At 37.5% G+C, this 57671-nt stretch carries 48 protein-coding genes and 1 rRNA gene (2 of these 49 cut by a window edge); 20 read left to right on the forward strand and 29 right to left on the reverse strand.

Translation table 11 applies throughout. The features are described from left to right. From BEN71_RS11825 to BEN71_RS11845, 5 genes are all read right to left on the reverse strand, one after another. Window positions 1–1053: ribosomal RNA gene (locus BEN71_RS11825) — 16S ribosomal RNA — on the reverse strand (it extends 486 nt beyond the left edge of the window). A gap of 414 nt (window positions 1054–1467) precedes the next feature. Beyond that, window positions 1468–2499 (reverse strand): alpha/beta hydrolase, encoded by a 1032-nt coding sequence (locus BEN71_RS11830; RefSeq protein ID WP_068976130.1) that lies wholly within the window; start codon window positions 2497–2499, stop codon window positions 1468–1470. Then, window positions 2499–3683, reverse strand: a complete 1185-nt coding sequence (locus BEN71_RS11835) for a YdcF family protein (RefSeq protein ID WP_068976131.1) — start codon at window positions 3681–3683, stop codon at window positions 2499–2501. Before BEN71_RS11835 ends, BEN71_RS11830 begins: the two co-directional genes overlap by 1 nt. 12 nt (window positions 3684–3695) lie before the next feature. Continuing rightward, window positions 3696–4724 (reverse strand): UDP-N-acetylmuramate dehydrogenase, encoded by a 1029-nt coding sequence (gene murB / locus BEN71_RS11840; protein WP_068976132.1) that lies wholly within the window; start codon window positions 4722–4724, stop codon window positions 3696–3698. 79 nt (window positions 4725–4803) lie between these two features. Continuing rightward, window positions 4804–5316, reverse strand: coding sequence for a low molecular weight protein-tyrosine-phosphatase (locus BEN71_RS11845; protein ID WP_068976133.1), 513 nt, complete (start codon window positions 5314–5316; stop codon window positions 4804–4806). Window positions 5317–5436: 120 nt separating this feature from the next. Here BEN71_RS11845 and BEN71_RS11850 point away from each other — a divergent pair, with 120 nt between their 5' ends. The 3 genes from BEN71_RS11850 (at window position 5437) to BEN71_RS11860 (ending at window position 8375) form a co-directional block, all read left to right on the forward strand. After that, window positions 5437–6591 (forward strand): iron-containing alcohol dehydrogenase, encoded by a 1155-nt coding sequence (locus tag BEN71_RS11850; protein WP_068976134.1) that lies wholly within the window; start codon window positions 5437–5439, stop codon window positions 6589–6591. Between the two features lie 401 nt (window positions 6592–6992). Beyond that, the gene (locus BEN71_RS11855) at window positions 6993–7802 is read left to right on the forward strand and encodes an OmpW/AlkL family protein (RefSeq protein ID WP_068976135.1); all 810 of its coding nucleotides are present in this window, start codon (window positions 6993–6995) and stop codon (window positions 7800–7802) included. 138 nt (window positions 7803–7940) lie between these two features. Further along, window positions 7941–8375, forward strand: a complete 435-nt coding sequence (locus BEN71_RS11860) for an acyl-CoA thioesterase (RefSeq protein WP_068976136.1) — start codon at window positions 7941–7943, stop codon at window positions 8373–8375. 74 nt (window positions 8376–8449) lie between these two features. Here the strand turns inward: BEN71_RS11860 and dnaX are convergent, their stop codons facing one another. From dnaX to BEN71_RS11880, 4 genes are all read right to left on the reverse strand, one after another. Continuing rightward, complete coding sequence (gene dnaX / locus BEN71_RS11865) at window positions 8450–10609, reverse strand: DNA polymerase III subunit gamma/tau (protein ID WP_068976137.1); 2160 nt, start codon at window positions 10607–10609, stop codon at window positions 8450–8452. A 135-nt stretch (window positions 10610–10744) separates the two neighbouring features. Then, window positions 10745–12007, reverse strand: a complete 1263-nt coding sequence (locus BEN71_RS11870) for a serine hydrolase domain-containing protein (RefSeq protein WP_068976138.1) — start codon at window positions 12005–12007, stop codon at window positions 10745–10747. Between the two features lie 92 nt (window positions 12008–12099). Beyond that, the gene (locus BEN71_RS11875) at window positions 12100–12954 is read right to left on the reverse strand and encodes a MaoC family dehydratase (RefSeq protein WP_068976139.1); all 855 of its coding nucleotides are present in this window, start codon (window positions 12952–12954) and stop codon (window positions 12100–12102) included. Between the two features lie 148 nt (window positions 12955–13102). Continuing rightward, the gene (locus BEN71_RS11880) at window positions 13103–14494 is read right to left on the reverse strand and encodes a 3-oxoacyl-ACP reductase (protein WP_068976140.1); all 1392 of its coding nucleotides are present in this window, start codon (window positions 14492–14494) and stop codon (window positions 13103–13105) included. Window positions 14495–14733: 239 nt separating this feature from the next. On the opposite strand from BEN71_RS11880, the gene BEN71_RS11885 reads away from it, so the two are divergent. From BEN71_RS11885 to BEN71_RS11900, 4 genes are all read left to right on the forward strand, one after another. Continuing rightward, window positions 14734–16269, forward strand: coding sequence for an acetyl-CoA C-acetyltransferase (locus tag BEN71_RS11885; protein ID WP_068976141.1), 1536 nt, complete (start codon window positions 14734–14736; stop codon window positions 16267–16269). Window positions 16270–16538: 269 nt separating this feature from the next. Further along, window positions 16539–17711 carry an iron-dependent methanol dehydrogenase gene (gene mdh, locus BEN71_RS11890; protein WP_068976142.1) on the forward strand — a complete coding sequence of 391 codons (1173 nt, stop codon included), beginning with the start codon at window positions 16539–16541 and terminating at the stop codon, window positions 17709–17711. A 185-nt stretch (window positions 17712–17896) separates the two neighbouring features. Beyond that, a complete protein-coding gene (locus BEN71_RS11895) occupies window positions 17897–18736 on the forward strand; it encodes an SDR family oxidoreductase (RefSeq protein ID WP_068976143.1) in 840 nt (279 codons plus the stop codon). A gap of 38 nt (window positions 18737–18774) precedes the next feature. Further along, window positions 18775–19737, forward strand: coding sequence for an alpha/beta hydrolase (locus tag BEN71_RS11900; protein WP_068976144.1), 963 nt, complete (start codon window positions 18775–18777; stop codon window positions 19735–19737). A gap of 36 nt (window positions 19738–19773) precedes the next feature. Here BEN71_RS11900 and BEN71_RS11905 read toward each other — a convergent pair whose 3' ends face one another. Next, on the reverse strand, window positions 19774–20955 hold the full coding sequence (locus tag BEN71_RS11905) for a sigma-54-dependent transcriptional regulator family protein (RefSeq protein ID WP_068976145.1): 1182 nt from the start codon (window positions 20953–20955) through the stop codon (window positions 19774–19776). A 372-nt stretch (window positions 20956–21327) separates the two neighbouring features. Here BEN71_RS11905 and exaC point away from each other — a divergent pair, with 372 nt between their 5' ends. After that, window positions 21328–22839 carry an acetaldehyde dehydrogenase ExaC gene (exaC, locus tag BEN71_RS11910; protein ID WP_068976146.1) on the forward strand — a complete coding sequence of 504 codons (1512 nt, stop codon included), beginning with the start codon at window positions 21328–21330 and terminating at the stop codon, window positions 22837–22839. A 386-nt stretch (window positions 22840–23225) separates the two neighbouring features. Here exaC and BEN71_RS11915 read toward each other — a convergent pair whose 3' ends face one another. Beyond that, on the reverse strand, window positions 23226–24098 hold the full coding sequence (locus BEN71_RS11915) for a LysR family transcriptional regulator (protein ID WP_152033042.1): 873 nt from the start codon (window positions 24096–24098) through the stop codon (window positions 23226–23228). A 132-nt stretch (window positions 24099–24230) separates the two neighbouring features. On the opposite strand from BEN71_RS11915, the gene BEN71_RS11920 reads away from it, so the two are divergent. Beyond that, window positions 24231–25148, forward strand: coding sequence for an AEC family transporter (locus BEN71_RS11920; RefSeq protein WP_068976148.1), 918 nt, complete (start codon window positions 24231–24233; stop codon window positions 25146–25148). Window positions 25149–25288: 140 nt separating this feature from the next. Here the strand turns inward: BEN71_RS11920 and BEN71_RS11925 are convergent, their stop codons facing one another. Next, window positions 25289–25885 (reverse strand): 2-hydroxychromene-2-carboxylate isomerase, encoded by a 597-nt coding sequence (locus BEN71_RS11925; RefSeq protein WP_068976149.1) that lies wholly within the window; start codon window positions 25883–25885, stop codon window positions 25289–25291. A 405-nt stretch (window positions 25886–26290) separates the two neighbouring features. Continuing rightward, the gene (locus BEN71_RS11930; protein ID WP_068976150.1) at window positions 26291–27034 is read right to left on the reverse strand and encodes an SDR family oxidoreductase; all 744 of its coding nucleotides are present in this window, start codon (window positions 27032–27034) and stop codon (window positions 26291–26293) included. A gap of 181 nt (window positions 27035–27215) precedes the next feature. Here BEN71_RS11930 and BEN71_RS11935 point away from each other — a divergent pair, with 181 nt between their 5' ends. Together BEN71_RS11935 and BEN71_RS11940 are read left to right on the forward strand one after the other, a co-directional pair. Then, window positions 27216–27785, forward strand: a complete 570-nt coding sequence (locus BEN71_RS11935; protein WP_068976151.1) for a TetR/AcrR family transcriptional regulator — start codon at window positions 27216–27218, stop codon at window positions 27783–27785. A gap of 66 nt (window positions 27786–27851) precedes the next feature. Then, window positions 27852–28568 carry a glutamine amidotransferase gene (locus BEN71_RS11940; RefSeq protein ID WP_068976152.1) on the forward strand — a complete coding sequence of 239 codons (717 nt, stop codon included), beginning with the start codon at window positions 27852–27854 and terminating at the stop codon, window positions 28566–28568. Between the two features lie 63 nt (window positions 28569–28631). Here BEN71_RS11940 and BEN71_RS11945 read toward each other — a convergent pair whose 3' ends face one another. Further along, window positions 28632–29210, reverse strand: a complete 579-nt coding sequence (locus tag BEN71_RS11945) for a YceI family protein (protein ID WP_068976153.1) — start codon at window positions 29208–29210, stop codon at window positions 28632–28634. Window positions 29211–29483: 273 nt separating this feature from the next. Between BEN71_RS11945 and BEN71_RS11950 the strand changes: the two genes are divergently transcribed. Both BEN71_RS11950 and BEN71_RS11955 read left to right on the forward strand, forming a co-directional pair. Further along, entirely contained in the window at window positions 29484–29894 is a 411-nt protein-coding gene (locus BEN71_RS11950) for an OsmC family protein (protein WP_068976154.1), read from the forward strand. 528 nt (window positions 29895–30422) lie between these two features. Next, window positions 30423–31694 carry a mechanosensitive ion channel family protein gene (locus BEN71_RS11955; protein ID WP_068976155.1) on the forward strand — a complete coding sequence of 424 codons (1272 nt, stop codon included), beginning with the start codon at window positions 30423–30425 and terminating at the stop codon, window positions 31692–31694. A 389-nt stretch (window positions 31695–32083) separates the two neighbouring features. Here BEN71_RS11955 and BEN71_RS11960 read toward each other — a convergent pair whose 3' ends face one another. The 4 genes from BEN71_RS11960 to BEN71_RS11975 form a co-directional block, all read right to left on the reverse strand. Beyond that, window positions 32084–32299, reverse strand: a complete 216-nt coding sequence (locus tag BEN71_RS11960; protein WP_068976156.1) for a hypothetical protein — start codon at window positions 32297–32299, stop codon at window positions 32084–32086. Between the two features lie 170 nt (window positions 32300–32469). Continuing rightward, the gene (locus BEN71_RS11965; protein ID WP_068976157.1) at window positions 32470–32994 is read right to left on the reverse strand and encodes a hypothetical protein; all 525 of its coding nucleotides are present in this window, start codon (window positions 32992–32994) and stop codon (window positions 32470–32472) included. A gap of 175 nt (window positions 32995–33169) precedes the next feature. Next, the gene (gene tkt, locus BEN71_RS11970) at window positions 33170–35158 is read right to left on the reverse strand and encodes a transketolase (RefSeq protein WP_068976158.1); all 1989 of its coding nucleotides are present in this window, start codon (window positions 35156–35158) and stop codon (window positions 33170–33172) included. Window positions 35159–35330: 172 nt separating this feature from the next. After that, window positions 35331–36488, reverse strand: a complete 1158-nt coding sequence (locus BEN71_RS11975; RefSeq protein ID WP_068976159.1) for a GGDEF domain-containing protein — start codon at window positions 36486–36488, stop codon at window positions 35331–35333. Between the two features lie 472 nt (window positions 36489–36960). On the opposite strand from BEN71_RS11975, the gene metK reads away from it, so the two are divergent. After that, window positions 36961–38127, forward strand: a complete 1167-nt coding sequence (gene metK, locus BEN71_RS11980) for a methionine adenosyltransferase (protein ID WP_068976160.1) — start codon at window positions 36961–36963, stop codon at window positions 38125–38127. Between the two features lie 184 nt (window positions 38128–38311). Here the strand turns inward: metK and BEN71_RS11985 are convergent, their stop codons facing one another. Both BEN71_RS11985 and msrB read right to left on the reverse strand, forming a co-directional pair. Next, the gene (locus BEN71_RS11985; protein ID WP_068976161.1) at window positions 38312–38794 is read right to left on the reverse strand and encodes a glutathione peroxidase; all 483 of its coding nucleotides are present in this window, start codon (window positions 38792–38794) and stop codon (window positions 38312–38314) included. Continuing rightward, window positions 38791–39210, reverse strand: coding sequence for a peptide-methionine (R)-S-oxide reductase MsrB (gene msrB, locus BEN71_RS11990; RefSeq protein ID WP_068976162.1), 420 nt, complete (start codon window positions 39208–39210; stop codon window positions 38791–38793). The genes BEN71_RS11985 and msrB overlap by 4 nt, the downstream gene beginning before the upstream one ends. Window positions 39211–39438: 228 nt before the next feature. Between msrB and BEN71_RS11995 the strand changes: the two genes are divergently transcribed. Both BEN71_RS11995 and BEN71_RS12000 read left to right on the forward strand, forming a co-directional pair. Beyond that, entirely contained in the window at window positions 39439–40869 is a 1431-nt protein-coding gene (locus BEN71_RS11995; RefSeq protein ID WP_068976163.1) for a pyridoxal phosphate-dependent aminotransferase, read from the forward strand. A gap of 233 nt (window positions 40870–41102) precedes the next feature. Next, window positions 41103–42161, forward strand: a complete 1059-nt coding sequence (locus BEN71_RS12000; RefSeq protein ID WP_068976164.1) for a type II asparaginase — start codon at window positions 41103–41105, stop codon at window positions 42159–42161. Between the two features lie 94 nt (window positions 42162–42255). On the opposite strand, the gene BEN71_RS12005 is transcribed toward BEN71_RS12000, so the two are convergent. Further along, complete coding sequence (locus tag BEN71_RS12005) at window positions 42256–43566, reverse strand: esterase-like activity of phytase family protein (protein WP_227542599.1); 1311 nt, start codon at window positions 43564–43566, stop codon at window positions 42256–42258. Window positions 43567–43735: 169 nt separating this feature from the next. Here BEN71_RS12005 and BEN71_RS12010 point away from each other — a divergent pair, with 169 nt between their 5' ends. After that, window positions 43736–44521: a HEAT repeat domain-containing protein gene (locus BEN71_RS12010; protein WP_068976166.1), complete on the forward strand. Its 786-nt coding sequence runs from the start codon at window positions 43736–43738 to the stop codon at window positions 44519–44521. 126 nt (window positions 44522–44647) lie between these two features. On the opposite strand, the gene tsaD is transcribed toward BEN71_RS12010, so the two are convergent. Further along, on the reverse strand, window positions 44648–45658 hold the full coding sequence (gene tsaD / locus BEN71_RS12015) for a tRNA (adenosine(37)-N6)-threonylcarbamoyltransferase complex transferase subunit TsaD (protein ID WP_068976229.1): 1011 nt from the start codon (window positions 45656–45658) through the stop codon (window positions 44648–44650). Between the two features lie 145 nt (window positions 45659–45803). Between tsaD and rpsU the strand changes: the two genes are divergently transcribed. Both rpsU and BEN71_RS12025 read left to right on the forward strand, forming a co-directional pair. Continuing rightward, on the forward strand, window positions 45804–46019 hold the full coding sequence (rpsU, locus tag BEN71_RS12020; protein ID WP_001136722.1) for a 30S ribosomal protein S21: 216 nt from the start codon (window positions 45804–45806) through the stop codon (window positions 46017–46019). 39 nt (window positions 46020–46058) lie between these two features. Continuing rightward, window positions 46059–46505 (forward strand): GatB/YqeY domain-containing protein, encoded by a 447-nt coding sequence (locus BEN71_RS12025; protein ID WP_068976167.1) that lies wholly within the window; start codon window positions 46059–46061, stop codon window positions 46503–46505. A gap of 296 nt (window positions 46506–46801) precedes the next feature. On the opposite strand, the gene BEN71_RS12030 is transcribed toward BEN71_RS12025, so the two are convergent. The 5 genes from BEN71_RS12030 to BEN71_RS12050 form a co-directional block, all read right to left on the reverse strand. Beyond that, the gene (locus BEN71_RS12030) at window positions 46802–47164 is read right to left on the reverse strand and encodes a hypothetical protein (RefSeq protein ID WP_068976168.1); all 363 of its coding nucleotides are present in this window, start codon (window positions 47162–47164) and stop codon (window positions 46802–46804) included. Between the two features lie 99 nt (window positions 47165–47263). Then, window positions 47264–48706 carry a M48 family metalloprotease gene (locus BEN71_RS12035; protein WP_068976169.1) on the reverse strand — a complete coding sequence of 481 codons (1443 nt, stop codon included), beginning with the start codon at window positions 48704–48706 and terminating at the stop codon, window positions 47264–47266. Window positions 48707–48844: 138 nt separating this feature from the next. Further along, window positions 48845–49810: a 2-hydroxyacid dehydrogenase gene (locus tag BEN71_RS12040; protein ID WP_068976170.1), complete on the reverse strand. Its 966-nt coding sequence runs from the start codon at window positions 49808–49810 to the stop codon at window positions 48845–48847. Between the two features lie 61 nt (window positions 49811–49871). Next, window positions 49872–50570 carry a hypothetical protein gene (locus tag BEN71_RS12045; protein ID WP_068976171.1) on the reverse strand — a complete coding sequence of 233 codons (699 nt, stop codon included), beginning with the start codon at window positions 50568–50570 and terminating at the stop codon, window positions 49872–49874. 156 nt (window positions 50571–50726) lie between these two features. Then, the gene (locus tag BEN71_RS12050; protein ID WP_068976172.1) at window positions 50727–50939 is read right to left on the reverse strand and encodes a hypothetical protein; all 213 of its coding nucleotides are present in this window, start codon (window positions 50937–50939) and stop codon (window positions 50727–50729) included. Between the two features lie 768 nt (window positions 50940–51707). Here BEN71_RS12050 and BEN71_RS12055 point away from each other — a divergent pair. Next, window positions 51708–53336 (forward strand): long-chain-fatty-acid--CoA ligase, encoded by a 1629-nt coding sequence (locus tag BEN71_RS12055; RefSeq protein WP_068976173.1) that lies wholly within the window; start codon window positions 51708–51710, stop codon window positions 53334–53336. 121 nt (window positions 53337–53457) lie between these two features. Here the strand turns inward: BEN71_RS12055 and BEN71_RS12060 are convergent, their stop codons facing one another. After that, complete coding sequence (locus BEN71_RS12060) at window positions 53458–55314, reverse strand: M48 family metallopeptidase (RefSeq protein ID WP_068976174.1); 1857 nt, start codon at window positions 55312–55314, stop codon at window positions 53458–53460. Window positions 55315–55498: 184 nt separating this feature from the next. Continuing rightward, a protein-coding gene (locus BEN71_RS12065) for a translocation/assembly module TamB domain-containing protein (RefSeq protein ID WP_068976175.1) crosses the window boundary here: on the reverse strand, window positions 55499–57671 show its end. It continues 2366 nt past the right edge of the window; 2173 of the gene's 4539 nt are visible here — the last part of the coding sequence; its start codon lies beyond the right edge, outside the window; its stop codon occupies window positions 55499–55501.

The raw sequence follows: 57671 nt of genomic DNA on the forward strand, positions 1-57671 counted from the left end.
ATGCAGCACCTGTATGTAGATTCCCGAAGGCACCAATCCATCTCTGGAAAGTTTCTACTATGTCAAGACCAGGTAAGGTTCTTCGCGTTGCATCGAATTAAACCACATGCTCCACCGCTTGTGCGGGCCCCCGTCAATTCATTTGAGTTTTAGTCTTGCGACCGTACTCCCCAGGCGGTCTACTTATCGCGTTAGCTGCGCCACTAAAGCCTCAAAGGCCCCAACGGCTAGTAGACATCGTTTACGGCATGGACTACCAGGGTATCTAATCCTGTTTGCTCCCCATGCTTTCGTACCTCAGCGTCAGTATTAGGCCAGATGGCTGCCTTCGCCATCGGTATTCCTCCAGATCTCTACGCATTTCACCGCTACACCTGGAATTCTACCATCCTCTCCCATACTCTAGCTTCCCAGTATCGAATGCAATTCCCAAGTTAAGCTCGGGGATTTCACATCCGACTTAAAAAGCCGCCTACGCACGCTTTACGCCCAGTAAATCCGATTAACGCTCGCACCCTCTGTATTACCGCGGCTGCTGGCACAGAGTTAGCCGGTGCTTATTCTGCGAGTAACGTCCAAGCATCTTGGGTATTAACCAAGAGCTCCTCCTCCTCGCTTAAAGTGCTTTACAACCATAAGGCCTTCTTCACACACGCGGCATGGCTGGATCAGGGTTCCCCCCATTGTCCAATATTCCCCACTGCTGCCTCCCGTAGGAGTCTGGGCCGTGTCTCAGTCCCAGTGTGGCGGATCATCCTCTCAGACCCGCTACAGATCGTCGCCTTGGTAGGCCTTTACCCCACCAACTAGCTAATCCGACTTAGGCTCATCTATTAGCGCAAGGTCACAAGTGATCCCCTGCTTTCTCCCGTAGGACGTATGCGGTATTAGCGTTCCTTTCGAAACGTTGTCCCCCACTAATAGGCAGATTCCTAAGTATTACTCACCCGTCCGCCGCTAGGTCAGTTACCGAAGCAACTTCCCCCGCTCGACTTGCATGTGTTAAGCCTGCCGCCAGCGTTCAATCTGAGCCATGATCAAACTCTTCAGTTAAAATCATTAGTGACTTAAGGTCACAATTCTGGCTCATCAATTTTCTGACAAATTCTCTCAAATAAACTTCGAGTAATTTAAACCAATCAATCAATGATAATATTTCGATCAATCAATTAGTAAAAATCCACACAAGTTGTTCTTCATATTCTCTTAATGAATTATTTATCACCTCGTCAGTGATAAATAAGACGCAATAAACATTCAACAACTTAACCCTGTAAGCTAAGTTCGTTTGCTGTATCGCGTCGGGATGCAGTGCATTCTATAGATTTTCAAAACTAACGCAAGCCCTATTTTCAACAAAAACCACCGTGTGATTATTTTTCAAACAAAATGCACTAAAAATGACATTATTCATCTATTTTTTAGTCAATTTATTTAAATCAAAACTATAACATCTATTTAAAATTATTATTCATAGTAGTCCCCACCTGATTGGGCATGTAAAAAAGCAGGGATAAGACCTGTGAGTGCTGCACGAATATCTGCACGCTCATTGATGAGTTGGTGTGAACCTTCTTCTAAGATCAATAAAGTTTGCAATCTGAATTGACGACGAACAAAATCAATATTGTATTTCCAATCAACAGTCTGATCTTGTGCACCTTGGGCCAACCATACAGGAATACGACATTTCGGGTAATCCTCCATTTCCTGCATCCATTTAGACATCGCTAAAATCCAATCCATCCCCATCATTCTCGGTTGTAAAGGATCCTTTAAACGAACAAAACGTAAAAATTCTGGATTATGATTATTTCTTTTGAAATGACGTGGCACTTCTTTTTTTATTCGTCGAATAATGCCTAAACCAATCGAGTTATGCCACCACGCTGTTTTTGCAGGACGCACCAAAGGTGAAAGCAATAATACTCGCTCTACAATTGGGTTTTCACGTTTTTGCGCATATTTAAGTAAATGATGCATCCAAATCGCACCACCAGTACTTTGTCCAATTCCCAACCAAGGCTTTGGCAATTGTGTTGAATTTTTAACATATTGATAAACTGAATGTAAAACCTGCTGATAGTGATCAAAGTCTTTAATATTTGCAGGTGACCCATCACTTAAACCATGCCCAGGCAAATCATAGGTGATGACACTAAAGCCTTGCTCTAATATTTCTTTGATAATCGGTTGATAAATACCACTATGTTCTAAGTAGCCATGAAGTAAAAATACACTGCCTTTTATTTTTTCAGTTTTTGGTTTAAACACTTGTACATGAAGCTTAAACAAAGGCATTTTGATATAGCCTTGCCAGTGCTGACAATCTAGCTGATCAAAACCATACAAACGTTGATAAGACTTAATTTCTTTATTGGCAATATATTCACGATTTAAATTTAATGCTTCTAATAATAATGGTGTGGTATCTCGATTTGGTACAGGTAAATCAAGTTGCTTTAAAATCGTTGGATTTAAAAATGGAATATCTGCCATTAAGGCACCTCTCTACAGCCACTTGATCCGAACAACATATCGCGGATTGTTGCTAATGTTTCGTAATTTGCACGACGGCTATGATCATAATTTTGTTTACTTGGTTGCCATTCACTAAGTTGCGTCGGCATTGGCGCATTAACTGGAATGGTTTCTATACCACTTAGTGCAAATAATCGTCTTGTTCTAGGCATATGATAACGATCTGTGACTAATAGTACTGTTGGCGCTCCACCTTTCTTTTGTAAAAGTAATGAACTAAAACGTGTATTTTCACAAGTGTTCATACTGCGGTTTTCAAGCAGTTTTGCTTCCACTCCACGTTCTGCTAACCATTTTTGCATATAAGGTGCTTCTACACCGCTCAAAACGATGGGGAGTTTATTTTGCTTTTCCAATGCTAAAGTTGTTTCCAATCTTAATCGTGTATATTCATTTACAATAATATCTTTTTGATTTTTATCGAGTGTTAATCCACCACCCAAAACAACAATTGCGTAGGGTTGACTTGATTTTAAACTCTCTCGATTTTGTTTATTCGCATCAGAACCATTTTCAACAACGTCAGTGACTTGTGAGCTCGCCAATTCTGCATCAACCGCAACCGTATCTCCCACCAATAATGCTTCATCGATTTGATGGGTTTTTAAGAATTTCAAATATTCATCCATTAAAGCTTTATTGTCTTCACTATTTAAATCCAATAACGCTTTAACAGTTTCGCTTGACTGATCACTCACAACACCAGAAGCTGCCACCTCTGAGCTTGCTTGCTCAGAACTGACTTGTTCTGAAAGCAAAGGAATAACAGGTTTATCCTGCTCTTGTTCTTCACTTTTTTGTTCTTGGGAAATTTTTTCTTGTAAGGCTTTATATCTCAGTTGTAGCACCATTAAATCTTGTGCATTTTTACTTTTTATTTCCTCATCTAAAAGTTTCAAATACGCTTGACGTGCAATCCATAAGTCAGAACCCGGTTCAAGTGTATTTTCTTCTGACAATGCTGCCTTTTGTTGACTTTGCGCTGCAACCTGATCTACTTCAACAGGAACGACATGATTTAGAATTTTCACCATCATATTGGAGTAAAATGGTGTATACCAAAAAACCACCAGACAGCTCAATAAGACAAATAGTATCGCAACTATTCGTACAAATCTGACCATCCAATGTTGTTTCACCATAAACTTACTCTATTAATGGTTTTGAATTAAACCTTGCTCATTAAAAAGCACAGGTTCAGGTTCTAAATGTACACCAAATTTATCATAAACATCTTTTTGTACCGCTTGAAAAGTTGCTTTCACATCTTTCAATGTTGCATCAGCATAATTTACCAGTACTAAAGCTTGTTTATGAAACATACCCACTTGCTCAAGTCGTTTACCTTTCCAACCTGACTGATCAATCAACCAACCTGCGGCAATTTTAACTTGATTATCTTTTTGAGGATAATGTGGAATATTAGGGAATTTTTCAATTAATTGTGTAAAATCTTGTTGATTAATAATTGGATTTTTAAAGAAACTCCCTGCATTTGGAAATTCTTTTGGGTCTGGTAATTTACTTTGGCGAATCTGAATTACTTGTTTTTGCAAGTTTTCAGGCGTAATTTCATCCCCCATAGCAGCTTTTAAGTCACCATAATTCATTTTTAAATCAGCATGTTTTAATAATTTAAAAATAACATGGGTGATCACATAACGATTTGGATCATCTTTAAAAATGCTATGTCGGTATGAGAATTGACAATCAACCGCCTGAATGTGCTGTGTTTGCTTACTTTGACGATCATAAACTTCAACAGATTCAATAAACTCGCCTGCTTCAACACCATAAGCACCAATATTTTGTACAGGTGACGCGCCAACTAAACCCGGAATCAATGCGAGATTTTGTAAACCATACATTTTCTGTTCCGTCGTCCATAACACAAAATCATGCCAAACTTGACCCGCCCCCACTCTGAGGGTTGCAGTATTTTCATCTTCTGCGAATAACTCAATACCTTGAATATCTATCGCGATCACAAGTGCATGAATCTGTTCAGGAAGCATCATATTACTGCCTCCTGAAAGGAGTAAAACATTTAAATTTTGCTGTTGAGCAAACTGCAAAGCTTCTTCAAGTTCAATAACTGATTGAACTTTAACAAAATGAGAAGCGGTTGCGCTCAAATTTAAGGTATTGAATGGCTTTAGTTGAACCTGAGATTCAATATTCATTATCTAAATTATTTCCTAACGATGTTCTAAAGCAATTTGCTAAAATCACCTTGTAAAATGATAATTAAATTTCAATCAATTATTTATATTGAAATTGCTGTTGCAAAACATTGACCCAAGCTTGGCTACTTGACTCGCATTGATCAATCACGCGTTCAAAACCGTCTGCTTCACCATAATAAGGATCAGGTAAGGCTTGTTGTGGATACAGCTGATCATGTTTACTCATCAATGCAATTGTAGACCTGATTTGACTTGCACTAAACTGTCGAATAGCTTGTTTTAACAAATCTTGGATATCATCGAAGTTTTCATGATCCATCGCTAAAATTAAATCAAAGTCCAAAAAATCCTGTGTTTTTAGCTGTCTAGCTCTTAAAGAAGAAAGATCATAGCCTCTTTTTATTGCATGTTTTTGACTACGACTATCTGGAGCTTTATTCGGGTGATAATTACTTGTTCCCGCCGAATCAACAATAACATTTAATTGTTTTTCATCACAAAAATGTCGTAACACCACTTCAGCTGTTGGAGAACGACAAATATTTCCCAAGCACACACATAAAACTTTGTATGGCGTTTTGGATGACATAACAACCTCAAATGATCATTTATTTTATAAAGTCTTATGTTAAGTTATTTAGCAAGCGAATCCTATAGAACTGTAAAACAATAATGTTTAATTTGTGATGATAGATTAAGGATAATACACATGAGTCATTTTCAATTTCAGACTGTCGCCAATATCATTTCAGGGGTAGGTTCGATTCAAGAACTTAAAAATATTTTAGCCCATAAATATCAGAAAGCCTTAATTGTCACCGATGCAGGAATGATTCAACATTCACTCCATTTACCTATTTTAGAAATATTAGAACAATCTCAAATAGAGTATGAAATTTATTCAGAAGTTCAAGCTGATCCTGCTGAGAGCATTGTGCTATCTGCCGTTGAGTTTGCTAAACAAAGAAATGTAGATGTGGTGATTGGTTTTGGTGGCGGTAGCTCAATGGATGTTGCCAAACTGATTGCAATATTGGCAAATCCAAAACAAACTCAGACCATTCAAGAAATCTATGGTGTGAATAATGCCCAAGGTCCTCGTTTACCTTTGATTTTAATTCCTACTACAGCGGGGACTGGTTCTGAAGTAACACCTATTTCTATCGTTACCACAGGTGAAACCACCAAAACAGGCATTGTTGCACCCATCTTATATGCTGATGTAGCAATTTTAGATGCAACATTCACCACAGGCTTACCTGCACATATCACCGCGGCAACAGGTATAGATGCGATGGTGCATGCAATCGAAGCTTATACTTCAAAGATTAAAAAGAATTTTTATGCAGACATGCTTGCCAAACAAGCACTCAAACTGTTGAATAAAAATTTAAAATTAGTTTTAGAAAATGGTTCAAATTTAGAAGCACGTCAAAATATGCTACTGGGTTCGATGCTTGCTGGTCAGGCTTTTGCCAATGCGCCAGTCGGTGCTGTGCATGCACTTGCCTATCCTTTGGGTGGGCATTTTCATTTATCGCATGGGCATACCAATGCTCTCGTTTTACTTGAAGTATTAAAATTCAATGCGCCTGAAGCAAAAACACATTATGCAGAACTGATGCAATGGCTGAATCCATATAGTAAAGGCAGTACCGAAGGTTTATGTGATCTCTTTATTGATCATATACAAAGCCATTTAGACCATAGTGGTTTAACCTTAAAACTACGTGATTTAAATGTACAAGAACATCAACTTGAAACTTTGGCGAATGATGCAATGTTACAAACACGACTTTTGCAAAATAATCCAAGAGTAATGCAACAAGAAGATGCTCTGAAAATTTATCAAGCGATTTATTAACACCGTTCTTATAGTAAGAAGGTAAAGCTTTTTGATGAATTAAGACTCATCAATAAGCTTTTATCCCCTAAAGTTCAAACGCATCCAGACTTAACCTCCCAATCAAGCAACAACTAACTGCTTCTTTATTAATCTTTTCTCATACTATGAAAATAACATTAAGTTGAAATTACAGCCAAATATTCATCTATTTTTTAACCATTTAAAATAAAGCACATTTTTAGACATTTAATAATAAGTATTATATTTTCAGTAATTTATTACAAATCAATAAATTAATTACATCTTAACTGATTGTTTTTTAATTTATCTTTCATTTAATTTTTAAAATAATTACTCTAGAATCGCTGCCCATCTTAATCGGAAAATTAAGATCACTTACAGCATCGGAAAATCATTCTATGAAAAAACTCAGCATCGCGATCTTACCTTTAGTCGCATTCAGCTTAAATACGGTTACACATGCAGCAACTTCAGATGGCAAAACATTTGGTGTATCAGCTGGTTGGTTACATGTAATGCCACAAAGTAGCGGTCAAGGTGTCTATGGTAAAACTGGTAATTCACCATTATTAGGAGCTATGGCAAATCTACAAGCAGCCAATCCTGATGCTGGTTTTGAAGTACAAGACGCTGATACAGCAGGATTAATGCTTGATTATTTTGTGAATGATAACGTTTCATTAGAATTAACTTTGGGTGTTCCGCCTGAGATGAAGCTTGCAGGCAAAGGTGCTATTAAGCTTGGAAATGAAACGATACTTGATTTAAATCAATTTGATAAAGCGGCAACGACTGATGCCTATACACCTACGATTTCTGCACGTTACCACTTTGGGTCAATTAACAATAAAATCCGCCCTTATGTAGGTGCAGGCTTAATGTATGCACACTTTTCAAATGTAGAAACTGATTCTGCAATTAATGATGCATTAAAAGCTACTAAACTCGCCCCATTCAATCCACAATTGGGTAAAGTTAAAGTTGATGATGCTGTAGCACCAGTTGCAATGTTAGGTATTGATTACAGTATCAATAAAAATTGGTATGCAACAGCGTCAGTTTCTTATGCTCATCTCACAACAAAAGCTAAATTAAATGTCAACGGCACAAACCCATACACTGGTGGTTCGATGACTTTAATTTCAGGTCAAAGCGACATCGAAATTAAACCAATCGTGACTTATTTGGGTCTAGGTTACCGTTTCTAATTGATTTTCATCAATTAAGCTTAAAGCCTATTCGCTTAAATTGAATAGGCTTTTTTATGTCATAAATAAAACTAAAAACTTGAATCTATGTGACAAGTTGGTTAAAACATAAAGATAATATCCAAATGTAAAACTCAAATGAAACCTGAAATAAAAAATCGTACGGATTACCCTTTTCTCTTCCCGATTCAAACCCGCTGGGCAGATAACGATATTTATGGGCATGTGAATAACGTGACTTATTATAGTTATTTCGATACTGCTGCGAATGCTCTACTCATTCAAAAAGCAGGCTTTGATATTCATCACTCACCAATTATTGGTTTAGTGGTCAATTCATCATGTAATTTCTTAGAAGAACTGACTTATCCAGAAATCATTGAAGTCGGCGTTGTAATTGCTAAAATCGGAAATTCTTCATTGACTTACGATCTCGCCATTTTCAAACAAGGAAAAGGTGAAGCATCTGCACAAGGTCAATTTGTCCATGTATTTGTAGAACGTGAAACTAAAAAAAGCACCTCGATTCCACAAGAAATGCGAGATGCTTTAAAAAATTATTTAATCAAATAAATAATACATCAATAAAAATGCCTGACTAAGTACAGGCTTTTTTATGACTTCATATCCATATTAAGCAGACTCAATTACTTCAGTTGTATATTTTCCAACTGTCCATCAAATGCTTCCATTAAACTTTTTACAATAGGCTCTTGATGAAGCATTTCAGATGCACGATCAAATGCACGAACCTTCCGCTCACGTTGCATCATAAACGGCGTAATTGTCTCAACTTCACCATATTGCACATTAAATACGGTACTTGACCATTGTTGTTTTAGTGATGCCTCAAGATCATGTTGAGTCTGGTTGAGTAAGTTCTCATATTGTTTTGAAGTTTGAAACGTAGATTGACCATTAATCGTACCGATCATCAAACCATGTTGTGCCAATTCTTGCACAGCAGGAGAAAGCGAACTATTTCTAAACCAATATTCCCACTTATCCACTGTCCACTCACCTTCAAGAATTTGAGGCTGTAAGCTTAAAATTTCTTGTGGCGTTTGATGATGACTCGATTGAACTGCATGTGTTGTAGTGACTTGAGTCTGAGTGCTTTCAAGTTGTGAATGATCTTGCTGAACTGTTTGAGCATGTTTCTGAACAGCATTTTCAACAGCTACACTTGAATCAACAATTTCACGATCAGACTCAGGTGCTAAAAAGAAAACATCTTGAGTTTGATCCTGCACCACAGGTTGAGGTGATATTTCACCACCAAATAAAGTCAAACTTGGTTCTGCCGCTTCAACTTGCACGACTTGCTGTATCTGCTGTGTTTCGGAATTAACAATAACACTTTGAACGTCCGCAACAATCTGTTCATTTTCAGCTTGTTCTAAATGCTGAATATTTTCATTCTGTACATTCGTAAATTGATCATTTGAGTTCTCAACTTCTTCATCTAAATAATCATCACTACTTGGCTCAGGATCAGCAACAGATTGCTGTGCCAATTGTTCTTCTACTTCTTCTAAATCTGGATCAAAAGATGATGAGTCTTGTGATTGAACCTCTTGAACTGGTACTGCTTGCACCGCTTCACGATTTAACGGTGGACTGTTTAAAGACGAACTATTTTCAATAACAACATTTGATTCAATTTGCTGAGAAACTTGTTGCTGGAAAACTTGCTGTTGCGAAACCACAACTTCATTGACTTGAATTGGTCTAAATGCCAATAAACGCAACACCGTCATTTCAAAGCCTTGCTCTTGTGTAACAGCAAGTTGTAACTCTGCTCGACCTTTACATGCGATTTGGTAATACAATTGTAAGTCCTGAGCGGAAACCAATTGCGACAATTGCATAATTTTCTGATTAATTTCAGCACTATATTTCAGACTTAAATCAGGCAGATATTGCAACATTGCCAATTCATGCAAAGTCGAGATAAATTGATCTAAAACCAATGAAACATCTAAAGCTTGCTGTCTAAATTGCAGTAATAATTGGCTGACACGTTCACGCTGATTTTGATGAATTGCTAAGATCAAATCATAAATAATGGTGCGATCAATCAACCCCAACATTTCTTTAACATCTTGGTGATGAATTTCACCTTGACCATAAGCGATCGCTTGATCCGTCAAAGATAGTGCATCACGCAATGAACCTTGCGCAGATTCAGCAATTTGCCAAATCGCATCTTGTTCAGATTGAATTTCTTCTTTATTAAGAATATTAGTGAGGTGATGAGTAATTTCATCAACAGCAAGTGGACGTAAGGTAAATTGCAAACAACGTGAAATTACTGTGATCGGCAACTTTTGCGGATCTGTCGTTGCAAATAAAAATTTCACATGCTCAGGCGGTTCTTCCAATGTTTTTAACAAAGCATTGAATGAATGCGTTGACAGCATATGTACTTCATCGATCAGATAAACCTTGAAACGACCCTGAGTCGGTGCATAAGGTACGTTATCCAAGAGTTCACGAGTATCTTCAACTTTGGTGCGTGAAGCAGCATCGATCTCGATCAAGTCAATGAAACGCCCTTCATTAACAGCTTTACAGGTTGCGCACACTTCACACGGCGTAGAAGTCACACCAGTTTCGCAGTTTAAACATTTTGCTAAAATACGTGCAATTGTGGTCTTACCTACGCCACGTGTTCCCGTGAACAGATATGCATGATGTAAACGTCCACGATCTAAAGCACTGGTTAACGCACGTGATACGTGGTTTTGTCCAACCAATTCATTAAAATTGCGTGGGCGATATTTACGTGCAAGTACCTGATACATGAAAGCTCCTCATTATGGCTATAAGGATACTGTTTTTTTGATGATTAGTGAATGAAGAACTATAGAGTTATTTCTTATGAGAGATAATTCGATCAATTTCTTCAAACCCTGCCTGTATCCATGCTCTCAATTAAATCAAAACCAGCCTTTACTACCTTTAACCAATCTATCTGCACAACGCAAAGTTTCTTGAGTCAGTCCCCATAGACGATAATCCCCTGTAATCGAACCAATGGCAAAGTTATGCGTATAAGCAAAACTCAGTTCACGTTGCGGGTCGCACCAAGCACCTGAACCATTATAACCAATATGCCCAAAACCTTTTTTCACACGTTTCCCCATCGTAATGACACGATGATAGCCCAGACGCCACTTCATCGGGATTGGCATCACACGGTCACGTTTAATCGATTGGATCTGGCTTAACTCAGCGAAAATTTCGGGACGAATAAATACCTTACCGTCCCATTCACCTTTATTTGCCATCATCGCATAAATTTTCGCTAAACTATTTGAACTAAATACGCCATTGGCAGCAGGAATAATCGCTTGCAAACCTTGATCACTAAAAAAGCTAAAATCACGCATGCCTTTAGGCACCATCGCATCTAAAAAATCTTGCGGATTTTGCCCTGTCATTTCCGCTAATTTATCTGAGAAGGATGCTTTTTTTTGTTTGCTTTTAGGTTTTTTTGATTCCGCTTGGGCTGGTGCTGTACTTTGCTTTTTTGGAATTAATCGCGCAACACGAGACAACTCATGCGCAGGCACACCAAAATAAGCACCATCTAACTGTAAAGGTTCAACCAAATACGTTTGCATTAAATCTGTTAATGTTCGCCCCGTTGCTTTTTCTAATACACCACCCACCAACCAGCCAAAAGTAATGGCTTGATAAGCAATATCTTCACCGATTTTAAAGCGTGGTGTCGCCTGTTCCATGACATTCAGCATGTGCTGCCAATCCGCCATTTCAACAGCACTTTCAATGATATTACGAATATCATATAAACCACTTTGATGACTCAGAATATGGCGTAAAGTCATTTTTTCCTTACCATTTTGCCCAAATTCAGGCCAATAATTTACAACAGGAAGATCATAATCAACCAAGCCCTCACTCACTAAAATATGTGCAAGTGTAGCCAAAATGCCTTTACCCGTGGAATAACAGACAGAAAGGGTTTGATCATTCCATTGTTCTGTTTGAGATTTTTTACCCGTATAAATATCGACAACTTTTTGACCTTGAAAATAAACGGTCAGTGCAGCACCACCATGCTCAATCCGACCATCCTGTAAACGACTAAATTGAGTTGCTAAATCTTGAAAACGCTCATCTACAACGCCTTGATAATTTTTGGTATTTGCAAAAATAATATCCGTTAAACCACTCATCGTCCTGCCCATTCTTATCAATTTTCGTTTACTTTTTTATTCCAAAAAAAAGCCTAAATCATCTCGACTTAGGCTTCCTATACTATGGTAAATTATATTGCTTTGACTATACCTGAAACATGCGGTTTTTGTGATTTTTGATTACGGATCAAGAAATCTGTAGTTTTTCCTGTTTCAGCTGTTAAAAACTCTACGGTTGATGGCAAATACATCGGTAGTTTAAAGAAAACATCGGCTTCATAAGCATCTGCCAAATTCAAACTTGCCAAGACACGTGCTTTACTCCACATTCCGTGAGCAATTGCTTGTTTAAAACCAAACGCTTTAGCCGTTACAGCATGAATATGAATCAAGTTGAAATCACCAGAAGTCATTGCATAACGACGACCTGTATTTTCAGAAACACTCCAAACTGCTTGTACTTGATAATTCGGCTCTTTCGTTTCTTTGGCTTTTTCAGCAACAGAGCCATCCATCTTTTGGCGTGCAAGATAAGTCGTTAAACCTTCCATCACCACTTCATTACCCACTTTTGCTGTGGTAATAAAATCAAACTGCACACCTTTATCATGTGGCTTTAACTCGCCAAATTTACAAGATAAAGTCAGTTGCTCATTGACACCCACTTTACGGGTTTGTTTGATCTGATTACGAATATGCACCAAACCTAAGATTGCAAATGGAAATGCTTCTGTTGTCATCATATGCATTTGCAAACTTTGCGATAAAACCGCTAAATAAATCGCAGGAATATATCCATTATTTTTAAAACCACACACTTCGTTGTAGGCTTTTAAATGTTTTTGATCGACTTTGAACGAATCCACCACATATTCAACTTGCGGTAGAACCTTTTCACCTTTCGGTTTTTTAAAAATCAAACCTTGTATTACTTTTGGATAAGCTAAATAAGGTTTTGGAAGTTGACTAAAATGGCGAGTATTCATACTAAACCTTTGAATTTTTCTAATCTATCTGATGGATTACTTCTCCTTAACAAACATTAAGGAAAAAGTTGGAAAGGCGAAATGTATCGGAACTAAACTCCACCTCTCCCTAACCCTCTCCTTCAAGGAGAGGGAATAAAGCGACTGATTAAGCCCCTAACAAGCTCTGACCGCATACACGTACAACGTTACCATTTAAACCTGTAGATGCTGTAGATGCAAATAATGCAATCGTTTCAGCAACATCAACTGGTAAACCGCCTTGGCTCATAGAATTCATACGACGACCTGCTTCACGGATTGCAAAAGGAATCGCAGCAGTCATTTGAGTTTCGATGAAACCAGGGGCAACAGCATTAATCGTAATACCATCTTTCAACACAGGTGCAGTAAATTTAACTAAACCAATCACACCTGCTTTAGATGCTGCGTAGTTAGTTTGACCTAAGTTCCCCGCAATACCTGAGATCGATGATACACAAACGATACGACCATTTGCATTCAAGCCATCATTTGACAATAAATAGTCATTAATACGTTCAGCAGCAGACAAGTTAATGTTGATCACAAGATCCCATAACTCAGGCTTCATATTTGCCAAAGTTTTGTCACGTGTAATCCCTGCATTATGAACGATAATGTCTAAACCGCCTTGAGCCGCAGCAGCAGTTTTGATTTTCTCACCCGCATCCGCAGCTGTAATATCAATCGCTAATGTAGAACCACCGATTTCACCAGCAACACGATCAAGGTCAGCTTGTTGTGGTGGAACATCTAAACAAATAACATGTGCGCCATCACGAGCCAATACATGTGCAATCGCTTCACCAATACCACGACTTGCACCTGTCACTAAAGCTGTTTTGCCAGCTAAAGGTTTTGCCCAATCAACATCGATAACATTGCCTTTAGATACACGAATCACTTGACCTGATACATAAGCAGAACGTGGAGAAATCGCAAAACGTAAAGTTGATTCTAAGTTTTGACCTGCATCCGCATCCACAAGAATCAAATCAGCAGCGATACCTTTTTTAAATTCTTTACCAACTGATTTTACAAAACCTTCTAGTGCACGTTGTGCAATTGCTTGTTTGATCGTCGGTGCAGTTTCAGGTGTTAAACCAATCACAATCACACGACCAGAAGTTGCAATTTGACGTGCAACTGGATTAAAGAATTTATAAAGTTCATCTAATTGTTCTGAGTTTTGAATACCAGAAGCGTCGAAAACCACTGCTTTGAATTTAGACTCTTTATCACCTTCGTTAAATGCACCCACATTTAAACCAGACTTTGCAGCAGCTTGTTGTAGTTCTGCGTTATTTCCTGCATAGGTATTTGCATGGATATTACTGAGAACCTGTGCAATTTCACCTGAAAATTGGCTATTTGGTGCCGCACCAAATAAAACAGCACCTTTTACAACCGGTGTAGGCGACTCAAAACGTTCGATTTGAATCGGTGATGGTAAACCCAAATTTTTAATGACAAATTTACCAATTGGAGATTTTGCAAATGCTTGGTATTGGTCAGACATGTTTCTTATCTCTCATCTAATTAATTGTATATGGAACCTAAGCGATCTTTTAACTTCAATGCAATCTCAGATACTTATCATACAAATGTTCCATAAGTTTCAGTTTAATAATACTTGAGTTGCAATAATGATGACTTGACCTGAAAGAATATGCAAATGTCATTATAGTCAATTCAGCCCATAGATGATTATGTTAATGTAACACTTAAGAAAATTGCGAACATGCTTGGAAAAGCCTTATGAGCAAAACAACTCAAGAAAATTCAAACGTTGAAAATACTGCGACAGAGACTGTGTCAAATACATCAAAACCTCGTGCCCGTACGAGTAAAAATGTTAACACAAACACTACAGCAGCGACTGCAACAAGTACGACAAAAAAACCGACTCGTACAACTACAACAGCGCCACGTAGTAAAGCAGCAACCACAACGGTTAAAAAAGTCACTTCTTCATCTTCTAAAACTCAAACTTCTGGTCAACAGGACAAAACTATGAGTCAAAATACTGTACGTCGCGTTGCAATCATCGGTGGTAACCGTATTCCTTTTGCACGTTCAAATGGTCCATATTTCAAAGCTTCTAACTCTGACATGCTCACAGCAGCATTAAACGGTCTAGTAGAACGTTTTAATTTACAAGGTCAGCGCTTAGGTGAAGTGGTTGCAGGTGCAGTATTGAAACATAGCCGTGACTTTAACATGACACGTGAATGTGTACTCAGCACTCAACTTGCACCTGAAACCCCTGCTTACGATATTCAACAAGCATGTGGTACTGGCTTACAAGCAGCGTTCCTTGTTGCAAATAAAATTGCACTTGGTCAAATCGAAGTGGGTGTTGCAGGTGGTGTAGATACAACTTCTGATGCACCGATTGCGTTTGGTGATGGTTTACGTAAAGCTTTACTTGAACTTAACATCGCAAAAACAGGTAAAGATCGTTTAAAAGCTTTAGCAAAAATCAATGTTAAAGATTTGATGGATGCACCGAAAAATGGTGAGCCACGTACTGGTTTGTCAATGGGTGATCACCAAGCAATCACGGCTTTAGAATGGGGTATTCCTCGTGAAGCGCAAGATGAGCTTGCAGCAACTTCACACCAAAAAATGGCGAAAGCTTATGAAGAAGGTTTCTTTGAAGATCTAATCACGCCATTCTTAGGTTTAGAAAAAGACAATAACTTACGTCCAGATTCTTCTGTAGAAAAACTTGCAAAACTTAAGCCTGCTTTTGGTAAAGGTGATACTGCGACAATGACAGCGGGTAACTCTACTCCACTGACTGACGGTGCTTCTGTGGTACTTTTAGCATCTGAAGAATGGGCTAAAGCCAATGGTCATGAAGTTCTTGCTTACTTAACTTTCACTGAAACAGCTGCTGTAGACTTCCTTGGTAAGAAAGAAGGTTTATTGATGGCGCCTGCTTATGCTGTTCCACGTATGTTGGATCGCGCAGGCATCAAACTTCAAGATTTTGATTATTATGAAATTCATGAAGCTTTTGCATCACAAGTGCTTTCTACTTTGAAAGCTTGGGAAGATCCTAAATTCTGTAAAGAACGTTTAGGTTTAGATGCACCATTGGGTTCAATCGATCGTAGCAAATTAAACGTAAAAGGTTCTTCTTTAGCTGCGGGTCACCCATTTGCTGCGACAGGTGGTCGTATCCTTGCTACTGCTGCAAAATTGATTAACCAAAAAGGTTCAGGTCGTGTACTCATTTCGATCTGTGCTGCGGGTGGTCAAGGTGTAACAGCGATTGTAGAAAAATAATTTTCCTGCAATCTATGTATGAAAAAAGCATCCTTTTTAAGGGTGCTTTTTTTGTCGTTTAATTCTAGAAAATGATATTACTATGAAATCTATTTTTTAAAGTAAAAATATTATTCATAAATTTCAAAAAGATATAAGATGAAAATCTTCAATATAATTTGGTAGGTGTTTCGTAGGTTTTAAAAAAAACCTTCAACCAAGATACTCAATCTCAAGGTGATCAACACCTGATGGAATGATGAAATAACAATGGTAGAAGGAATCGCACCATGGCTTTTAAAAATATTGCAGATCAAACAAACGGTTTTTATATCCCTTGCGTATCACTTTTTGGACCTGGTTGTGCCAAAGAAGTTGGTGTAAAAGCGCAAAATTTAGGGGCGAAAAAAGCACTTATCGTCACTGATGCTGGCTTATTCAAATTCGGCGTTGCAGACATTATTGTCGACTATCTAAAAGAAGCAGGTGTAGACAGCCACGTTTTCCCAGGCGCAGAACCCAACCCAACGGACATTAACGTACACAACGGTGTAAATGCTTATAATGAAAATGGTTGCGACTTTATCGTATCTTTAGGTGGTGGTTCATCTCATGACTGTGCTAAAGGTATTGGCTTAGTCACAGCGGGTGGCGGTCATATCCGTGATTATGAAGGGATTGATCAAAGTAAAGTGCCAATGACACCGCTTGTTGCGATCAATACAACAGCGGGTACTGCATCAGAAATGACGCGCTTCTGTATCATCACTAACACTGATACTCATGTAAAAATGGCGATTGTTGACTGGCGCTGTACACCACTTGTTGCTATTGACGATCCTAAGTTAATGATTGCAAAACCTGCTGCATTAACTGCTGCAACAGGTATGGACGCATTAACTCACGCTGTTGAAGCTTATGTATCTACTGCTGCAAACCCAATCACAGATGCATGTGCTGAAAAAGCAATTAGCATGATCAGTGAATGGTTAAGCCCTGCTGTTGCGAATGGTGAAAACCTAGAAGCACGTGATGCAATGGCATATGCACAATACCTCGCAGGTATGGCATTTAACAACGCTTCATTGGGTTATGTCCATGCAATGGCGCACCAATTAGGTGGTTTCTACAACCTACCACACGGCGTATGTAATGCAATTTTATTACCGCACGTATGTGAATTTAACCTCATTGCATGTCCAGATCGCTATGCGAAAATTGCACAGCTAATGGGTGTAAACACAGATGGTTTAACTGTGACCGAGGCTGCATTTGCTGCTATCGAAGCGATCCGTGAACTTTCTGCATCAATCGGTATCCCTAGTGGTTTAGCTGAGCTTGGCGTGAAAGCTGAAGATCATGCTGTAATGACTTCAAATGCTCAAAAAGATGCTTGCATGTTGACCAACCCGCGTAAAGCAACGGATGCTCAAGTGATCGGTATCTTTGAAGCCGCGATGTAATCGTTACTCCCATTCAGTTTAAATTTTACTACTGTTTCACTTCTCTACTTTTGGGAATATCGCTTCGGTGATATTCCCTTTTTTTATTTCAATTCTCAAAATGACAACATATATTGTCAAAAATACAAACTATGCTTATGATGCTTAAAACACCGTTAAAATAATTCAATACAGAGAATCTAAAAATGGCAAATGAGAAAATAATCGTCATTACAGGTGCGAATACCGGCATCGGGCTAGCAACTGCAGAAACTTTTGTCAAAGATGGGCATCATGTGATCATTGCATGTCGCAACCCTGCAAAAGCGAAGATTGCGCAACAGCAGTTACAATCCTTAAATAAAGGACAAGTTGATGTGATTGCTTTGGATTTAAATAGTCTCGAGCAAGTTAATCAAGCCGCCAATGAAATCATTGCCAAATACGAAAAAATTGATGTTTTAGTGAATAATGCAGGCATGATGACACCCGAGCTAGAAGCCACAGTCGATGGTTATGAAAAGCAATTTGGCGTGAACTATCTCGGCCCTTTCCTCTGGACCATGAAACTGCTTCCTTTAGTTAAAAAAGCTGAACATGGTCGCGTGATTAATCTAGCATCAATGATGCACGTTTTAGGTTCAATCAAACCAGAGCACTTTAAAGCCGATCACATCAAAAAATATAATGGCGTAATCAGTTATGGCAACAGCAAACTTGCCAACCTTTTATTCAGTAATGCTTTAGCCAAACAGCTTGAGGGGACAAATGTCACCAGTAATGCGCTACATCCCGGTGGTGTAGATTCAGAAATCTATCGTGAACTACCGAAATGGCAATATGCTATTATCAAACTTGGATTGATTCCACCAACAAAACCTGCTGAACTGATTAAGAAAATCGCTTTTGATCCGAAATGGGCAAAACGCAATGGTGATTATGTGAGTCTGCAAACGCCTGCTTTTAAATCCGCAAAGGCAAAGAACAAACAACTTGCACAACAACTTTATGATCAGTCTTTACAAATGGTCAGCACGTACCTTTAATTTTTATAAATTAACTTTCATATTCACAGGGAAATCAAATGACTACAGCACAATTGAAGTATCAACCTGATATACTTGGCTCAGGTTATGAACAATTAACCATCAACCTCCCTGATGACTATGAGGGTAAAGTCACAGCAACCTTGGTACGTAAAAAGGCATCGCAAACAACAAACAAAGCCGTGTTATATATCCATGGATTTATTGATTATTTCTTTCAAACAGAAATGGCAGAACAATTTAACCAACATGGTTATGACTTTTATGCACTCGATCTGAGAAAATACGGTCGCTCATATTTACCACATCAAAAATATTATTACGTGCTGAACTTGAATGAATATGATGCTGAAATCACTCAAGCTTTAGAGATCATTGGACAAGAAGGTCATAACAGTGTGCTTTTATCTGGACACTCTACAGGTGGTTTAATTACAACACTCTATGCTGCACACTATCCAAATCATCCATTGATCAAAGCACTGTGGTGTAACAGTCCATTTTATGATTTTAATATGCCTGCATGGAAGAAAAAACTTGCTTTGCCACGTCTAGCCGCACTAGGTAGACATTTACCAAAACTAAAATTCCCAAGTGAGTTGAATAAATGGTATGTACCAAGCCTGCATCAAAAATTTCATGGTGAATGGAATTTTGATTTAAATTGGAAAAAGGATTCCTATCCTTTCGCCTACCTCAGTTTCGTTCATGCTATTTTTGAAGCACAGAAAGAAATCCATGCAGGCGCACAAGTGAATGTTCCCACCTTAATTATGCATTCACATAAAACCAGTTATCCTAAAAAATTCAATCGGGATGCTCAAACAACTGACGTTATTTTAGAAGTTAAAGACATTGTAAAATATGGAAATAAATTACAAGGTGATGTCAATGTCATGACAATTCAAAATGGATTGCATGATTTAGTATTATCTGCGCCAGATGTGCGCACAAAAGTTTATGCTTCTCTTTTCCAATGGCTAGAACAAAAAGAAATCTAAACCATTTAGTTGAAACAACCCTTCGGCTGCTGCGCATCACTGTTCATCTTTATATTTAAGCAGAACTTGATGTGCAGGATGCCCTTCAGGTGTTAACTCAATCAATCGCTCAACTGCATCAATTGCTTCTGGAAAGTGTGCAAGGTGTTTCAACAATACATCCGTTTCATTGGCTTTAAAGATCGCTTCACTTAAACGTGACTCTAAACAATCGCGCCAAGCACATAAGAATGGACTTTCTGTTTTTGCTAAAAATACGCCTTTACACAGTTTTAAAGCAGATTCGGTATAACCTGAATCCAGCGCATTCTCTGCTTGCAGAAAATCAGCCTCAACATGTGCCAATAAACGATAAGGGCGAGAGCCTAACATTCCCCCTAAAATATCGCGTAATTGCGACATTTCAGCTTTTAGAGTCCCCACACTCACCTTTCGCTCACCATAAAGTGATTGATGTAAATTTTCTAAATTCATGCCCTGAGGACATAAAGCGAGAATGGTCAGAATTTCAATTTGGCGTGGTGTGAGTACGACAATTTTGCCATTAAATAAAACTTGCGGAACTGCAAAAGCACGGATAAATAAATGTTGTTGCTGATATTCCAATAATGCTGACTGGATAATCGAAGCGCAGCGCTCTGCGGCTAACAGCCCTAGACTATTGTGATTATTCCATGTGGTTGAAAGATCAATCACACCCAATACTTGTTTTGAATAAGGATCAATAATGGGAGAGGCATAACAAACCCAATCATGCACAGACGACATGAAATGTTCGCTGGAAAATACACAGCTTGATTGTTGGGTTTTCAATGACAAAGCCAGTGCATTGGTTCCTACCAAATCTTCACGCCACTGCCCGCCAGCCACGAAATGAACACGTTCTGCAGCACTGCGCATTTGCCCACTGGCTGCCGACCAAATAATAGTACTACCGATATCACCGACAGCAGCAACCATGGAAGACTGCTCTGCAATATGTCTAAGTTCATCACCACAATGTTCTATGGCTTTTTCAAGTACTGATTTACGCTCTGCTTTGACATTCATCAGCGGTGCAGCATCACGATCTTTAGGAATCGCAGCAGATTTTGAACGTTGCCATGAACTTGCGATGCTTTGACCGAGCTGATCTGCATGTTTTAAAGACAAACTGCTACTTTGGCGTAATTGCTCAATTAGATTTCGCTTATGGGTTAACTCTTTCTGGCTCAACATACGCTACATTCCTATGTAAATTGGCTAAATTTCCCAAATCCTTTCTTCTTTATTTTTTTATTCCAGTAACTATGTTTATAAATTACTTTATCACACTAACACAACTCCCTTAGCCCTCGTCAACACAACTACTACCAAAGCGTTAGAATATGGCTAAAATTTATTTTTCCACTGGCTTTTTCGACCAACAAGAAAACATTGTCAAAGATTAAAGCATAGCCCAAATCCTCTTAAATTTTCGTCCAACCTTTCTCCTACCTTTGCCTCTCTATGCTCAATTCATCATGTAAAGAATGACTTTCGTCATACATGCAATTTTAAACATCATGCCTATTTCATTCAGTGCATGAAAATAAGTAAAGGGATATTCTTATGCGTTATGTAGATCCAAACCAACCTGGTTCAAAAGTACAATTCAAAGCTCAATATGAAAACTTTATTGATGGAAAATGGGTTCCACCTTTAAAAGGTGAATATTTTGATAATATTTCTCCAGTAGATGGTAAAGCATTTACCAAAGTTCCTCGTTCTTCTGCAGAAGACATTGAACTTGCTCTTGATGCTGCGCATAAAGCAAAAGCGAGCTGGAACAGTTCTTCTCCGACCACTCGTTCAAATATTTTATTAAAAATTGCAGATCGCCTAGAAGAAAATCTTGAACTTCTTGCAGTTGCTGAAACTTGGGACAATGGTAAACCTGTCCGCGAAACGCTTGCAGCAGATATTCCGCTTGCGATTGATCACTTCCGTTATTTTGCTGGCTGTATCCGTGCGCAAGAAGGCGGTATTTCTGAGATTGATGAAGATACGATCGCTTACCATTTCCATGAGCCTTTGGGTGTAGTGGGTCAAATCATTCCTTGGAACTTCCCAATTTTGATGGCGACATGGAAACTTGCACCAGCTTTGGCTGCAGGTAACTGTATTGTCTTGAAACCTGCTGAGCAAACACCTGCAAGTATTTTAGTTCTCGTTGAATTGATTCAAGATTTACTCCCAGCTGGCGTACTGAACGTAGTCAATGGTTTTGGTATCGAAGTTGGTCGTCCACTTGCTACAAATCCACGTATTGCGAAGATTGCATTTACTGGTTCAACTGCGGTTGGTCAGCAAATCATGCAATATGCGACTGAAAACATCATTCCTGTAACATTGGAACTTGGCGGTAAATCTCCAAACATCTTCTTTGAAGATATCATGGACAAAGATGATGAATTCCTAGACAAAGCGCTTGAAGGTTTTGCAATGTTTGCATTAAACCAAGGTGAAATTTGTACTTGCCCATCACGCGCCTTGGTTCAGGAAAGCATTGCTGACAAATTCTTGGAAATGGCAGTTGAGCGTGTAAAACGTATTAAAACGGGTCATCCACTGGATACAGATACCATGATCGGTGCGCAAGCATCTCAAGAGCAACAAGACAAAATCTTGGGTTGTATCGCTACAGGTCGTGCGGAAGGTGCGCAAGTGCTTACAGGTGGTGGCGATCGTCACGAAGTGGGCGAAGGTTTCTATATCGAACCGACCATTTTCAAAGGCAATAACAGCATGAAAATTTTCCAAGAAGAAATTTTCGGACCTGTACTTTCTGTTGCAACATTCAAAGACTATGATGAAGCAATCAAAATCGCCAATGATACAATTTATGGTCTAGGTGCAGGCGTTTGGTCTCGTTCAGCACATACGTCTTATCGCGCAGGTCGTGCGATTCAGGCGGGTCGAGTTTGGACTAACTGTTACCACATCTACCCTGCGCATGCTGCATTCGGTGGTTATAAGAAGTCTGGTATCGGTCGTGAAAACCACAAAATGATGCTTGATCATTATCAACAAACTAAAAACTTACTTGTAAGCTACTCAACCAAAGCAATGGGCTTCTTCTAAATTTTAGAACTAAATTAAATATGAAATAAAGCGAACTTCGGTTCGCTTTATTTTTTATGTCGCGAATTAAAAACAGATGTTACACACTTTAAAAACTATGCGCCTTTCAAACTGTTTTAGAGCATACTCGGCGGAGTCTTATGTCGAAAGTTTTAATTTCAGGGTTAGCCTGCGGCTCGCCCTACTTTTTTTTCGGAAAAAGTAGGCAAAACCATTGTCATTCGCAAAACTCGTCAATTACCATCTTTTGATTGATATATCGCGGAAACATTAACTTACAGATGTAGTCCTGCCTCAAACAGTTGCGAATGACGTTACCGCGTATCCAATTTTATTGAGAAACAAAAAGTGTTTTAACTTACTGCATAACATTTTTAAAATAAAACTTAAACCTTCTGCGCAATCTCTATAAACGCCTTTGCAATTGGACTGATCTGCTTTTTATTCTTTACTGCCAAACCGATTGAACGCTTAATATTGGGTGATAAAGGCAATTTCTGCACATTGGGAAATAACGTCATCAATTCCTGATTCAATGCCATATCCGCCACAATCGAAATCCCTGCATGATTATTCACCATATTAATAATGGTTAAAATCTGCGAAAAATGACACTTAATTTTAGGGCTTAGATTAGCTTTTCTAAACATTTCAGTAACATGACTTTGACTGCCTGCTGAAGTCATTAAAAATGGATGCTCGACTAATTCCTGCAAACTCACGGCACTTTGCTTTGAAAGTTCATAAGATTTTGGAATCAAAGCCACAAAAATATCATTCATCACAGAGAATGTATCAAAGCGCTCATCAGGCAACACCACAAACCCCACATCAATACGGCGCTCCTGAATCCATTGTGCAATATCTTTGTCTGTACCCTCTTTGATAAATACTTCAATATTGGGATATTCAATGCTAAATTTTTCTAAAATCAGTGGAATCAGCACATTGGATGAAGATGCACCAAAAGAACCAATACGCAATGTACCCGAATGAAAACCATGAATATCCGAAATTTCTTGTTTTAATTGATTGGAAATATTAAGAATTTCCTGCACATGTAACAACAGACGAGCGCCTGCTTCAGTGAGTTCTACTTCGTTATGATCACGATGGAATAAGGTCACTGCCCAATCTTGTTCCAAACTTTTAATTGCATGAGAAATCGCAGATTTCGAAATTTGCAAATGATGTGCCACGACTGTAAAACTTTTCTGCTCTGCCAAAAGCGCAAAAATACTTAATTGGGTAAAAGTCATGCACACATTGCTCATGAGTAAAAACTCATTTTACCATGAAGTATTATTAGGAATATCCTATACTCAAATTCAGCTATCAATTGTCACAAATGAATTGTTTCAGCCCAATTCAGTAAGGATCAGGCAGCGCACATGTTACAAATGATCAATATTCTATTTTCACCGATTGCACTGATTGCCTTGGGATTCTATCTATTCCAATCGCGTACTTTGGATGAAAAATTTTGGAATGGTGCTGAAAAGCTGAATTATTATGTACTGTTTCCCTCATTGCTGTTTAGTTCATTGGCGAGTGCCAATATGCACATGGGACACCTCGACAGCATTTTGATGGTGATTTTTGCCATGATGGCGATCATCATTGTCAGTACCTATATTTTTGCTAAACTGAATAAAAGCCCAGATGCACATTTCGGGGTATATATCCAGAGTCTGATTCGGTTTAATACTTATATTGGGCTTTCGATTGCAACCACACTACCCAACCCTGAAATTAGAAGTATTTTGGTCAATATTTTGGCAATCGCCATTCCTTTTGTAAATGTAGTGTCCATTCTTTCACTGACACCGAAAAATCAATTAAATATCAAAAATATTGCGATTTCATTGATCAAAAACCCTTTGATTAATTCCTGTATTCTTGGCATTGCTTTTAACCTATTACAGATTCCGATTTGGACGGGTTTTCAAAGTTTATTACAGGCATTTTCAAGTAGCAGTCTAATGTTAGGCTTACTGTGTGTTGGTACGGCAATTCAATTTAAAGGCGTGCAAGCCTATTTCAAAACCGCATTCATCATTAGCTTGGCAAGATTGTGTATCATTCCAATCGTGACATTTATCGTATTGCAATTTTTTTATCTGAATTACGCAGCTGTCATCGCGATCATGATTTTCTTTTCTATCCCGACTGCTTCAGCCTCGTATATTTTAACCAAGTTACTGAATGGTGATTATCAACTCATGGCTGCTGTGATCAGCTTACAGACGATTTTGTCAGTATTTACATTGGCGATCATGTTGGCTTTGCTTCAAAGTTATTATTTTTAAAACTGATTCAGTAGCTTACATATTCATCTACATGATAAATTGATATTGTTATTTAGAATTTTAGATTCAAAACATATCCAAAAGAATATCGGAAGTTCCTTCTCCCTTTGGGAGAAGGCTAGGATGAGGTTTTTTAAATACTATTCAACCGCTTGCAATGCATGTTCCACAAAATGTAAGTGATCAACACCCCAATACATTTCATCCCCCACAAACCACGTTGGCGCACCAAAAACACCTCGTTCAATGGCTTCCTCAGTCACTTGTTTAAGCTGATTTTTAACTTGATCATCGGCAAGCCATGTTTGTACCTGATTAATATCAAGTTCCAGTGATTGCGCCAATGTAACCAGTTCATTCATATCATTTAAGTTTTTCGGCTGTCCAAACATTGCATCAAATAAACCTTGCAACACTTTTTGAAAATTTTCAGGCTGATACAGTTGCACGGCTGTAATCAAACGCATCAGGTTCAAGGTATTAATCGGGAAATACGGATTCATTTGCACAGGAATATTCCAAAGTTTTGACCATCTGCCCAAATCAATCATCGAATAACGTGCTTTGGCAGGAACCGCCATCGGACTACTATTCCCTGTTGCCTTAAAAACACCGCCCAATAACATCGGTTTCCAAATAATTTCTGCTTGATGTTGCGTCGCAATCTGCTGAATACGGTAAAAACCCACATAACTATATGGACTACCAAAATCAAAATAGAATTCCACTTGTTTCATTTTGCTTTCCTTATCATTTAAATCGAATCAATTTCCTTAAATTACTATCTGCTATTACATCGTAATGTAAAAAACTTATTAACCTTGATGAATATTGATACGCAATAACATCATCCGCAACTGTTCGAGGCAGGGCTACATCTGATACATACTGTTTTTGCGACGCAATTAATCAATATTTAGTAGCTGACGAGTTTTGCGGTGAGGAGCAACGCTCCGCAAGGTGGTTTTCTTGCGAAGCTTCGCTTCTCATTTTCCGAAAAAAAAGTAGGGCGAGCCGCAGGCTAATCCTGAAATTAAAACTTTTGATATAAGACTCCGTCTAAAACGTTAAATAATTTTAGCTTTTAACTTCAAATACTTACGAAATTTAAATTTTTTCATTCAATTAATCATCAAACAGTATCACCACTTTTCAATCCAAGGACGTAAATCCAATTCATGCGTCCATGCATCACGAGGTTGTTGTGCAATATGCCAATAATTTTCCGCAATATGCTCAGGATTTAAAATACCATCCTGATCTTTCTTTTCATACAAATGCGGAAACGTATTCTTAATAAAATCAGTATCAATCGCGCCATCCACCACTACATGCGCCACATGAATATTTTGTGGACCAAGCTCACGTGCCATACTTTGTGCCAAGGCACGAAGCGCATGTTTTGCCCCTGCAAATGCAGCAAAATAAGCAGAACCACGCATACCTGCGGTTGCACCTGTAAAAATGATTGTACCTCGTTGACGAGTCACCATTCGTTTAGCCACTTCACGTCCAACAAGGAATGCCGCAAAACATGCCATTTCCCAAATCTTAAAATATTTACGTGCTGTTTCTTCTAAAATACTGCACGGTACATTCGCACCAATATTAAAAACTAAAACATCAATTTCACCAATATTCGCTTCAATCTCTTCAATCAGTTGAATAACCTCTTCCTCCTTACGTGCATCGGATGCAAAACCATAAGCAACACCGCCAAATCCTTCTATTTCTTGAATCAAAGGCTGTAACTTATCCGCATTACGGCGTGTCATACAGCTAATATATCCACCTTGTGCAAAACGTTTTGCAATTGCACCACCTGTGGCATCCCCCGCACCAATCACGAGTGCCACTTTATTTCCCTGCTGTTTTAATTCATTCATTATTGTGCTCACTTTAAACGAACAATACGGTTGTTAAATTACCCATTAATAAAATAACGATCGTTATCATAACGATTACTATGTTATAATTCCCCAACATCGTCAAGCTTAATTTATAATCAAATAATTTAAGCTCATGACAATAATTATATTTATTCCGTTGAATATGTGAGATAGCACAATGCGTTATAAATCAGGCTATAAAGCTGAGAAACGTCAAGAGTTATTGGACATCAGTGGTCAAATTGCCAAAAAAAATGGCTTTAGTGCCACAGGTGTAGACAGTTTTATGAAAGCTGCAGGTGTGACCAGCGGTGCTTTTTATTCTCACTTTTCATCTAAATCTGATTTATTCAAAGCTTTGATTGAAAATGAATTACAACACAGTCTTCAAATGTGGCAAGACAATCCACATCAAGAGGATGCTGAAGCGTGGATGGACTTTGAACTCAATCGCTACCTGTCAATTTCTCATGTAGATCGTCCTGATCATGGCTGTGTATTGCCGACTTTAGCCAGTGAAGTTGCTCGTTCTGAGATTGACATAAAACAAGTGTATCAAGCTGAACTGCTCCGCGGTCAGCACCTTTTTATGAAACATTTGGGCAGTGAAGAAAAAGCATGGGCGGTGATGTGCCAATTGGTCGGAGCAATACTGATGGCACGTAGCATGACAGATGAATCGATCAAATTGTTGATTTTAGAATCAAGCAAACAGTGTATTAAAGCCATGTTGCAAAAGGCATCATAATTTTATATTTAAGCTCACTATAAACTGCTATAAATACGCTATATTCCTTATAAAACCGTATAAATCATGACTGCTCCAACATCTGCTTTGCCTAAAACGATCTATGCAATTCAACATTTAGCTTTTGAAGATTTGGGTATTCTTGAAGATACCTTTTATGAACACGATTATCGGGTTCGCTACTTTGAGGCAGGTGTTGATGATTTAAAGAAAGCCTTTGAATTTGAGGGCTTGGTGATTATTTTAGGTGGTCCGATTGGGGTCTATGAAACAGAAGACTATCCATTTTTAAATGATGAAATTGCCTATTTAAAACAACGTTTAGCAAAAAACTTACCCACGATTGGGATTTGTTTGGGTGCACAACTGATTGCCCATGCTTTGGGGGCAAAAGTTTATGCAGGACACCAGAAAGAAATTGGTTGGTCTAAATTAAAGATTCAAAATATTCCAAATAATCCGTTATTGCCTTTGGAAAATACTGAAGTTTTGCATTGGCATGGTGATACTTTTGATTTGCCTGAACATGCTGAATTATTGGCGAGTTCAGAAATCTACTCGAATCAAGCTTTTAGAATCGGACAAAATATTTTAGCGCTGCAATTTCATGTCGAAGTGGCTGCTGACAGTATGGAAAAATGGCTCATTGGTCATACGTGTGAATTACGCAAAGCTGAAATCAACATTCCACTGTTACGTGATGACAATGAAAAATATGCGCCTATTTTAGAGACCAAATCTCCGCAGGTTTTAGCGAACGTTATGAACCAGTTAAGTTTTTAATTTTTCATGTGATAAAAAAGCACTCAAATTGAGTGCTTTCTTTTAAATATCTGTTTTACAAAATTATTTTGCCACAGAAGCTTCAGTTGTAATGTTTACAGTGATTTTATCACCCACGTTTGGAACATAAGCACCTACACCAAATGCAGAACGATCAAATGAAGTCGTTGCATTGAAACCTACTGTTTCTGCTTTAGTCATTGGGTGCGCACCTGTTTTATTTAAAACAGCATCTAAAACAACAGGTTTAGTCACATCTTTCACAGTTAAATTACCTGTGATTTTGTATTTGTTTTTACCTAAAGCTTGAACTTTAGTACTTTTAAAAGTGATGTTTGGATATTTTTCAGCATCAAAAAAATCAGCTGTTTTTAAGTGCTCATCCAAAGCTTTAACGTTTGTATTTAAGCTTGATAATGGAATCGTTACATTCACAGAAGAATCTGCAGGTTTAGCTGTATCTACAGAAATCGTTCCCTGAATGTCACTAAAGTTTGCAGACGGTGTAGAAAAACCAAAGTGATTCCAAGTAAATACAGTTGCAGTATGCGTAGGATCAATTTTGTAGTCTACTGGTTTAGCGACAGTAAAAGTTGCTACAGAAGCGATCGCTAAGCCTAGTGTTAATGATTTAAAGTTCATGTTCTTAATCTCTCTTTAGAATGATTGCTATTCTATACGCTTCACATTTTAATTCACTGTTATTGCTAATACGTTATGTTGCATATATGCAACGATTCTACACCCTGAATCACCTCAGGTTTTAAACCTATGTTTTCACATAAAATACTGACAATATGAATAAACAAGAAGTAGGATTAAATTAAAGTCAGAAAATAGATCAAGAAATTACACTAGAGTTTTCATCTAATTTTCGTTATCTATAGTATTAAATATTCTATTTGGTAAATTTGAATGGTTCATTCCGCACAAGCGCTCAGCATCCAAACACCTTATCGTGTCACACTTAGCAATCCTCAAGGTCATACGTGGTATGCCGATGAACCTTTGGATAAAGGTGGTAAAGATACCGCACCAAATCCGATGCAAATTTTACTCTCAGCTTTAGGCGCATGTACTACGGTGACTTTAGAAATGTATGCCAACCACAAGGGCATTCAACTCGACCATGTGCAAGTTGATTTGGCTTTGAACCCTGAGGGTGATCCCGAAGCTGGTCATAACAATATCGTGAGAAAAATCACATTAAAAGGTCAATTCACTGAAGATCAACACAAACGCCTATTAAAAGTCGCTGAAAGTTGCCCTGTTCACAAATTATTAACCTCAAATATTCAAATCCAGTCTGAATTAATTGTTGAATAATTGAAAACTTAAGCCAATTATCAACATATTATTCAGCACTGAATAATTGAGTTTACATTCGGTTTAAACTGACAATATCAAGACGTTTAATTCAATTGCCAGTTTAAATCGGAACCATCACATTTGAACGATAATACCCGCATTTTAGGCGATATTTACATAAAATAGTTTGTTAAAAAATAACCCGCTACAACACCAATAAATGAATACAACACCATGATAAAGAAGACAAAACTAGTTTTATTTTTCTTTCTTAAAAACTTCATCATATTGAAGGTCTCACATTTCAAAAATAAAAAGATATTTTAGTATAACTGCCCAGCAATGCGTAGGTGCACTTCTTCACAAAGAAACTATAACAGATGTGGAAATTCACGGCATATCTGTTATATACATTTTAGCTGTAAGCAATCTTAAGTAAGTTCATTATTTCTGTGCAAACAATGTAGCGCAAACGTTATCAATCAAGATATTGTCATTAATTATCAATAGAATAACCACATTTGACAATATAAGAGGTTTTTACTTTTGGAAAAGTTTGCTTTTATCCAAAACATTCAAGATTGGTCTGATCAATATCCTTGGTTAGAAATGCTCACTTCACTGGGGATCCTGATTGGTTTCGCTTTATTGGCAAACTTTGTTGCTAAACAAGTTGTTGTGCGTGGCATCCGAAAGCTGATTGAAAAATTAAAATTCGCCAATAGCGACATTTTATCTCAGCATAGTGTCATTCGCCGCATTGCCAATATTGTTCCCGCCATTGTAATCATTAATGGTATTGTCACTGTTCCACATTTATCAGAAAAAATGATTTCAGTGGTACAAATGCTTGGTCAAGCCTTTATTTTTGTGACAATTGCGTTGGCAATCAGTGAATTTCTCAGTATTTTCAATTTAGTCTACCAAAAAAATCCTAAGTCTCGTAATAAGCCAATCAAAGGATATTTACAGTTAGTCAAACTGATCATTTATATCGTTTGTGGCTTATTGATTTTAGGCACATTCCTGAAAAAAGATGTATTCAGTTTACTTGCAGGCTTTGGTGCAATGGCTGCGGTATTGATGTTGGTATTTCAAAATACCATTTTATCACTTGTAGCTTCAGTTCAAATCTCATCTTATGACATGGTACGCATTGGTGATTGGATCGAAATGCCTTCTTTAAATGCTGATGGCGATGTGATCGATATGTCACTTCATACCATAACCGTACAAAATTTTGATAAGACTTTTACCACCATTCCCACCAATAAATTGGTCACGGATACATTTAAAAATTGGCGTGGGATGAAACAAGTTGGTGCGAGACGTATCAAGCGTTCTATTTTTATTGATCAAAATAGTGTGCATTTTTTAAGTGCACAGGAGCAAAATAAATTTAAAGCATTTTTATTGCTGGATTCCTATCTGAATGAAAAACAAAACGAGCTGAAAGCGTTTAATCAGCAATTTTTAAATGATGCAATGCTTAACCAACGTCGTTTAACCAATATTGGAACCTTTCGTGCTTATGTAACAGCCTATTTGAAGCAACATTCAGGCATTTCACAAACGCAAACTGTGATGGTACGTCAAATGCAACCGACCAGTGAAGGTTTACCTTTGGAAATTTATGCATTTGCTAACACCACGATTTGGGGTGATTATGAGATGATTCAATCTGATATTTTTGATCATCTGATGGCGATCTTACCTGAGTTTGGTTTAAAAATTTATCAAGCACCTTCTGGCTCTGATTTGCAAGCGATGTTTCAGCAAAATCATGTTGTGAATCACGATCAGCATTTTTCGTCTTAATAAATAACCTGTGTTCGAAGTGGATTTTCACCAACTTTCGATACGCGGAATCGTCCTTCGCAATTGTTTGAGGCAGGACTAAACCTACAGGTTAATGTTTTTGCGATAATTTTGATATGTTTCGGTATGTGTCGAGTTCTGCGAAGGACAATGGTTTTGGTTACTTTTGCCGAAACAAAAGTAACTCCAACCGAAGGTTAATCCCCGATATATGAACAAAAACAATGAGACTCCGTCACAATGAACTTTATATAAATTATTAAAATAACTTATCAAACTCACATTAAATATCCACTGCACTTAGTTTGGGTGCAATGAGGGTTTCGTTATTCTGATTTTAAATTTTTTATTACACATAAAACTAAAGCCCCTTTCGGGGCTTTTCAATCTTATAGCTTCTCAACCAAGATTCGGTCAATTTGCTTTAAACCAGTTTGCTTTTCATGGTTCTTACGACGAATTTTAATCAACTTGTCTTCTTGAAAATCCTGAAGTAACAACTCTACAGCAACCATTGATTCAAGTGGTAAATCTTGTCCAATCCACTTTTGCTCACCTGCATCCATTAAAGTGATTTCGTCACTAATTTGCTCATAAAGGCTCATATTTTCCTCACTTATGGAATTTAATCCATCATATCTCATGAAAACGAAATGACGCAGGACACTATATACCTTTTAATAAAAACTGCCAGCTCTTTCCTCTCTATTTCAGCATCATCATATAAGCTTTTAAATTAAAACAATTTTATAAATCTTAAATCACCTATTTTAATTCATGAGCAAGTCACTGGAGTCAACAATAAATCAGCATTCCGATTTACAAAATGGTATGGGGCACCATAAGCATCTGCGTTGAATTGGATTTTTTTTGCACTTAATATGGCTTGTTTAAATTTTTCCAATTCTACAGCACTTTGCAAAAATGGATTTCCATAACTCTGACCATCCAAAGCAATATCAAGATCATTCTGCTCTGCATTTAAACGATCAAGCCCACGATGATCCTCTATCACAAATTTACTTTTTTCATCTGGTTCTATGCAATTCAGGCTCAAATTTAAAATCGCCCTTTTATCATTCATATTGATCAACATTTTATCGCTGGCTTTCTGATATTTTCCAGGATATTCAAGCTCTACATAAGTCCAATGCCCTATAGCGACCTTTGATAAAATGGTTTGCTCAAATTTTCCTTTATCATCCCACTGAACTTTGATTGTTTTTTCAAAAGCTTGCACTTGGGTCAATGCATTCAATCCAATCAAAGTACCGATCATAAATGACTTTAAACGAATCATAAGATTGTCCTTTTTATTTTTGTTCCCATAAAATATAAACTGCGCTGTAGCAAAGCATGGTAACCATTTGTATTTCTTTTCAAGCCAAAGTCAAATAACGATACTTTTAAACTTTTTTGCAAAAAAACGCTCCAATTTTGGAGCGTTTTTTAAACAGAAAATTTAATGATTTAAATTAAGCTGTTAATTCTTTTACTGCTGCAACAACAGCTTCAGTGGTAATACCGAAGTGTTGATACAAATCTTTCGCAGGTGCAGATTCGCCATAAGTCGTCATACCTATCACACGACCATCAAGACCTACAAATTTCCACCAATAATCTACATGTGCAGCTTCAACCGCAACACGCGCACGAATGTTTGACGGAAGAACAGCTTCACGATAAGCAGCATCTTGTTTCACAAATTCTTCAGCACATGGCATAGACACAACACGTACACCTTCAAGTTGCGCATACGCTTCCATTGCTAAGCCCACTTCTGAACCTGTTGCGATAATGATCGCTTTCAACTCGCCTTTTTCTTTAGCCAATACATAACCACCTTTCGCAACGTCCGCAATTTGTGCTTCTGTACGTGTTTGGAATGCTAAGTTTTGACGAGAGAAAATTAACGCTGTAGGACCTTCTTTACGTTCTAAAGCAGATTTCCAAGAAATAGACGCTTCTACAGTGTCACATGGACGCCAAGTATTTAAATTTGGAGTACCACGTAAAGATGCAATTTGCTCAACAGGTTGGTGCGTAGGACCATCTTCGCCCAGACCAATTGAGTCATGCGTATACACATGAATCACACGTTGTTTCATCAATGCAGACATACGTACTGCATTACGCGCATATTCCATAAACATCAGGAATGTAGCAACATAAGGAATGAAGCCACCGTGTAAAGCGACACCATTGGCAATCGCAGTCATACCGAATTCACGTACACCATAATGTACATAATTACCCGCAGCATCAGACTCAACGCCTTTTGCGCCTTTCCAAAGTGTCAGGTTTGAACCCGCTAAATCAGCAGAACCACCTAAAATTTCAGGCAATAACGGCGCAAATGCTTGGATTGCATTTTGGCTTGCTTTACGTGTTGCGATGGTTTCGCCTTTTGCATTCACTTCCGCAATATAAGCATCTGCTTTTGCAGCGAAATCAGCAGGTAAATCACCTTCTAAACGGCGTTTAAGTTCAGCCGCTTCAGTTGGATATTTTGCAGCATAGGCAGCAAAAGTTTCATTCCAAGCTGCTTCAGAAGCAGTACCCTTAGCTTTGGCATCCCAAGATGTATAAACATCTTCAGGAATTACAAACGCTTCTTCTGTCCAGCCTAAAGCTTCACGGGTTAATGCAATTTCATCATTACCCAGTGGTGCACCATGGCAATCTTCTTTACCTTGTTTATTTGGTGAACCTAAACCGATCACAGTTTTACACATGATCAATGTTGGTTTAGTAGTTTCAGCTTTTGCTTCAACTGTTGCAGCACGAATTGCATCAGCATCATGACCATCAACTTTAAGCACTTGCCAACCATACGCTAAGAAACGCTGTTCTGTATCGTCAGAGAACCAACCTTCTACTTCACCATCAATTGAAATGCCGTTGTCATCATAATAAGCAACAAGTTTACCTAGACCCAAAGTCCCTGCCAATGAACATGCTTCATGAGAAACACCTTCCATTAAGCAACCATCACCTAAGAAACAGTAAGTGAAATGATCAACAACTTTGATGTCTTCTTTGTTGAATTGAGCAGCTAAAGTTTTTTCAGCAAGTGCAAAACCAACTGCATTGGCAATACCCTGACCCAACGGACCAGTCGTAGTTTCGATCCCAGGTGCATAGCCCAATTCTGGATGACCTGGCGTTTTAGAATGTAATTGACGGAAAGATTTTAAATCTTCGATTGAAAGATCATAACCAGTCAAATGTAATAATGCATATTGAAGCATTGAGCCATGACCATTTGAAAGTACAAAACGGTCACGGTTCGCCCATTGTGGATTTGTTGGGTTGTGGTTTAAAAACTCACGCCATACCACATCAGCGATATCTGCCATCCCCATTGGTGCGCCTGGATGTCCAGAATTTGCTTTTTGCACAGCATCCATTGCGAGTACACGAATTGCATTGGCAATACGACGTTCATTCAGCGGGGTTGTCATAAATCTCAGTCCAATAATGGGTTAATAAATGTAGAAGATGAATACAAATTCAATAACGATCTATTGTCTTAAAAAAATATGTAAGCGTAAAGACTAATAATCTATATTTAACGTGCTTACACACAAGAGAACAAAAAATAGGCAAAATTTAGCAAAAAATCTAATTTCTTAGTCAACCTAAAATATCTTTTGAGAAACGAATTTGATTTCGACCCTCCGCCTTTGCTTGATACAAAGCGATATCAGCACTATTTAAAGCATCTTTTACATTGATACCTTGATAAAGGAATGCAATTCCCATACTCGCAGTTACATTAAAGGTCGAATCATATGTTAAAGGATGCTCAATTTCAGCTAAGGCAGTGATACAACGTTCTGCAATCGTTCTAGCTTTCTTTTCATCTGTATCATTCAATATAATCAGAAACTCTTCACCACCATAGCGTCCCAAAATATCAGTGCTACGAATATTCGCTTTCAGTACTTCTGCTGCAGAAATAAGAACTTGATCACCAATCAAATGCCCATAACGATCATTTACTTGCTTAAAATGATCCAAATCTAGCATCAAAATCGCATGCTTTTTCCCACGATCTAAGTGTTGTAAAATTTCAGTGAGCTTTCTTCGATTATAAACATCCGTTAATGCATCAAATTGTACCAAATGTGCAATATAACTCTCTCGTTCACGCCATTGTTTTAAGATCAACAGTAATAGTAAAATACAAATGATTATTATTGGGAAAGTAAAATACGCAATTGAACCCATCCAAAAGCCATTTAAATATTCTGGCGTTCCAATGGTTTCAAAATTAAATAATGGCGCATTTACTAAATTCCCTTTTATGGTTTGATCACTGATCACACCAATGGTTATTGCTAAACTTGTAATAACAGAGAGCATCACCCGTACGTTAAATAGAATAAATCCTACAAACAAATAACAGACAGCATTAGTCATAGTATTCGGACTAAATACACCCGCCATATAAGCGTCAAAAATCAGTGTGAGTCCAAAAACATTGACAGAAAGATAAGGTAAAATAACCTCACCTTTCCTTGATTTGGAGATTAGTAATAATCCAACAATAAAAAGTACTGCAACAAATATCTCAAAAAATTCGATATATAGCTGTAATCTAACTTCTGATAAATGAACAAAAATCTGCACTTCAGGTGTCAGAAAAATATATGCTTTCCAAATAATCCAAAGAACTTTAATTTGAATAAAAAGTATAAAAACCAAAATACATTTCTGAATAGGATTCCAATTCAGAATCTTAAAATCATTTCCCATACGACTAGACAAAAAATGAACCAAAGATTGCATACAAAAAAAATCGCCTAAATCAGGATGCTTGTTATTTATTCAGTATAATACATCTGCAATCTTTCACGAATTAAATATCTAAAATTTATAGTTTTTTAAATAGCATAAAAATAACAAGGTTTCACACAAAGTAATAAAAATGAGTCAAATTACTCATTTTAAAAATAAAACAGCACCTATTTTAAAAATTAAATTCATTTCTAAAACCCAGCACTAAAAAAATATATCACTTAATTCTAGGATAATTTTTTAGGACTTTTTATCCATGATAAATATAAACTCATTTCAAAATCGAAATCGCATCTCTATTTAAAGAATTAAAGAGCTCTTAATAAGAAAAATTGATATGTTTATTCGTTTTAAAACCATCTAATTGAAATAATTTCATGCATTTTGGCTAAGATGTGCTAGTGCTTAGACTGAAGTCGATGTAACATAACGCGTCTTTATAAATTACTGCGATAGGACTTTCATGCGCGAGTATGCTGTTTTTACTTCGGAATCTGTGAGCGAAGGTCATCCTGACAAAATGGCTGACCAAATCAGTGACGCTATCTTGGATGCAATCTTAAAAGAAGACCCATATGCAAGGGTTGCATGCGAAACATTAGTAAAAACTGGTGCTGTCGTACTTGCGGGTGAAATCACAACAACTGCAAACGTAGATTTTGAAGCAATCGTACGTCATACAGTGAATGGTATTGGCTATCATCACACAGACTTAGGCTTTGATGGTTCTACGTGTGCTGTGATCAACATGATTGGTAAACAATCACCAGAAATTGCACAAGGTGTAGACCGCCAAAAACCTGAAGATCAAGGTGCGGGTGACCAAGGTTTAATGTTTGGTTATGCAAGCCGTGAAACTGATGTTTTAATGCCTGCGCCTATTTCATATGCACATCGTTTGATGGAAAAGCAAGCTGAATTGCGTCGTAATGGCACACTTCCGTGGTTACGTCCAGATGCGAAAAGCCAAGTCACTTTCGCTTATGAAAATGGCAAACCAGTTCGTTTAGATGCTGTTGTACTTTCAACTCAGCACGATCCTGAAATTTCACAAGCGAATTTAAAAGAAGCTGTGATTGAAGAAATCGTGAAGAAAATCATTCCAGCTGAAATGTTCCATGCAGAAACCAAATTCCACATTAACCCAACAGGTTTATTTGTGATCGGTGGTCCTGTAGGTGACTGTGGTTTAACAGGTCGTAAGATCATCGTAGATACATACGGCGGTATGGCACGTCACGGTGGTGGTGCTTTCTCTGGTAAAGATCCATCAAAAGTTGACCGTTCTGCGGCTTATGCAGGTCGTTATGTTGCAAAAAATATTGTTGCAGCTGGTCTTGCAGATAAATGTGAAATCCAAGTGTCTTATGCCATTGGTGTTGCTGAACCAACATCTATTTCAATCAATACTTTCAATACAGGTAAAGTATCTGATGAGTTAATCGTTCAATTGGTTCGTGAACATTTTGACTTACGTCCATACGGTATTACTCGTATGTTGAACTTAATCCAACCAATGTATAAGCAAACAGCTGCTTATGGCCACTTTGGTCGTGAAGGTTCTGATACAGCCTTTACTTGGGAAAAAACAGACAAAGTTGAAGCATTAAAAGCTTCTGCAGGTCTGTAATTCATACAAAATCCATCATTCTTATCCTAATTTGAAGTGATGACAAAAAAGCCCAATCTATTTATTGGGCTTTTTTAATTGTAAATTCATTACAATCTATAAAATAGTTCAAATCTATAAGTGCATCGGGATGATCACAAGTTCAATTTAAAAAAGTAAATTATTTCAAATAGCTTCGCTTTCATTAACCAGCCAAAGCACTTTCAATGTCTTTTTCTAAATCTTCAGGTTTAGTCGTTGGCGCATAGCGGTTAAGTACTTCACCTTTTTTATTGATTAAAAATTTAGTGAAATTCCATTTTATACCATTGCCCAAAATTCCCTTACTGTTATTGGTTAAATAACGGAAGATCACATGCGCGCTTGGGCCTTTTACATCAACCTTGGCGAACATCGGGAAACTCACCCCATAGTTACGTTGGCAATATTCACCGATTTGCTCGTTTGAACCAGGGTCTTGCCCTCCAAACTGATTACATGGAAAACCCAAGACTTCAAAACCCTGATCTTTATATTTTTCATAAAGTTTTTCTAAGCCTGCAAATTGTGGAGTAAATCCACATTTACTCGCAGTATTTACGATCAATAAAACTTTCCCTTCATAATCTGAAAAAGATTTATTCTCGCCCTCTAACAGTTCAGCGTCAAACTGATAAACATTTGTCATGGATAAGTTTCCTCGTCGCCTTTTTCTTGTGTTTTTAATTCTAATGAAGCTGAATTCACGCAATAGCGTAAACCCGTTGGTTGAGGTCCATCTTCAAAGACATGCCCCAAATGCGCATCACAGTGATGACATACGATCTCAACACGTTCCATACCATGTGAGTGATCATCATGTTCTTCTATAGCAGAATTGTTGATGGCTTTAAAGAAGCTTGGCCAACCACAACCACTATCAAATTTTGACTCTGAAGTGAATAGTGGCTCTCCACAGCACCGACATACATAAGTCCCATTCTGCTTGGTATTCCAATATTTTCCAGTAAATGCAGGCTCAGTCCCTTTTTGACGAGTAATTTTAAATTCCTCTGGTGATAACTCTCTTTGCCATTCTCTGTCTGTTTTATTGAGTTTTCCCATGATTATTTCCTTTACTATCATGCTACTTAAAATAGGTTAATCGTATATTTACGTTATTCATCTTAAAATTTCTAGTCCTAAGTTCACAATTTACAAAAGACTTACATCAGAACCAGTAGCAAAAAGAAAGCAATACAAGAATTAAAGTAAGCAAATTAATTCAATTGGTGCTTTTTTGTGAGCAATTTTAGTGTTAATCTAAGCGCTGTTCTTGCTCAGGATTAGAAAATGTCGCAAAAAAAGAGCGTTATTTTTAAAAATCTGCTGCCTGTGATTCGACAATATCAACAGGATGGATTTACCCATGAAAAAATTGTTGCCTTACTTAGAGACGAACATAATCTTGATCTCGTAACAACTGAAACATTTAAAAGTTATTTATATCGTTATGCAAAAGTGAACTCCACTCTTTCCGAGAACCTCAAAATGCCGAACAGTATCCAAACCCCACGCGAAATAAAAAAATCGTCTAAGCTCGAGCATGTATGCTACGACATCCGTGGACCTGTGTTACGAGCGGCCAATGAGATGGAAGAAGCGGGTCATAAAATTATCAAGCTCAATATTGGCAACCCTGCCCCATTTGGCTTTGAAGCGCCACAAGAAATTATCAATGATGTGGCTTTAAATCTACCAAATGCAATTGGTTATACTGACTCAAAAGGGATTTTTCCTGCACGTAAAGCAATCTGTCAGTATTATCAACAGAAAGGCATTCTCAATATGCATGTCAATGATGTGTATGTCGGGAATGGCGTATCAGAACTGATCGTAATGGCGATGCAAGGTCTATTGGATGATGGCGATGAAATGCTGATTCCAATGCCTGACTATCCACTGTGGACTGCTGCAGTGAATCTTTCAGGCGGTACTGCGATTCACTATAAATGTGATGACCAAAATTACTGGTACCCTGATATTGCAGATATGGAAAGCAAAATCACCCCGAATACGCGCGGGATCGTGATTATTAATCCAAATAACCCAACAGGTTCAGTTTATCCACGTCATGTTTTAGAACAAATTGTTGCACTGGCTAAGAAATACGATTTGATTTTATTTGCAGATGAAATTTATGACAAAATCGTTTATGACGGTATTGAACATGTATCTGTTGCTGCGCTTGCAGGTAATCAATTATGTATTTCATTTAATGGCTTATCTAAAGCGTATCGTATTGCTGGCTATCGTTCAGGTTGGATGGCGATCACAGGTGATAAATCTCGTGCTGCCGACTATATTGAAGGTTTAGACATGCTCGCTTCTATGCGCTTGTGTGCGAATCATCAAGCACAGTATGCGATCCAAACAGCACTTGGTGGTTATCAGTCGATCAATGATTTGATTCGTCCAGGTGGTCGTTTATACGAACAACGCAATATTGCATGGGAAATGTTGAATGATATTCCAGGCGTGAGCTGTGTAAAGCCTGAGGGTGCAATGTACTGTTTCCCTCGCCTAGATCCTGAGATTTATCCGATCGAAGATGATGAAAAATTCATGTTAGATTTCTTAAAAGCAGAAAAAGTGCTTTTGGTTCAAGGTACAGGTTTTAACTGGCCAACGCCTGATCATTTCCGTGTGGTGTTCTTACCTGCTGAAAATGAATTACGTGAAGCGCTTACTCGCTTAAGTCGTTTCTTGGCTAAAATGCGTTAACTCTCCAACAATTAAATAATAGGCACTCCACTGAGTGCCTTTTTTACGTTTTCTATATTGTATTTTCGATTTACTCTAACAACACTTTTCAATTATAAATTTGAATGATTATTCAAAAAATAACATTTTTAAATAGATATGGGCAAAAGACCATTTTTTATATTAAGTTAAAAATCGGCATAGAAAATGCTTGAAACTTAAATAATAGATCAATGGATAGAAAAGGAACTTTTATGAAAAAAACGGTTACCGCCCTTGCGCTTTCGATTGGTATGCTTCTGCCATTTTCCAGTTATGCCAAAAATAATGTCGTGGTTGTTGCGACTGGTGGCACAATTGCAGGTGCAGGCGCAAGCTCAACTAATAGTGCAACTTATACCGCAGCAAAAGTCCCTGTCGACGATTTGTTAAATGCTGTGCCTCAAATCCAAAACCTTGCCAATGTTACAGGTGTACAAGCGCTTCAAGTTGCATCTGAAAGCATTACTGATAAAGAATTGCTTACCATAGCGCGTAAAGTCAATGAACTGGTTAAAAAACCTGATGTTAACGGTGTGGTGATTACTCATGGAACAGACACTTTAGAAGAAACGGCATTCTTTCTAAGTTTAACTGTTCATACCGACAAACCGATTGTCGTCGTGGGTTCGATGCGCCCACCTTCCGCACTTTCTGCCGATGGGCCTTTAAATCTATATAGTGCTGTTGCACTTGCAGCAGCTGATAGTGCAAAAGGCAAAGGCGTTTTTGTGCTGATGAATGACAGTATTTTTGCAGCACGAGATGTGACCAAAACTATTAACATTCATACCAATGCTTTTGCAAGCCAATGGGGTGCTTTAGGAACACTCGTTGAAGGAAAGCCCTATTGGTTTAGAAATGTCGCAAAACGTTTTAATAACAGCTCAGAATTTAATATTGAAAATATTCAAGGTGATGCCCTACCTTTAGTTCAAATCGTCTATGGTTCAGGTAATATGCTGCCTGATGCCTATTTGGCGTATGCCAAAGCAGGAGCAAAAGCGATTATCAATGCGGGCACTGGCAATGGTTCTGTGCCGAATTATATCGTTCCGACCTTAAATCAATTACAGCAACAAGGCGTGCAAATCATTCGCTCTGCACGTGTTCCACAAGGGTTTGTCTTACGCAATGCAGAACAGCCTGATGATAAATATGGTTGGGTAGTCGCTCATGATTTAAATCCGCAAAAAGCCAAACTTTTAGCAGCTTTAGCCCTGACCAAAACCAAAGATGCAAAAGAAATTCAACGTATGTTTTGGGAATATTAATTTTAAGATTCGAATATAAAGTCTGGAATTTAAGCAAAAAACCGTCAATGAATTTGGCGGTTTTTGCTTTTATCAATTCTTTTATTTACATCAACTATGAATCAACTGACAAATCCAATTGATCAATAATATAAAGTGTATTGCTATCGATAATGTTCTTTTCTTGATCTAAATATTTTTGTTCTAAAACACCATCGGTTTCAGAAAAGCCATAGTCATCATCATTCAAAACCGCCAAATGTTGCGTATCAATCACCCATAGACCTTCAACTTTATCATGTGGATACTGCAAACGCTCTGCCAAATCCACCACTATTTTTTTTGCAACTGGATGAATACCGTGTTGAGCTAAACCCTCCCAACCCGAACTTAAAACATACTGCTCTATCGTTTGCCCATCAATCAATAAACCCAGATTTTCATCTTGCTGAAAAGCTTCATTATTTTGGATACTTTCTAAATCGGTTGCATTGCGAATATCTATTTTATAAACACGTTTAAACGCTTGCGGATTATCTTTATAAAAATCGTCATCACGTTCTGCAACTAGAAACTCGTTTGAACTTAATGCTGTGATTGCCGTATTTGAATAAGCAATTCCCTCTTGTTTGTATAAATATTGCGAAACTTGTTTATTTTCAAGGTTAATCATCACAATACGCACAAGGTCTGATTTCGAAAATGATGAATCAGGATTACTCATCGTGGATTGCATAATCCCCACTAGAGTTTTCTGATCTGGTGTGATCGTTAAGCCTTCCATACCTCTATTTTGACGACGATTGGCAAATTCTAAGGGTAATAAATAGTCTGATTTTCGTCGTGTATCTTGTTCATAAGCATTGATGCGATCTATTTCGATGCCATTTGCATCAAAATGCACAATATGTGGACCATATTCATCACTCACCCAGAACGTGCCATCTTTTAATGCCACCAATCCTTCTGAGTCCAAACCATATTCATCTGTGCCATATTCTAAGACTTGCCCATGCTGATCGTATGCGATTTCTTTGGTCGCGCCAAAATGCTGATTAGGTAATCCTGTAATATTTCGGCCTGCTGGATCTTTAAGTAGGATTTCTTTGATTTTTTCAATCGTGCCATTTTCATGTAGCTGGAATAGCCCAATTTTAGGCGTATAACTTGGATCTAAAAATATTTTTCCTTTATCTCCATTTACATCATAAGTGGTATTTGGACCACGATCTGTGAGTGCATAAAATTGATTTTTTTCAGTTGGATGGGGTGATATTTCAGAGCCAAAACCGCCACAACGAATTTCTATAAAATTTCCTGCTTTTGCACCATCTGGGATATTATGAATGTTTAAAATATCGTAAGGTAGACGAACGCCTTGTTTAAATTTTTTATATAAAGATTCTTTATTTGTATTGTGTATCATAAATACTCCTATTCTTTCTTTTGACATTTTTCATCTTTAATTCAATATAGTTGATCCCCTCAATAATTACAGCAATCATTTAAAAAGTTATTTGTTTTAACGTATTAATAGTAACGCCTTAAAAAAACTGCTAATTTATCGTATAAATTATCATGTACAATTTTTAAAAATGAAACTTGAAGATGTTCGTCATTATATCGATGTAATTGCAAGTGAAGGTTTAGTTGAGAATGTATGCTTCGATTACTTAGACCCTTTATTTGGAGGAATTTTGGAAGATGAAGAAATATCCAAAAAGTTTGTAAGTATCACCAATACGCATGAAAAATTTATAGAATTATTAAAAAATGATGAAGATATATGGCAACTTTTTAATGAGGGCTGTATGAATTGGCAAAGTAGCCTTGTAGCAATGGCTCATAGTCAATTCGCAGAGGTTCGTAAAAAAGCTGCCGAAAACAGTAAATTGATTGCTCATGAGCTAATGAATGATCCTGAACCAACTGTTCGAGTAAGTTGTTTGTGGGCATCCGATAAAATCGTTGAACAATTAATAAATGATCCTCATGAATTTGTCCGCGCAGTATGTTCCACCAAAGATGAATCAATTGGCTTAAAACTCATGAATGATCCTTCAGTAATGGTAAGAGAATGGTGCGCTAAAGCATGGATAAGCTGTGCCCAGCAGTATGTCGATGATCCAAGTGATAAAGTCAGGAAATCAGCAATATATCAACATTATAACCATCTAGCCGAACTATATATGAATGATCCACTTTCAGAAATTAGAGGCTTATGTGCAAGTAAAAACAAATCGTGTGCATTAAAGCTAAAAGATGATCCAGATTGGAAAGTACGTATGCAAGTATTACACCATCTAACTGAATTAGCTAAATATTATTTAAATGATGAAAATAAAAATGTTAGAGATTTAGCAATGAGATATTATAAATAAAAATTTTAACTTTCACTTAAATACACATGAATCAAGTCCTAAAAAATATTTCTAAAGTAAATTCTGATTTGTAAAAATTCAAATAAAAAAGAGGCTTTCGCCTCTTTCATTTATTAAACTCGAATTTTATTCAGGCTTAGTCAATTCTGTCATTGGCCAACGAGGTGTAGTTGTTACAGACAAACCATCATGTTGCCCAGCTTTCAAACGCTGAAAACCAGCGAAAGCAATCATGGCACCATTGTCAGTACACAATGCAGGTTCTGCATAATAAACAGTCGCTTTAATCTTAGCTAAATCAGATTCCAATCGCTCACGTAAGCGCTTATTCGCACTCACACCACCTGCAATCACCAAAGTTTTCAAACCTGTTTGTTTCAATGCTTTTACAGATTTTTTAACTAAAGTATCTACTAAGGCTTCTTGGAAAGATGCTGCGATATCAGCGTCACGATTTTCACTATCTAATTTTTTCAATTGAACTGAAACGGCTGTTTTTAAGCCACTAAATGAAAATTGTAAGCCTTGATGCAACATTGGACGTGGAAATTCAAAGGCATTTTTATCACCTTGTTCTGCCAAGCGAGAAATATTTGGGCCACCTGGATAAGGAAGTTTCAACATTTTTGCAACTTTATCAAAAGCTTCACCAGCAGCATCGTCAATTGACTCACCGAGGATTTCGTACTCACCGATACTGTGCGCAGCCATCAACTGTGTATGTCCGCCAGAAACCAATAAAGCGACAAACGGAAATTTAGGCGGTGTTGCAGATAAAAGTGGTGCAAGCATATGACCTTCCATATGATGCACACCAATCGCAGGTTTATTTAAAGCAAAAGCCAAAGTTCGACCGAACAAAGCACCTGTCATCAACGCGCCCATAAGACCTGGTCCACGCGTATAAGCAACTGCATCAATCTCAGATTTTTTCACACCACTTTGTTCAAGCAATTGATTAATTATAGGAATAAGTTTACGCACATGGTCACGAGATGCCAACTCAGGTACGACACCGCCATATTCTGCATGCAATTTAATTTGACTATATAGCACTTGTCCTCTTAAGCCGACTTCACTGTCATAGAGCGCCAATCCTGTTTCATCACATGAAGTTTCTAAGCCCAGAACGATCATTAAATTGCCTTTTACCCGTTTCAAAATATTGCCAGAGCTATTATAGACTTGTGATATGAGATGTAAATGAGTAAAATACTGACCTTCACTTGTGATCAAGGGTAATTCGACCCTGATCTTATCCATAACTTAATGAGGATTCTTCATGCCACAAGTTAAATTGAAAGAAGGCGAACCAGTAGACGTAGCTATCCGTCGTTTCAAACGTTCATGCGAAAAAGCGGGTGTTTTAGCTGACGTTCGTAAACGCGAATTCTACGAAAAACCTACTCAAGAACGTAAACGTAAAAAAGCTGCTGCTGTTAAACGCTACCAAAAGAAATTGGCGCGTGAATCAGTACGTACTACTCGCCTTTACTAAGATTTATTTGTGATTGATTGACTAACCTGGACAAGATAAATGACTACTTTAAAAAACCAAATAACTGATGTTTTGAAAGCCGCTATGCGTGCGAAAGAAATGGATAAGTTAACGGTAATACGTAGTCTACAGGCAGCAATCAAGCAAATTGAAGTCGATGAGCGCATTGAGCTTGATGATACTCAGGTTCTTGCGGTCATTGAAAAGCAAATCAAACAACGCAAAGAGTCGGTTAAAGCCTTTTTAGGTGCTAATCGCGAAGATTTAGCTAGTAAAGAACAAGCCGAAATTGAGGTTTTATCTCAGTTTCTACCTGAAGCTATGTCAGAGGACGAGCTTGATTCTCTCATTGCGCAGACTATTGAAGCGCAAGGTGCTACTAGCATGAAAGATATGGGTAAGGTGATGAATTCTCTACGTCCGATCATAGCCGGACGTGCCGATCCTGCACAAGTTTCTGCAAAAATTAAAGCAAAACTTGGCTAATCCCCACATCGCAAATCTTGATTTAAATATTTATATTTAAATAAATTCTGTTTGATTTGGTCTATTTAACGATTTGAATAAAATTATTTTGCAATGAAATAATTAAGTTTCAAATAGATACGTTAAATAGTCCAGATTCATCAAATCCTCTATTCAATATTTTTTTCTCAATCATTTATTATAAATTTTTATTTCTATTTGACTGATATTCCAAATTCAACAACATCAATATTATTGCTAATAAACCTCTGCAATTTTAAATATTTTCAAATTATCAATATTTTACTTCTATTAACTTAAAGCAAATCACACTGAATATTATATTTTTTTAGCAATTGCATTTCAGGTGATAGCATCACTTTATCAATTACATTTTGCTTGGTCATGGATTGCACTGAAAGCGGTAAATATTGACGATTTTGATCAGACACCTGATACATATCATCAACATATTTCTTAACAATGCCACAAAACTGTTGCTGTTGCTGGGGTGAAAATTGCGTGATTTTCGGATCTAAACTTCGTAGAAAAAACTTCATATCCGCACTGTATTGATTCGATATTTTTTCAACGGCACGCACATATTGATCTGGTACACCTGTAGCAATAGCAAGCTGAGCAGACATAGCAAGAATCAAAGTAAATATTATTTTCTTCATATGAATCAAACAGTTTTATTGAATTTTAAAAAACTTAGATTAACCTGTTTATAACAGAATAGAAAGTAAATTTTCTTTAATGGTTTAGATGATCGTATTTTAGATTTTCAACTTACGTTCGTCTTGCATAACTTTTAAGCGTACGTCAATTCGAGCGCTCATGGCATTGTTTTCTTTCGCCAAACGTTGCGCATGAAGTAAAGACTTAATGGCATTCTCTTCATCCCCAGACCAATATTGTACCTCTGCACGATTACGCAAAACATTGACAGTACGCATTGGATTATTTTTATCTAAATTTGCAGCTTGTTGGAGTAACTGCCACCCCATAATGTCTTTACTATTTTTATTCACAAAACGATTCACCAACTGTTCAGCTTCTTTAGACTTCTGTTGTCGTATATAAACTTCTGCTAATTTATAACTTAAAGCTCTATTTTCTGGTGTTATTCGCTGTTTACTGATAATCGTTTGATATGCATCATCAATTTTATTTTTACCCAAATCAATATCGGTTTGAATGAGTGTAATTAATGCATGATCCGTGTTGATTTTTTTAGCCAAATCAATTTGAGTTTGTGCATTTTCATAATCACCCTGCATGAGATAAAACTCACTCAAAGCAATCAATCCTGCTATATTTTTATTTCTCGCAATCGCTTGTAGCTGGCGCTCTGTTGCCTGATTAGACACCACAGCTGTGTACCATTTAATAATATCAAAATCATATTGCAGATTACGATAAGGAATCCGCGGAAATTGGTTTGCTCTGAGTCTTGCTTCACTCATACGCTCAGTTGTCAGTGGATGAGTAAACCAAAAGTCTGGTAAATAGCTTAAGCGACTCGTTGCTCGATTCATGGTTTCAAAAAAATCAGCCATGCTTTCAGGATTAAAACCTGCACCGTACATAAACTGCATACCGATGCGATCTGCTTCACGCTCTTGGTCACGGCTATAACTCAGTTGCTTATCCATGATGGCAGCTTGCGTTCCCATCATCACAGCACCACCAATATCACCATCGGCTTGTGATGCAATCGCCGCACCCACCAGAATGCCTGCCAATGCAAGTAAGCCCTGCCCTTTAAATGCTTCCTGAGAACGGCTGTAATGACGTTGTGTTACATGCGCAATCTCATGCCCCATTACACTTGCAACTTCATCCATACTCCCAGAAGCTGTGACCATCCCAGTATTTAAGGCAAATAATCCTCCAGGGACTGCAAAAGCATTGATCTGTGGATCTTTGATCACCACCAATCCAACAGGCTGTCCAAGTTGAGTTTGGCTTAAAATACGCGAGAAAACCTGCATAAACTGATCTTCGAGCCATGGATCTTGAATCACAGGCATTTGTTGCTGAACTTGACGATAGACTTTTTCACCAATCACTTTTTCTTTTTGTTGATCAATAAAACCTACGCCACCACCAATTTCAGGCACATCAAATTGAGCTCCTACCTTATTTTGATAAAAATCATTTGCAGAGCTCAAACTTGTACTCAAACATAGACAAAGACTTAATAAGGTTTTGTTCAAAGGAATTGCTCTTTTACTCTAACTATTTGAATATAACATCGAATTTAGGATAGATTTGCAATGAAGTGTAGTTTTGTTTTAACCAATAATATCAAGGAGGTTTTTACAATATTGTAAAGCACCTCCTCTCCCACATTTTTAAAATTGTGGGTTAACCAAATAACGCGGTGTGCGATCTTCCAAAGCATCGATTAAATTTTGATATGCCAATTCAGCCATTTTCTTACGTGTTTCTGCTGTTGCTGAACCAATATGAGGTAACGTCACGACATTATCCAATTTGAATAATGGCGAGTCTTGCAAAGGTTCTTTTTGATATACATCTAAACCTGCTGCAAAAATCTGTTGATTACTTAAAGCATCGATCAAAGCCTGCTCATCCACCACCGAACCACGTGCAATATTGACAAAAACTGCATGTTTTTGCATCAGTGATAATTCATGCTCACCAATCAACGCCTTAGATTCTGAATTTAAATCCACAGCAACAACTACGAAATCTGATTGCTGTAATAAATCCTCTAAGCTTCGATATTGCGCATTGAATTGTTGAGCCACTTCTATTTTTTCACGGCGATTATGGTAAAGGATATTCATATTAAAACCATGAAAACCACGTCGTGCAATTGCAGCACCTATATGACCAAGACCAATAATACCTAAAGTTTTGCCGAATATATCTTGACCGAATTGTGCGGTACCCACTGTACGCTTCCACTCACCTTGCTTTGTCCATTGATCAAGCGAAGGTACTTTACGTGCTGCACTGACAAGTAGCGTAAATGCTAAATCTGCTGTGGTTTCTGTGAGTACATGTGGTGTATTCGCCAACCATATTCTTTTCTGATTTAAATACTGAACATCATAATTGTCATAACCCACGCTCACAGATGAAATAATTTTTAGCTTTTGAGCAGTCGCCAAGTTCGATTCATTTAATAGTCGCCCTGCTCCAATCATGGCATCGGCTTCGACCACTTCCTTGAGAATTTGTTCATTCACATCACCCTGTTTCGGGTTAATTACCACAACTTGATATTGCTGTTCTAAGCGTGCCTGAACGTCTGAATCAATCTGACTAAAAACAATGACTTTTTTACTCATATCCCTGAACATCTCGTTAATGACTATGTCTAAAATAATAAGTTTTTTATCCAAATGGTATTTATTTCTGCATAAACTGCCATAAGCGACGCTTTAAAATAGGTTGTTCAATCATTTCTTGCAAACTTGCCAATTGAATTACATCACTCTGATTTAAATGCGTTAATTGCCCTAAACTAATGATTTTACGCTCTTGACGTAGTCCATCGATGAAGCCTTGAATATACATCGATGCACCTCGACCATCTTGAAATTGAAGCATTGGAAAAGGCCACTTAAGCTCAAAATACTGACCAAAAGCCGCACGTTGGATATTTCCCCATAAAGTTTTTTGATCATCATTCAGCTGAGTAGCATCCACAAAGATTACGCAATGTTCTATTTGATAAGCTTGAATTTCAAATGACGCGATTTGTAGGGCGGGTTCAACGCTGATCGCCGTTTGTTTTTGAATTTGTTCTGCAGAAGTGATCTCTTCTGTCTGTTGCGTTTCAGCATTCACTTTAAGCAGTGAAACTTCTGATTGAACTGCGCTTTCACGGCGTACTATGACATTTTCTGTGTTTTTAGTGAATGCTGTTGTGGAATGATTAAAGTCTTTAAATTCAACTGTTGTTGCAATTTCAGCTTCATTTTGAGCAACATCACGGTATAAAGTATTTTGATAATGACGTGTTTGAACATCGACCTGAGGAATCCAAAGGTCTATTCCCATTGCAGCTAAAATACTACGCTGATGCTCTGCTAAATTCACATTCATTACGATTCAGAAATTGGATATTCAAAGTTAATTAAAGTCACTAGTGTAACGGTCTTTTCTCTAGTTTAGAGATGAGGTTTAAAGAAAATTTTGAAATAAAATGATGGATCAAAATTGATGCATGCAGATCAATTGCCTGGCCATTTTATCCTAACGCTATAATGATGTAACAAGAATGCCGTACTTTGCGGTTAAATACATCCCTGAACGAATAATATCTATACCATTGGCATGATGTACTTTCAGTTCTTGGGTCAAAACATCAAAATGTAAGGCATCAAAACAATCTTGATGCTGAGATAACCAACTTAAAGTATCTGCAAGCTGCTCATCTACAATATAACTCTCAGTAGAAAAATCTTTAGCCATACAGCTCAAATATGTAAAAAAGAAATATTGTAGCTTAAATCATATAAGAGTGAGTGGATTAATATGGAATTGTTTAATTTGATCAAATGTAAATTGAATGAAAAGGTCTAAATAAATGAATAAAACCCAATCTCATGAATATTATTGTTATTTAAATCTCAAATTCGTTTGAACTATTTTGAGTACATATGATTTTGAAATTATTTCAAATATCACCATAGTTCAGTCATGTGCCATGAATGATTTCATATGGTGATATTTTTACACTTCGTTTAGAAAATTAATGATGGGCACCACACTTACGGCACTCTTTTATCACACTATTTTTTCCAATTTCATATTCAAAACTATGGATACACAATAATTTTCTAATCATCTGAAACATTGCAAAACTCCTTCTGACTATTTCGTCGTAAACGATAGTTTCATCCTAAAACATCAATACCTTAGCAAGGTATAAGATATATTTATCACATTTTATTCTAAAAATGTAAACTTTATTTTTCATTCTTTAGTAGTATATTCCAAACGTTTTTTCACATTAATTTCGATAGATTTTTTTCATATTACGATAATTCTTAAACTATTGTTTTTATTGGTTAATAATTCACATAATCTAAAAAAATATTTGTCTTTTTTCTTGATTTAATCCGACTTTTATATAGGATGAAATAATAGCTTTTTCTATTTGAATCATCTTTTCCCAATAGAAAGCTTTAGAAAAATTAATATTCAATATTTATCAATATGATTATAAAGGAATTTTATATGCAAGGACGTATGATGCAACAACCACTGTTAATCAGTAGCCTGATTGAACATGCGACTCGTTATCACAGTGATACAGCGATTATTTCAAAAAATACTGATGGTACGATCACCACAACCAATTGGGCTCAAGTTGCTGAAAACTCAAAACGCTTTGCCAACGCCTTATCTGATTTTGGACTCACACTTGGTGATCGTGTTGCCACAATTGCATGGAATAATCATCGACATCTTGAATCGTGGTATGCCATCTCTGGAAGTGGTCTAGTGTGTCACACCATTAACCCACGTTTATTTCCAGAACAACTTATTTTTATTATCAATGATGCTGCCGATAAAGTGGTGCTGTTTGATAAAACATTCCTACCTTTGATCAAAGCTGTTAAACCACACACACCTACAGTCGAACACTTTGTCTATCTCGGTGCTTTTGATCAAGATGTTGCTGATGCAATTCCTGATGTTAAATTTTATGATGTATTGATTGCGAACCATTCTGCACAATTTGAGTGGCCTGAATTAGAAGAAAATACCGCGAGTTCGCTGTGCTATACCTCTGGAACAACGGGTAATCCTAAAGGCGCATTGTATAGCCATCGTTCAACCATTTTGCACACCTATGCCATCGCACTACCTGATTCACTCAATCTGTCGGCAAAAGATGTCATGTTGCCAGTCGTACCGATGTTCCATGTCAATGCTTGGGGTACGCCTTATGCAGCAGCGATGGTCGGTTGTACCGTAGTACTCCCTGGTCCAGGCTTGGATGGCGCAAGTTTAGTACACATGATTGATGAATATAAAGTCAGCATCGCACTCGGTGTTCCGACGATTTGGCAAGGTTTATTGGCTGCAGCTCAACAATCAGGTAGTAAGCTTGATAGCTTGAAACGTAATGTCGTTGGTGGTTCTGCATGCCCTGCTGCCATGATGAAAGCATTTAGAGATATTTATCAGTGTGAAACCATTCATGCATGGGGCATGACTGAAATGAGTCCTCTAGGTACAGGTAACCAACTTAAAGCTAAACACTTACAGTTGAGTGATGATGAAAAACTCAATATCCGTCTTTCTCAGGGTCGCCCACCATTTGGGGTAGATTTACGTATTACTGATGAAGAAAATGGAACCAATGAAGTCGCACGTGATGGACACACTACGGGTAACCTTCAAGTCAAAGGTCATTGGATTATTGACTCGTACTACGGTAAATCGAGCAATGCATTGAGTGCTGATGGTTGGTTTGATACAGGTGATATTGCTACGATAAATGAAGATGGTTACCTGCTTCTCAGTGACCGTGCCAAAGACTTGATTAAGTCAGGTGGTGAATGGATTTCATCCGTAGAACTCGAAAATATTGCCATGAATCACCCTGAAATTGCGATGGCTGCAGCCATTGCGGCTCAACATCCAAAATGGGATGAACGCCCAATTGTGATAGCGATTAAACATAAAGACAGCCAGATTACCGAACAAGATTTATTAGATTACTACAGCGATAAAATTGCAAAATGGCAAATTCCTGACAAAGTCATTTTTGTTGATTCAATTCCGCTTACTGGTACAGGAAAAATGTTGAAACGTGATTTACGTGAACAATTTGGGAATGTCTTACTGACTGAATAATCAAATCAATATTTGAATCAAAACTTAAATAAAATGCCCAATTCATATTGGGCATTTTATTTATAACAATTTAAAATTTAAAACTTTTTACATTTAAGTTTTAAACCAGTTTTTAAATAAGCTAAATGAGTTGTGAATTTTGCACTTTAAGTATTTTATTTTTCATTTGCTTCGTTTGTGCTAAATCAAAACTCAATAAAAAAGTCTCTCCTGCAAATGCCACATTTTCGTGTAAAACACGCATGGTCTGCACAATCGCGTCTTCATCCACTTTACCGAATCCTTGTTTCAGGCTAAAACCAAGTACATAGCATGGAACATGTGCTAAATATTGAGTTTGTTTTCTCACCAAATAGACTTTTTTGATGTTTGAATAGGCTTTCAATTGCGACAACAACGCTTCCAATTCAATATCCGTTAAAGCATGTGGAATAAATTGATCTCGCGCTGTCACTTGCTCTCTTTCCTGCATCGCATTCTGTTCAAGCTCTACCCTATCTAATAAAAGCAGCTGATACTTATCCGCTAGGGTCGAATTCTGTTGAGATAAATAAAATTGTTGCAACGTTTCATATACTTTAACTTGATAAAACTCATTCAATTCAGCTGCGCGCTCTAAGATTTCACACCCCAAATCATTTTTTCGCTCAATCAAGAATTGTCCATAAATAAAATTGACACGTGCATTATCTGAATCCTGCTGATACAAGACTTCACAAAGCTGAAATGCGCGTTCAGGATCATGTGCAATACGCTCTGTTAAATCAATATGATCAATTGTTTCATCTTCAGTCAGAGCAACACTTTGTTCAATTTTCTGATTGAGCTCATCCAAATATTCCTTTTGCTTTTGAATATTCTGATAATGATTCTGCCAGCTTTCGAGTACATCACTTTGCCATTTTTGATCAAAAATTTGAGTAATTTCAATCAAACGAGAACCGAGTAATCGATCAGATTTAGCTTCATTGCTCACCCATGCAACTTTGGCAGGCTGTCCGATTGCATCTAAACGATCTTGTAAAGATGGATGTGTATCCTCAAAACTGGTTTTTAGACTCAAAGATTGATTTAACCAAAGCTGTGTTTTGTCATTTTGCGCAAAGTCTGTTAATCGTTGTACATAACCCAAATAAGGTGACACATTTGGTTTTGGCATCTCTTCTGCATGCTTAAAAATGGTCGGCCAAAATTCTTCATTTAAATAACAACCAACTATATTTACTGTACTTAAAGTTTCTGCAACCGTTTCAGCAGAAGTTAATTCTACCGAAATTCTATCCGCCTCGTACTCGTTTGCCCGTGCAATTGGAAATGAATAAGCTGCAAAATAAGGCACAAATCGCTTAAAAAACGGACGAAATATAATATCAATTCGGCTGGCATTTTGTTCAACCAACATATAGAGCTGTGACCAACGAATACGTTGCCGATAAATCCAATTGGCTGCTCTTGCATGATTTTTCGATAAATGCCCAAATTCATGTGCTAAAACTGAGGTTAATTGCTCAGTTGAAAGCGATTGCATCAAAGGCAAACCAATAATCAAATAATTTTCATCATGCCCCAAGATACCCAATCTTGGGCGTTGTACCACTGCTGCATTGAACTCCTCTGTAATAAGCACATGGTGAAAATGTGGCGAATTTAATTGTTCACGCAGTCGATGAATAATCTGAAACAATTCAGGAGCATCTTGTTGAAAAATTTCAATACCTTGTGGTTTATCTACACTCACCCAAAGTGAACGAACAATGACATATAGAAATATTGCCACTGGAATGATAATTTTAATTGCAAAAGCCTTCAGCACAAGAATGGATAAGCAAGCCAAGACCAATAAAATCAGTAGAACAATCACACCAAAAGCAATATACAAATTACCCAACCAAGCTAAAAGCGTCACCCTTGCTTGATATTTTTTAGGATTTTCCTTTAAAGCCTGTTCTAATTTCTCAATACGTTTTTGATCATACATTTATTATTTTTCCAAACTTAAATCGGAGTAAAACAACGCAGTTACAGCATGGAATAATTTATTTATTAAATCAACTTAAACCTCTTTTTATCGACAATATGCAAACTGACCCACAAATAAAAACTCGGACAAATTGCCCGAGTTTTCTAGTTAACTATTTTTTCTAAGCGCTTAAACTCTTAGGCTAGAATCTCCAGTGATAGAACAAGTCGATGGCTTTCTCAAGTGACTGACTCGCTTCCAAATATAAACGTTTATTCATTTGATAACGCAAGGTTAATTTATTCACTGGGGTAAATACACCTACACCATAACGAATATAAAGATCTGGTGTGATATAACCTGTCAAACTGACTTGCGTATCATCTCCAGTACCCTGTGCATCAAACGACAAACCACTTAGACCAAAAGTACGTCCAATTTGATTGGTAAATGCCCGAGTTCCACCCAAACCTAAACTAATCCCTGCTGCTGCAATTGTGTTATTTACATCAGATTTGAAGCCTTCCGCATTACTCAAACCACTCGAACCTTCATTAATACGACCAGTAATCAACGCATTCATTGCTTCTTGATCAGACAGTCCTGCATCATTATAAACCTGAATATTCGGACTCGTCGCTGTACCTGTTACACGGATACCCACCGTACTGCCTGAAATGCTCTTATTGGTATCAACATCAAGCGTTGGATTTGCCAATGGTCCATTGAAACGCGCAATTGCACGATTTAAATCAAGACGCTGACCATAAGCTTCGATCACGACTTTTTGGCTCACACCAATTGCACCATTGGCACGCATAGCGCTTTCTAAACCGCGTTGTGATAAATACAAACGCCCAATCAGAGGAATACGACTATTAAAGCCTTGGAAAATAACTTTATCACCTAAGTTCACAGAAACATCAGCACGAATATCCCAAGGTTTCGCAGCTTTTAAAATAGCCAGTTGGTTTTGTCCCTCTTTGACGATCCGAACATCTGGAGATACGTTTACCACTGTTGCACTTGATTCAGGCATTGAAATCAACGCACTTGGCACATCAACTTTACCATTAACTTTGATACGACGACTTAAAGGTAAGGCATCCAGTTGTATATCTGTATCGACCACTGCTGTGATCAATGGCGCTTGACGAATTAATAATTTATCGCCTTTCACACGTAATTGGACATGTGGATCATTTTTCCAATCAATTGAGCCATTAATCTGACCGACACCACGACCACTGTTGAATGCACCATTAATCGTTGCAGTATCTTGACGTATTGACGAATAGAGTTGAATGTTATTTAAATTGACAGGCAGTGAAATCATACTAATTTCACCATTGCGCAATCTTAAATCACCATCAAACAACGGCTGAGTTAAAGTTCCACTGATTTTCCCTGCCAAAGACAAGGTACCGTTTAATTTGCGTACATCTGCTATAAATGGTTTTAATATCTTCAACTGAACTTCATTAAATGCCACTTCACCGCGCATTGGTTTTGAATCGACGTATGGATTGACAACCACACTCGCATAACCAGTACCAATATTCGGTGCTTTTAAATCTACACGGAGCAATAAACCATCTTTGATGCTTTTTGCAATAACACTGGCTTCATCATATTCCATAGAAGTTGATGGATCATTCGGATCTTCAGCCGCTAAGCCTATTTGACCTTTTTGCGTTACTAATTTTGCATCTAACTTCGGCTGAGTACCTTGCGCCCATGAAGCTTTTGCATAACCATTTAGCTTACCTGTTAATGCCAAACCTTCTGGCATAAAGGCTGCAAAATCTTGAAGATCTAAATTTTTAGTGATGAATGAAACATTACCATTTTGCTTACTTGCACGAATTGGCTGATCAAAGCACAGTTGGCTTTGTTGGCTCATCCAACAATGTTGACCAACAAACAATTCCGTTTTTGCTGAATTGAAAATTACAGGTGCATTTTGTTGCTGTAGTAAATGTACACGGACTGAGTCAAATTCACCTTTTTGGATTTGCCCTAACCAATCATTTTTCTGGGTAAATCCACCCGCAAGTTGTACATAGAATTTAGAATAATAGTTCCAAGCTTGAACTTGCAACAAATGTGCCTTGTATGTTCCAGATAGGGTCATAGCAGCATGTTGAATTTCTCGATCACCACTGCGTAATGTATCCATTTGCGCCACCATTTTAGATGGTACGGTATCAGAGGTTGGCATTTCCCCTTTTAAACTAAGTTTTTTAACACTTAGTGTGTCGCCAAAGGCAAAATTATCAACGGCTAAATTAGCTGTAGCACTTAAGCGAGGTTGCGCTTGTAAATTCAAATAACCATAAGCTTTACCACGCAAGCTTGGATACAGTTCATACAAT

It is taken from the genome of Acinetobacter wuhouensis (assembly GCF_001696605.3).
In the GTDB taxonomy this organism is placed as follows: domain Bacteria; phylum Pseudomonadota; class Gammaproteobacteria; order Pseudomonadales; family Moraxellaceae; genus Acinetobacter; species Acinetobacter wuhouensis.

Bases quoted from the DNA above. Each gene is read 5' to 3' on its own strand.
- BEN71_RS11830 (WP_068976130.1), bottom strand. From the start codon at position 2,499: ATGGCAGATATTCCATTTTTAAATCCAACGATTTTAAAGCAACTTGAT.
- BEN71_RS11875 (WP_068976139.1), bottom strand. From the start codon at position 12,954: ATGAATACTCGCCATTTTAGTCAACTTCCAAAACCTTATTTAGCTTAT.
- BEN71_RS11915 (WP_152033042.1), bottom strand. From the start codon at position 24,098: ATGACTTTTACCCAATTAAGTATTTTTGCGCTTTTGGCAGAGCAGAAA.
- metK (WP_068976160.1), top strand. From the start codon at position 36,961: ATGCGCGAGTATGCTGTTTTTACTTCGGAATCTGTGAGCGAAGGTCAT.
- BEN71_RS11885 (WP_068976141.1), top strand. From the start codon at position 14,734: ATGAGCAAAACAACTCAAGAAAATTCAAACGTTGAAAATACTGCGACA.
- BEN71_RS12030 (WP_068976168.1), bottom strand. From the start codon at position 47,164: ATGAAGAAAATAATATTTACTTTGATTCTTGCTATGTCTGCTCAGCTT.
- BEN71_RS11880 (WP_068976140.1), bottom strand. From the start codon at position 14,494: ATGTCTGACCAATACCAAGCATTTGCAAAATCTCCAATTGGTAAATTT.
- BEN71_RS11950 (WP_068976154.1), top strand. From the start codon at position 29,484: ATGGTTCATTCCGCACAAGCGCTCAGCATCCAAACACCTTATCGTGTC.
- BEN71_RS11905 (WP_068976145.1), bottom strand. From the start codon at position 20,955: ATGTTGAGCCAGAAAGAGTTAACCCATAAGCGAAATCTAATTGAGCAA.
- BEN71_RS11845 (WP_068976133.1), bottom strand. From the start codon at position 5,316: ATGTCATCCAAAACGCCATACAAAGTTTTATGTGTGTGCTTGGGAAAT.
- BEN71_RS12025 (WP_068976167.1), top strand. From the start codon at position 46,059: ATGACTACTTTAAAAAACCAAATAACTGATGTTTTGAAAGCCGCTATG.
- BEN71_RS11935 (WP_068976151.1), top strand. From the start codon at position 27,216: ATGCGTTATAAATCAGGCTATAAAGCTGAGAAACGTCAAGAGTTATTG.
- tkt (WP_068976158.1), bottom strand. From the start codon at position 35,158: ATGACAACCCCGCTGAATGAACGTCGTATTGCCAATGCAATTCGTGTA.
- dnaX (WP_068976137.1), bottom strand. From the start codon at position 10,609: ATGTATCAGGTACTTGCACGTAAATATCGCCCACGCAATTTTAATGAA.
- BEN71_RS12040 (WP_068976170.1), bottom strand. From the start codon at position 49,810: ATGAGTAAAAAAGTCATTGTTTTTAGTCAGATTGATTCAGACGTTCAG.
- BEN71_RS12045 (WP_068976171.1), bottom strand. From the start codon at position 50,570: ATGAATGTGAATTTAGCAGAGCATCAGCGTAGTATTTTAGCTGCAATG.
- msrB (WP_068976162.1), bottom strand. From the start codon at position 39,210: ATGGGAAAACTCAATAAAACAGACAGAGAATGGCAAAGAGAGTTATCA.
- BEN71_RS12000 (WP_068976164.1), top strand. From the start codon at position 41,103: ATGAAAAAAACGGTTACCGCCCTTGCGCTTTCGATTGGTATGCTTCTG.
- tsaD (WP_068976229.1), bottom strand. From the start codon at position 45,658: ATGATCGTTCTGGGCTTAGAAACTTCATGTGATGAAACAGGATTGGCG.
- BEN71_RS11930 (WP_068976150.1), bottom strand. From the start codon at position 27,034: ATGAATGAATTAAAACAGCAGGGAAATAAAGTGGCACTCGTGATTGGT.
- BEN71_RS11975 (WP_068976159.1), bottom strand. From the start codon at position 36,488: ATGCAATCTTTGGTTCATTTTTTGTCTAGTCGTATGGGAAATGATTTT.
- BEN71_RS11925 (WP_068976149.1), bottom strand. From the start codon at position 25,885: ATGAAACAAGTGGAATTCTATTTTGATTTTGGTAGTCCATATAGTTAT.
- BEN71_RS11985 (WP_068976161.1), bottom strand. From the start codon at position 38,794: ATGACAAATGTTTATCAGTTTGACGCTGAACTGTTAGAGGGCGAGAAT.
- BEN71_RS12010 (WP_068976166.1), top strand. From the start codon at position 43,736: ATGAAACTTGAAGATGTTCGTCATTATATCGATGTAATTGCAAGTGAA.
- BEN71_RS11850 (WP_068976134.1), top strand. From the start codon at position 5,437: ATGAGTCATTTTCAATTTCAGACTGTCGCCAATATCATTTCAGGGGTA.
- BEN71_RS11920 (WP_068976148.1), top strand. From the start codon at position 24,231: ATGTTACAAATGATCAATATTCTATTTTCACCGATTGCACTGATTGCC.
- BEN71_RS11860 (WP_068976136.1), top strand. From the start codon at position 7,941: ATGAAACCTGAAATAAAAAATCGTACGGATTACCCTTTTCTCTTCCCG.
- BEN71_RS12055 (WP_068976173.1), top strand. From the start codon at position 51,708: ATGCAAGGACGTATGATGCAACAACCACTGTTAATCAGTAGCCTGATT.
- BEN71_RS11960 (WP_068976156.1), bottom strand. From the start codon at position 32,299: ATGAGCCTTTATGAGCAAATTAGTGACGAAATCACTTTAATGGATGCA.
- BEN71_RS11895 (WP_068976143.1), top strand. From the start codon at position 17,897: ATGGCAAATGAGAAAATAATCGTCATTACAGGTGCGAATACCGGCATC.
- BEN71_RS11835 (WP_068976131.1), bottom strand. From the start codon at position 3,683: ATGGTGAAACAACATTGGATGGTCAGATTTGTACGAATAGTTGCGATA.
- BEN71_RS12050 (WP_068976172.1), bottom strand. From the start codon at position 50,939: ATGGCTAAAGATTTTTCTACTGAGAGTTATATTGTAGATGAGCAGCTT.
- murB (WP_068976132.1), bottom strand. From the start codon at position 4,724: ATGAATATTGAATCTCAGGTTCAACTAAAGCCATTCAATACCTTAAAT.
- BEN71_RS11940 (WP_068976152.1), top strand. From the start codon at position 27,852: ATGACTGCTCCAACATCTGCTTTGCCTAAAACGATCTATGCAATTCAA.
- BEN71_RS11945 (WP_068976153.1), bottom strand. From the start codon at position 29,210: ATGAACTTTAAATCATTAACACTAGGCTTAGCGATCGCTTCTGTAGCA.
- exaC (WP_068976146.1), top strand. From the start codon at position 21,328: ATGCGTTATGTAGATCCAAACCAACCTGGTTCAAAAGTACAATTCAAA.
- BEN71_RS11855 (WP_068976135.1), top strand. From the start codon at position 6,993: ATGAAAAAACTCAGCATCGCGATCTTACCTTTAGTCGCATTCAGCTTA.
- BEN71_RS12005 (WP_227542599.1), bottom strand. From the start codon at position 43,566: ATGATACACAATACAAATAAAGAATCTTTATATAAAAAATTTAAACAA.
- BEN71_RS11995 (WP_068976163.1), top strand. From the start codon at position 39,439: ATGTCGCAAAAAAAGAGCGTTATTTTTAAAAATCTGCTGCCTGTGATT.
- BEN71_RS11965 (WP_068976157.1), bottom strand. From the start codon at position 32,994: ATGATTCGTTTAAAGTCATTTATGATCGGTACTTTGATTGGATTGAAT.
- rpsU (WP_001136722.1), top strand. From the start codon at position 45,804: ATGCCACAAGTTAAATTGAAAGAAGGCGAACCAGTAGACGTAGCTATC.
- BEN71_RS11870 (WP_068976138.1), bottom strand. From the start codon at position 12,007: ATGAGTGGTTTAACGGATATTATTTTTGCAAATACCAAAAATTATCAA.
- mdh (WP_068976142.1), top strand. From the start codon at position 16,539: ATGGCTTTTAAAAATATTGCAGATCAAACAAACGGTTTTTATATCCCT.
- BEN71_RS11900 (WP_068976144.1), top strand. From the start codon at position 18,775: ATGACTACAGCACAATTGAAGTATCAACCTGATATACTTGGCTCAGGT.
- BEN71_RS12060 (WP_068976174.1), bottom strand. From the start codon at position 55,314: ATGTATGATCAAAAACGTATTGAGAAATTAGAACAGGCTTTAAAGGAA.